The 55,357-nt window shown below is 60.7% G+C and carries 49 protein-coding genes and 1 pseudogene (1 of these 50 only partly in view); 17 read left to right on the plus strand and 33 right to left on the minus strand.

The window, feature by feature from the left end; all coding sequences use genetic code 11:
- The 4 genes from porZ to LGH70_RS17325 form a co-directional block, all read right to left on the minus strand.
- Positions 1-724, minus strand: partial view of a type IX secretion system anionic LPS delivery protein PorZ gene (porZ, locus tag LGH70_RS17310; protein WP_226188155.1) — the 5' portion only. 1,622 nt of this gene lie to the left of the window's left edge; the window shows 724 of its 2,346 coding nt (coding positions 1-724); the start codon lies at positions 722-724; the stop codon falls past the left edge of the window.
- A 60-nt stretch (positions 725-784) separates the two neighbouring features.
- Complete coding sequence (locus LGH70_RS17315) at positions 785-1,411, minus strand: thymidine kinase (RefSeq protein WP_226188158.1); 627 nt, start codon at positions 1,409-1,411, stop codon at positions 785-787.
- 122 nt (positions 1,412-1,533) lie between these two features.
- The gene (locus LGH70_RS17320) at positions 1,534-2,058 is read right to left on the minus strand and encodes a hypothetical protein (protein ID WP_226188161.1); all 525 of its coding nucleotides are present in this window, start codon (positions 2,056-2,058) and stop codon (positions 1,534-1,536) included.
- Positions 2,048-2,377: a 2Fe-2S iron-sulfur cluster-binding protein gene (locus tag LGH70_RS17325; RefSeq protein WP_226188163.1), complete on the minus strand. Its 330-nt coding sequence runs from the start codon at positions 2,375-2,377 to the stop codon at positions 2,048-2,050. Before LGH70_RS17325 ends, LGH70_RS17320 begins: the two co-directional genes overlap by 11 nt.
- 34 nt (positions 2,378-2,411) lie before the next feature.
- Here LGH70_RS17325 and LGH70_RS17330 point away from each other — a divergent pair, with 34 nt between their 5' ends.
- Positions 2,412-3,674 (plus strand): DUF8457 domain-containing protein, encoded by a 1,263-nt coding sequence (locus tag LGH70_RS17330; RefSeq protein WP_226188166.1) that lies wholly within the window; start codon positions 2,412-2,414, stop codon positions 3,672-3,674.
- A 45-nt stretch (positions 3,675-3,719) separates the two neighbouring features.
- A complete protein-coding gene (locus LGH70_RS17335) occupies positions 3,720-4,757 on the plus strand; it encodes a hypothetical protein (RefSeq protein WP_226188169.1) in 1,038 nt (345 codons plus the stop codon).
- On the opposite strand, the gene LGH70_RS17340 is transcribed toward LGH70_RS17335, so the two are convergent.
- The 3 genes from LGH70_RS17340 to mrdA are packed head-to-tail and all read right to left on the minus strand — an operon-like array spanning position 4,754 to position 9,463.
- The gene (locus LGH70_RS17340; protein WP_226188172.1) at positions 4,754-6,307 is read right to left on the minus strand and encodes a hypothetical protein; all 1,554 of its coding nucleotides are present in this window, start codon (positions 6,305-6,307) and stop codon (positions 4,754-4,756) included. The genes LGH70_RS17335 and LGH70_RS17340 overlap by 4 nt on opposite strands.
- A 25-nt stretch (positions 6,308-6,332) precedes the next feature.
- Positions 6,333-7,628, minus strand: a complete 1,296-nt coding sequence (rodA, locus tag LGH70_RS17345; RefSeq protein ID WP_226188175.1) for a rod shape-determining protein RodA — start codon at positions 7,626-7,628, stop codon at positions 6,333-6,335.
- Between the two features lie 2 nt (positions 7,629-7,630).
- Positions 7,631-9,463 carry a penicillin-binding protein 2 gene (gene mrdA, locus LGH70_RS17350; protein WP_226188178.1) on the minus strand — a complete coding sequence of 611 codons (1,833 nt, stop codon included), beginning with the start codon at positions 9,461-9,463 and terminating at the stop codon, positions 7,631-7,633.
- Between the two features lie 443 nt (positions 9,464-9,906).
- On the opposite strand from mrdA, the gene LGH70_RS17355 reads away from it, so the two are divergent.
- From LGH70_RS17355 to LGH70_RS17380, 6 genes are all read left to right on the plus strand, one after another.
- Positions 9,907-10,356, plus strand: coding sequence for a carboxypeptidase-like regulatory domain-containing protein (locus LGH70_RS17355; protein WP_226188181.1), 450 nt, complete (start codon positions 9,907-9,909; stop codon positions 10,354-10,356).
- Positions 10,357-10,764: 408 nt separating this feature from the next.
- Entirely contained in the window at positions 10,765-11,094 is a 330-nt protein-coding gene (locus LGH70_RS17360; RefSeq protein WP_226188183.1) for a c-type cytochrome, read from the plus strand.
- 153 nt (positions 11,095-11,247) lie between these two features.
- Complete coding sequence (locus tag LGH70_RS17365) at positions 11,248-11,769, plus strand: YceI family protein (RefSeq protein WP_226188185.1); 522 nt, start codon at positions 11,248-11,250, stop codon at positions 11,767-11,769.
- A 23-nt stretch (positions 11,770-11,792) separates the two neighbouring features.
- Complete coding sequence (locus LGH70_RS17370; RefSeq protein WP_226188187.1) at positions 11,793-12,701, plus strand: DUF5777 family beta-barrel protein; 909 nt, start codon at positions 11,793-11,795, stop codon at positions 12,699-12,701.
- Between the two features lie 66 nt (positions 12,702-12,767).
- Complete coding sequence (locus LGH70_RS17375; protein WP_226188188.1) at positions 12,768-13,139, plus strand: hypothetical protein; 372 nt, start codon at positions 12,768-12,770, stop codon at positions 13,137-13,139.
- A gap of 60 nt (positions 13,140-13,199) precedes the next feature.
- On the plus strand, positions 13,200-13,700 hold the full coding sequence (locus LGH70_RS17380; RefSeq protein WP_226188189.1) for a globin domain-containing protein: 501 nt from the start codon (positions 13,200-13,202) through the stop codon (positions 13,698-13,700).
- A 154-nt stretch (positions 13,701-13,854) separates the two neighbouring features.
- Here the strand turns inward: LGH70_RS17380 and LGH70_RS17385 are convergent, their stop codons facing one another.
- The 4 genes from LGH70_RS17385 to purH form a co-directional block, all read right to left on the minus strand.
- On the minus strand, positions 13,855-14,388 hold the full coding sequence (locus LGH70_RS17385; RefSeq protein ID WP_226188190.1) for a hypothetical protein: 534 nt from the start codon (positions 14,386-14,388) through the stop codon (positions 13,855-13,857).
- Complete coding sequence (gene mreC, locus LGH70_RS17390) at positions 14,385-15,311, minus strand: rod shape-determining protein MreC (protein ID WP_226188193.1); 927 nt, start codon at positions 15,309-15,311, stop codon at positions 14,385-14,387. Before mreC ends, LGH70_RS17385 begins: the two co-directional genes overlap by 4 nt.
- 96 nt (positions 15,312-15,407) lie before the next feature.
- On the minus strand, positions 15,408-16,433 hold the full coding sequence (locus LGH70_RS17395; RefSeq protein WP_100339144.1) for a rod shape-determining protein: 1,026 nt from the start codon (positions 16,431-16,433) through the stop codon (positions 15,408-15,410).
- A gap of 452 nt (positions 16,434-16,885) precedes the next feature.
- Positions 16,886-18,418: a bifunctional phosphoribosylaminoimidazolecarboxamide formyltransferase/IMP cyclohydrolase gene (gene purH, locus LGH70_RS17400; protein ID WP_226188195.1), complete on the minus strand. Its 1,533-nt coding sequence runs from the start codon at positions 18,416-18,418 to the stop codon at positions 16,886-16,888.
- A 206-nt stretch (positions 18,419-18,624) separates the two neighbouring features.
- Here purH and LGH70_RS17405 point away from each other — a divergent pair, with 206 nt between their 5' ends.
- The 3 genes from LGH70_RS17405 to LGH70_RS17415 are packed head-to-tail and all read left to right on the plus strand — an operon-like array spanning position 18,625 to position 21,163.
- A complete protein-coding gene (locus tag LGH70_RS17405; RefSeq protein ID WP_226188197.1) occupies positions 18,625-19,791 on the plus strand; it encodes an acyl-CoA dehydrogenase family protein in 1,167 nt (388 codons plus the stop codon).
- Positions 19,784-20,527 carry a PIG-L deacetylase family protein gene (locus LGH70_RS17410; protein ID WP_226188199.1) on the plus strand — a complete coding sequence of 248 codons (744 nt, stop codon included), beginning with the start codon at positions 19,784-19,786 and terminating at the stop codon, positions 20,525-20,527. The genes LGH70_RS17405 and LGH70_RS17410 overlap by 8 nt, the downstream gene beginning before the upstream one ends.
- Before the next feature lie 36 nt (positions 20,528-20,563).
- A complete protein-coding gene (locus LGH70_RS17415; protein WP_226188201.1) occupies positions 20,564-21,163 on the plus strand; it encodes a class I SAM-dependent DNA methyltransferase in 600 nt (199 codons plus the stop codon).
- On the opposite strand, the gene LGH70_RS17420 is transcribed toward LGH70_RS17415, so the two are convergent.
- From LGH70_RS17420 to LGH70_RS17485, 14 genes are all read right to left on the minus strand, one after another.
- Positions 21,133-22,389 (minus strand): glycosyltransferase family 2 protein, encoded by a 1,257-nt coding sequence (locus LGH70_RS17420; protein WP_226188203.1) that lies wholly within the window; start codon positions 22,387-22,389, stop codon positions 21,133-21,135. The two genes, LGH70_RS17415 and LGH70_RS17420, sit on opposite strands and share 31 nt — an antisense overlap.
- Before the next feature lie 188 nt (positions 22,390-22,577).
- Positions 22,578-23,054, minus strand: coding sequence for a DUF4890 domain-containing protein (locus tag LGH70_RS17425; RefSeq protein WP_226188206.1), 477 nt, complete (start codon positions 23,052-23,054; stop codon positions 22,578-22,580).
- A gap of 57 nt (positions 23,055-23,111) precedes the next feature.
- Positions 23,112-23,552: a hypothetical protein gene (locus LGH70_RS17430; protein ID WP_226188209.1), complete on the minus strand. Its 441-nt coding sequence runs from the start codon at positions 23,550-23,552 to the stop codon at positions 23,112-23,114.
- A gap of 361 nt (positions 23,553-23,913) precedes the next feature.
- Positions 23,914-24,654: a LytR/AlgR family response regulator transcription factor gene (locus LGH70_RS17435; RefSeq protein WP_226188265.1), complete on the minus strand. Its 741-nt coding sequence runs from the start codon at positions 24,652-24,654 to the stop codon at positions 23,914-23,916.
- A complete protein-coding gene (locus tag LGH70_RS17440; protein WP_226188212.1) occupies positions 24,654-25,751 on the minus strand; it encodes a sensor histidine kinase in 1,098 nt (365 codons plus the stop codon). Before LGH70_RS17440 ends, LGH70_RS17435 begins: the two co-directional genes overlap by 1 nt.
- A gap of 155 nt (positions 25,752-25,906) precedes the next feature.
- Positions 25,907-26,296 (minus strand): DoxX family protein, encoded by a 390-nt coding sequence (locus LGH70_RS17445; RefSeq protein WP_226188213.1) that lies wholly within the window; start codon positions 26,294-26,296, stop codon positions 25,907-25,909.
- Positions 26,297-26,374: 78 nt separating this feature from the next.
- On the minus strand, positions 26,375-27,529 hold the full coding sequence (locus tag LGH70_RS17450; RefSeq protein WP_226188214.1) for a BamA/TamA family outer membrane protein: 1,155 nt from the start codon (positions 27,527-27,529) through the stop codon (positions 26,375-26,377).
- A gap of 146 nt (positions 27,530-27,675) precedes the next feature.
- Positions 27,676-28,878 (minus strand): BamA/TamA family outer membrane protein, encoded by a 1,203-nt coding sequence (locus tag LGH70_RS17455; protein ID WP_226188216.1) that lies wholly within the window; start codon positions 28,876-28,878, stop codon positions 27,676-27,678.
- Positions 28,879-28,970: 92 nt separating this feature from the next.
- Positions 28,971-29,885: a geranylgeranylglycerol-phosphate geranylgeranyltransferase gene (locus tag LGH70_RS17460; protein WP_226188218.1), complete on the minus strand. Its 915-nt coding sequence runs from the start codon at positions 29,883-29,885 to the stop codon at positions 28,971-28,973.
- 136 nt (positions 29,886-30,021) lie between these two features.
- Positions 30,022-30,216 carry a cold-shock protein gene (locus tag LGH70_RS17465; RefSeq protein WP_226177778.1) on the minus strand — a complete coding sequence of 65 codons (195 nt, stop codon included), beginning with the start codon at positions 30,214-30,216 and terminating at the stop codon, positions 30,022-30,024.
- A 123-nt stretch (positions 30,217-30,339) separates the two neighbouring features.
- A complete protein-coding gene (locus LGH70_RS17470) occupies positions 30,340-30,846 on the minus strand; it encodes a KdsC family phosphatase (protein WP_226188220.1) in 507 nt (168 codons plus the stop codon).
- A gap of 40 nt (positions 30,847-30,886) precedes the next feature.
- Positions 30,887-31,126: a Fe-S cluster assembly protein IscX gene (gene iscX / locus LGH70_RS17475; protein ID WP_226188223.1), complete on the minus strand. Its 240-nt coding sequence runs from the start codon at positions 31,124-31,126 to the stop codon at positions 30,887-30,889.
- 104 nt (positions 31,127-31,230) lie between these two features.
- Positions 31,231-31,560, minus strand: coding sequence for a 2Fe-2S iron-sulfur cluster-binding protein (locus LGH70_RS17480; protein ID WP_226188225.1), 330 nt, complete (start codon positions 31,558-31,560; stop codon positions 31,231-31,233).
- Between the two features lie 58 nt (positions 31,561-31,618).
- Positions 31,619-32,452, minus strand: a complete 834-nt coding sequence (locus tag LGH70_RS17485) for a Rossmann-like and DUF2520 domain-containing protein (protein ID WP_226188227.1) — start codon at positions 32,450-32,452, stop codon at positions 31,619-31,621.
- 193 nt (positions 32,453-32,645) lie between these two features.
- Here LGH70_RS17485 and LGH70_RS17490 point away from each other — a divergent pair, with 193 nt between their 5' ends.
- Positions 32,646-35,384, plus strand: coding sequence for a T9SS type A sorting domain-containing protein (locus tag LGH70_RS17490; protein WP_226188228.1), 2,739 nt, complete (start codon positions 32,646-32,648; stop codon positions 35,382-35,384).
- Between the two features lie 475 nt (positions 35,385-35,859).
- Here the strand turns inward: LGH70_RS17490 and ccsA are convergent, their stop codons facing one another.
- The 8 genes and pseudogenes from ccsA to LGH70_RS17530 all read right to left on the minus strand — a co-directional run bounded on the left by ccsA (position 35,860) and on the right by LGH70_RS17530 (position 46,948).
- Positions 35,860-38,454, minus strand: a complete 2,595-nt coding sequence (gene ccsA, locus LGH70_RS17495; protein ID WP_226188230.1) for a cytochrome c biogenesis protein CcsA — start codon at positions 38,452-38,454, stop codon at positions 35,860-35,862.
- Between the two features lie 94 nt (positions 38,455-38,548).
- Positions 38,549-38,974, minus strand: coding sequence for a cytochrome c maturation protein CcmE domain-containing protein (locus LGH70_RS17500; protein ID WP_135399018.1), 426 nt, complete (start codon positions 38,972-38,974; stop codon positions 38,549-38,551).
- A 136-nt stretch (positions 38,975-39,110) separates the two neighbouring features.
- Positions 39,111-39,356, minus strand: a complete 246-nt coding sequence (locus tag LGH70_RS17505; RefSeq protein WP_226188232.1) for a CcmD family protein — start codon at positions 39,354-39,356, stop codon at positions 39,111-39,113.
- Positions 39,337-40,047, minus strand: a pseudogene (locus tag LGH70_RS17510) (cytochrome c biogenesis protein); the annotation flags it as partial. The pseudogene LGH70_RS17510 and the gene LGH70_RS17505, both read right to left, overlap by 20 nt.
- Positions 40,048-40,114: 67 nt before the next feature.
- Entirely contained in the window at positions 40,115-40,783 is a 669-nt protein-coding gene (locus LGH70_RS17515; RefSeq protein WP_262905400.1) for a heme exporter protein CcmB, read from the minus strand.
- Positions 40,784-40,949: 166 nt separating this feature from the next.
- Entirely contained in the window at positions 40,950-42,467 is a 1,518-nt protein-coding gene (locus LGH70_RS17520; protein ID WP_226188236.1) for a T9SS type A sorting domain-containing protein, read from the minus strand.
- 138 nt (positions 42,468-42,605) lie between these two features.
- Complete coding sequence (locus LGH70_RS17525) at positions 42,606-45,830, minus strand: hypothetical protein (protein ID WP_226188239.1); 3,225 nt, start codon at positions 45,828-45,830, stop codon at positions 42,606-42,608.
- A gap of 23 nt (positions 45,831-45,853) precedes the next feature.
- Complete coding sequence (locus LGH70_RS17530; protein WP_226188242.1) at positions 45,854-46,948, minus strand: NAD(P)/FAD-dependent oxidoreductase; 1,095 nt, start codon at positions 46,946-46,948, stop codon at positions 45,854-45,856.
- 158 nt (positions 46,949-47,106) lie between these two features.
- On the opposite strand from LGH70_RS17530, the gene LGH70_RS17535 reads away from it, so the two are divergent.
- The 5 genes from LGH70_RS17535 to LGH70_RS17555 all read left to right on the plus strand — a co-directional run bounded on the left by LGH70_RS17535 (position 47,107) and on the right by LGH70_RS17555 (position 55,109).
- A complete protein-coding gene (locus LGH70_RS17535; RefSeq protein ID WP_226188245.1) occupies positions 47,107-47,742 on the plus strand; it encodes an MBL fold metallo-hydrolase in 636 nt (211 codons plus the stop codon).
- 22 nt (positions 47,743-47,764) lie between these two features.
- Positions 47,765-48,451 carry a CDP-alcohol phosphatidyltransferase family protein gene (locus LGH70_RS17540; protein WP_226188248.1) on the plus strand — a complete coding sequence of 229 codons (687 nt, stop codon included), beginning with the start codon at positions 47,765-47,767 and terminating at the stop codon, positions 48,449-48,451.
- Between the two features lie 136 nt (positions 48,452-48,587).
- A complete protein-coding gene (porU, locus tag LGH70_RS17545; RefSeq protein ID WP_262905396.1) occupies positions 48,588-52,568 on the plus strand; it encodes a type IX secretion system sortase PorU in 3,981 nt (1,326 codons plus the stop codon).
- Between the two features lie 75 nt (positions 52,569-52,643).
- A complete protein-coding gene (gene porV, locus LGH70_RS17550; RefSeq protein WP_226188254.1) occupies positions 52,644-53,819 on the plus strand; it encodes a type IX secretion system outer membrane channel protein PorV in 1,176 nt (391 codons plus the stop codon).
- Positions 53,820-53,828: 9 nt separating this feature from the next.
- Entirely contained in the window at positions 53,829-55,109 is a 1,281-nt protein-coding gene (locus LGH70_RS17555; RefSeq protein ID WP_226188257.1) for a M16 family metallopeptidase, read from the plus strand.
- Positions 55,110-55,357: the final 248 nt, after the last annotated feature.

Raw genomic sequence — 55,357 nt, forward strand, 5'->3', positions numbered from 1 at the left:
CCCCGTTGCGGGCCGCATACACGTTTCGGCCCTGCGTGGCCAGAGTGCGGTAGGGGCTGGCACCCGACGTTACCGGCAAGTCTATCGTCCAGCGGCGGTAGTCCAGCAGGTTGTCGGTGAGCTGGCCGCGCATCAGGCCGGCGGAGGTAGCGGCAAACAGCGTATTGTCGAGCACCGTGGTGGCATACACCGTAACGGGCGTGCCGTTGGGCCCGATGTTGCCGTACGTATCCCGGATTTCGCGCTTGGCCATGTCCACCACCACCAAGCCGAAGCTGCAGCTCAGATAAGCCCGGCTCCGGCCGAAGCTGATATGACTGATGGTTTTGCCGCCCGTAATGCTTTTGCGGGCAATGTCGCTGATGTTGATAATCGAGCCATCGGCGGCCAGCACGTCGAGGTTGGCACTGCGGTAGGCAACCAGTACCTGCTTCGTGCCGGGGTCGTAGCCCAGGGTGCTCACGCCCACATCGTTCAGCCCGTCGCGCCGGGAAAGCAGCTGGGTGGTGTTTAGCTCCTTATCGTAGAAGAAAAAGGAGTTTTCGGTAGCTACGTAGATGCGGCTGCCGGCCTCAGCCAGAGCCTGGGCGCGGTTGTTGGGCAGGTGCAGCTGCCAGTCGCCGTAGCCGGCCGTGCCCTGGGCCACGGCGGTGCTGCCACTGAGCACATGAACCAGCAAAAAGAAAAGACCGGACCACCGGCAGGCGCGTAGCAAACGATTCATTGGCAGCGGAATAATAACCCCTAAGATAAGCTCAGCTGGCATAACGCCATTGGCCCGGGTTTAGTGCTTAGCGGCGGCCGCAGCGGTGGGCTCCGTGCTTTTTTCCTTCATGCCTTCCTGGAAGCAGGTGCGGCAGCGGGCTTCGTAGGAGTCGGTTTCGCCGAGCAGAATCTTGTCGCCGGAGGCGGCAATGCGGAAAGAATAGGTAGCCAGTTCGCCGCAGCACACGCACACGGCGTGCACTTTGGTTACGAACTCGGCAATGGCCATAAGCGTGGGCATGGGGCCAAAGGGCTTGCCCATAAAATCCATGTCGAGGCCGGCCACGATAACGCGGGTGCCGCGGTTGGCCAGCTGGGTGCACACGTCGACCAATGACTCATCGAAAAACTGGGCCTCATCCACGCCCACCACGTCGCAGGAGCCGGCCAGCAGCAGCATTTCCTGGGCAATGGGCACGGGCGTCGAGCGGATGCTGTTCGAGTTGTGCGACACCACATTGTGCTCGTGGTAGCGCGTGTCGAGGGCGGGCTTGAAGATTTCGACCCGCTGGCGGGCAATTTTGGCCCGGTTCAGGCGCCGGATCAGCTCTTCGGTTTTGCCCGAAAACATGGAGCCGCATACGACTTCTATCCAGCCCCGGCGGGGCGTGTCGCGGCTCGTGCCGACGCGAGGTTCTATAAACACGGTGGTAGCGGTTGTCGGTGGTCGGGAGCGGGCACGCCGGCTCCGATTGGAACCTCTAAAGTACGGCTTTCGGTGGGTAGCCCCAAAGCCTGCCTGTCGTCTTTGCCTGCAACGACACAAACTCAGACCGTTGTATTTGCAGGTAGTCCGCTGACTTTGCGGATGCTCAGCAGGTCGTACGAAGCTGAGTAGCGCACTTCCACCCTGTCGCCGGGGCTGAGGGACGCATACAGCCGGGCCGGGACGCTCACCCGGTGCGTTTCGTCGGGCGCCAGCTCCAGCCACATAGCGCCCAATACACTCGTTTTGCGGCGCACGTCAAACTCACCGACCAGCTGGTAGCCTGCTTGCCGGTTGCGGTGGGGCTTCAGCAGAAACTGATACACGCCGTAGCCAAAGAGTAGCACCAGCAGCCCCAGGCTCGCCAGCAGCTTAGGGGCGTATTCCTCCATTGTGTCGGGGATTTCGAAGCCGGAGTGCCGGGAAGGAATGAAGGGCAGCACCAGCGCCATCACCACTGCCCCCACTGCAATGAGCACCAGCCGCAGCAGCTGTTCCCCCAGGCTCAGTCCCGCTTCCAGCCACAGCACGCGCCGGTAGAGCTTGCGGTGGTGCGGCAGCAGCGCGGCGCCCAGTTTATTCGGCATCGTCGTAGCGCAGGTGCGGCAGCATGGTAGCCCGCGGCACCCGCCCCAGCACCTCACCCTCGGGCAGCCGCGTTTGGCAGGTGAGGCGCTCGTGGGGCAGCAGGCGGCCGGCCGCGCGGTAGCGCAACTCGGCGTCGGTGGGTGGCGTTAGGGAGTCGAGCCCACCGACCACCTCCAGCCGGCACGTAGTACAGCGGCCCTTGGCCCCGCAGGCGTGCATCCAGTCGTGGCCGGCAGCTTGCAGGGCGGCCAGCAAAGTAGCGCCGGCGGGCACCGAAACTACGGCGCCAGGCAGGTTTTGCACGGTTAGAGTGGGCATCTTTGCTTAAATTGCCCGTTGAACCAGGCTTTCGATGAAAGACAAATATAGCTCAGCAAACCGCGAACAATACGGCCAGCGGCTGGCCACTCAGCTCTGTGACCAGCACTTCGGCCCCGCTCCCACCGCCTCGCTCGACGGCCCCGCCGTGCTGCGCTTCACCCCGATCCGGCAGGTAAACCTGTTTGTGGTGCAGCAGCTGCTGGCCCAGTGGACAAGCGAAATGGCGCGCCTGCGCAGCCCGTATTTCGACTTTGAGGCGCCCGACGTGCGCCAGGCCCTCACCCAGTTCATGAACGTGCTGTCGCGCCGCATCAAGCTCAGCCGGGCCGCCTTCGAGCCCCTGCTGGCCCGCGCCATCAGCGACACGCTCGGCGTGGCCACCGACCCGGTGCTGACGTTTGAGCATAAGCTCATAGGCACGCAGCCCACCACGACGGCCGAGCAGCTACGCGACGCCCTGCGCTACCTCGACCTGGACAAAGCCTTGTTTCAGGGCTTTGTTGATACCCTGACGTCGGGCACTGCCCTGGAGCGGGACTTCGTGCTGAACCGCTTCCGTCTTTACCAGGAGGCGAATTACAAGAGCCACACGCCCCTGGAAAAAGTAGTGGCCGACTTCAACCCGCTACTGCCCCTCACGGTGGCTGACTTGCAAGAATCCGCCGGCGAAGCGCCCAAGCCTCCAGTAGAGACGCCGGCGGTAAAAGCTACCCCCACTCCCACGGCCGCGGAGGCTCCGGCAGCTAGTGCGCCACCGCCTGCCCCCGAAGCTCCGGCGCAGCCGGAACACCTGCCCGAAGCAGCACCAGTAGCTGAAAAATCGGCGCCGGCACCCCTGCCAAGCTTTGTGGCGACGTCGGCTCCGGCTCCCGTGGCACCACCAGTGGCCCCGGCCGAACCGGAAACGGTGCGGCGGCCACTGACCGAAACGGCCGCTCCGGCGGGTGTACCGCTGTACGAAAAGCTGAAGGCCGAACAGCCAGCTGCCGCTTCCCTGAGCGAAACCCTGCGCGGCGGACAGACGACCAGCGCCACCCTGGCCGAAAAGTCGGCACCCAAGGTGGAGTCGCTGCGGGAAGCTATATCCATTAATCAGCGCTTCAGCTTCATCAATGAGCTGTTCAATGGCGAAAACATGGAATACCACACCGCCATTCAGCACCTCGACACGCTGCCCAACGCCGAAGTGGCCAAGCGCTACGTGACGGAAGATCTGGCCCAGAAATACGGCTGGGTGCGCAAGGAAGAGCACATCAACAAGCTGCTCAAGCTCCTGGACCGTAAGTTCGCCTAAGCTGACCGGGGCGTGCATTCGGCGGCAACGAGACTGATTTCCGGGGTGGGCCATTGGCGGCAGCTGCTGCTGGTGTATATCCTGGCCGTGGGCGTGCTGGCGGGAAGCGCCTACACTATGTACGTGCATTACGACTTCTCTCACTCCCTGGACACGCGCAGCTACCTGAGCATGGCCCGGGGCGAGTTTCGGGGCGTCAGCATCACGCGCCGCTACCGGGTGGTAGTGCCGGCCGTAGCCGCAGCCGTGGCCTGGCCCGTCGAACAGGTGTACGCCCGCATCTGGCCCCAGCGCGCCGCCACCGACTGGCCCTTGCGCCTGGCATTTTACCTGGTGAATACCCTGGTGCTAGCCGGGGCCGGCGTATTGCTATTCCGTAGCTGCGTGCTCTACGGGGCCTCGCCGGGCGCGGCGGTGCTGGCCATGCTGGCCGTGCTTACCAGTCGCTGGGCCGTGTATACGGCCGGGCTGCCGCTGGTTGATAGTCTGTATCTGCTGGTGTTTGCGCTGGCGTTTTATGGAGCCCGCAGCGGCTCGGCAATGGCCTTGGCAGCCTGCATTCTGCTGGGGCCGCACGCCAAGGAGTCGTTTATCTTTCTGGTGCCCTGGCTGCTTTGGTTTGGTCACCGGGCCCTGCCCTGGCCCCGGCAAGTGGCCTTGCTGGTCGTGTCGGGCGTGCTGGCCTACGCCGTGCGGCACTGGATAGACGCGCAGGTGGGCGCCCCGCCCCAGGAAAGCCTGAACAACGCCCTGGACCACCTACACAACCTTACCTACTCGCTGCGACGGCTGCTGTCGGTGAAGGGCGCGGGCGAAATCTTCAGCATCTTCGGTTTTTTCTGGCTGCCGCTGCTGGCCGGGTGGCGGGGCGGCGGAGCCCATTGGTGGCAACCAGTGGGGCGTGGGGGGGCGGCCTTGCTGGCGGTAGTGGTGGTACACATGCTGCTTTCCGGCGACCTGGGCCGCATGGGCTACTTGGCGGCGCCAGTATTTGCCGTCGTGCTTTCCCTGCTACTTACCCGGCACCCGCTGTTTCGGTGGCTGTGGGTCACGCCCGCGTCTCAGCTGCCAGCTGAGTCTTAGCGAATTTCAGTCAGGTAATACGGCCCGAAAGCGGTGGGGAAAGAGTCTGCCTTTTCCGTCCGGAAACCCTGGAGCAGCTCCGCGTTTTGGTTGCCGTATACCAGCTGAGCCCGGTCAAGCAGCTGCGGACCGTCGAGCCCGGTGGTGAATACGCGGTGCCCGCTGCGCAGCTGGGTCCGTAGCCACCGGCGAAACTGCGCGGGCGACTGGCCGGGACGCTGCACCAGCAGCGTGGGCGCCGGCAGCACGTTGGGCGGCCCCACGGCCCGGCCGGTGTGGTAGTGCAGCTGGTTCAGCGTCAGGTTGTGGTTGTCGAGCAGAAACCAGCTGGTGGGCTCTTGCTGAATTTGCCGGAGCAACGCACTGCCCGGCTCGATACCCGTATTCGTGAAGCGCAGATAGTGGCTCGGTACCAGGCCAAACGCCAGGTTCCAGCCCAGCAAACCCGCGCCCAGCGTAGCTACGGCCCGACTTGGCAGCCACGGCAGGCCAGCTCCGGCTATAATAGCCAGCAGGGCAGGCATCATGACCATAAACTCGGCATTGCCCTCCGAATACACCGCAAACAGCAGGTGTAACACCAGAATCAGTAGGTGAATGCGTACTAAGACCAGCCCCGCCGCAGTAGCTACAGCCGGCTGGTAGGCACGCTGCCGGAAGCTGCACCCTGTCAGCCAGGCCCCATAGGCTAATAGGCTTAGAAAAGCTACCGCCGCCAGCCACAGCGCCGGATACAGCCGCAGCAACGCCAGTGTGGAGCCGTGGACCTGCCCGAACGTACGCCCCAGGTTCACCACTGACAGGAGCAGACCGTGCCCCGATATGCTACCGGTGGCTGTGCCCGCGTAATAATCGTGGAAGACAAAGCGCCACAGGGCCGGCACCGTGAGCGGCAGGTGCCAGTAGGGCAAGGCGGCCACGTAGGCCGCTGGCACCAGTAGCGCGGGCAAGGTGTACAGCAGCAGGGCACGCAGCTTTGCGCGGCCGGCGTACCACCCGGTACCGAGCAGCAAACCCAGCCACCAGCAAAAGTGAATTTGGTGAAACAGGCAGGCAAGCGCGGCCCAGAAGCCGGCTACCACTAGGTGCCACGGTTTCTGCCCATTCACCTGGTAACGCACCCAGACCAGGCTACCCAGCAAGGAGAGCAGAATGGGCTGAATGTAGGCCTCATTTTCGGTGGCAAAGCGCAGCACCCCGAAACTGGCTCCGGCTAGCAGCAGCCAGAGCCACCGTTTTTTATCAGGCGGCAGCAACAGGCGCAGCAGTTGCCGAAGCACCAGTAGGCTAGCGCCGCCGGCCAGAGCATTCAGGGCCTTTACCGCCGCCAGTATATCCGGGGCAAGCCCGGCGGCCTGGCCGGCCTGCACCCACAGCCAGCCCGCCACGTTGTAGAGCAGGTGGTGGGCCAGCAATAATTCGTGGCCGTGGCGCACGCAGGCCGCGTAGTACCAGGCGTCCAGGGTTGAGTTCTGCGTGGGCAGCAGCAGGTAAATCAGCGTTAGCGCGGCAATGGTGGCGTAGTCCGCCCAACGGTCATTCCGGGCCATGCAGTCGGGGTCGAGTCAGGAGGAGTTACCGCACCAGATCCTGCTTGCGGTAGGCATCAATGGCCAGCAAGATAAACAGCAGCACGGTGAACGACCAGAGCGAAGAGCCGCCGTAGCTGAACAACGGCAGTGGAATGCCTACTACCGGTGCCAGCCCGATGGTCATGCCAATGTTGACGGCGAAGTGGAAAAACAGGATGCTAGCCACGCAGTAGCCGTAGGTACGACCAAACACTGATTTTTGGCGCTCGGCCACGTACAGCACCCGGCCCAGCAGTACCATAAACAACACAATGACCACCGTAGTACCCAGCCAGCCCCATTCTTCGCCGATAGTGCAGAAAATGAAGTCGGTGCTTTGAGCTGGCACAAAGTCGAACTTGGTTTGGGTACCTTGCAAAAAGCCCTTGCCGGTTAGGCCGCCCGAACCAATGGCAATCTTGCTCTGCGTCACGTTCCAGCCCACGCCCAGCGGGTCAGCCGAGGGATTTATGAGTACTTCGATACGCTTACGCTGGTGAGGCTGTAGCACATTGTTAAAGAAAAAATCGACGCCGAAAACCATGCCCACCACCACCGCCCATACCCCCACCGAAACCGGCAAGTGGTGGCGCAGTACTTTATTGTTGAAGGCCAGTATCGCCCCCAGAATGACCGTAAATACCCCCACCAGCCACAGTTTGGGCACCAACAGCGCCAGAATCAGGATGATGGCGGCAGCGGCTAGAATCACCAGAATTAGCGGCGACATTCCCTCGCGGAAGTAGGCCAGCAGGAAGGCGGCAAACACCAGGGCCTGCCCGGTTTCGTTGGCAGCCAGAATGAGCACCGGGGGCAGCAGCGTGAGGCCGGCCAGCACAGCTTGGTCGCGGAAGTTCTGCTGGCGCAGATTGATGCTGGCCATGTAGCGCGACACGGCCAGGGCCGTGACAAACTTGGCAAACTCGGCTGGCTGTAGCCGCATTGGCCCCAGCTCCAGCCAGGAGCGCGACCCGCCGATGGGCCGGGCAATGAAGGGCGTGATGATCAGCAGCAGAATCATGCCGCCGTAGAGCACGAAGGCAAACGTGTCGTAGGCCTTATAGTCGATGACGACGAGCACCACGATGAGCACCACGGCGGTACCGATCCACAGGATTTGCTTGAACCAGTCGAAAGCCATCAGCTCCTGAAAGCTCAGGCCGCTGAACAAGCCCCCGGCCGGGGCCTCGGGCGAGTAGCTGGCGGCATACACATTGAGCCAGCCTAGGCCCACCATCAGGGCGAAGATGGCCACGGTCACCCAATCGAGGCTGCGGCTGTAGCGTGCGGGTAAGGCCATAGTTAGCGGCGTTTTACGAATTTATCGGCGCTGCCCTGCAGCCAGTACTCCCAGTTTTTGCGCACCACTTTGCCCCGGAGGTACTTTTCAATCATGAGTGAGGCCAGCGGAGCCGCCGAGGTACCGCCAAAGCCCGCGTTTTCGATAAAGACGGCAATGGCAATCTTGGGGTCTTCGGCCGGGGCGAAGGCGGCAAATGTGGCGTGGTCGTCGCCGTGGGGGTTTTGCACGGTGCCGGTTTTGCCCGCCACCGAAATACCGAACTGGGCCAGGCTGGCGAAGTTGCCGGTGCCGCCGCGCCCGTCCACTACGGCCTGCATGCCCGGTATCACGGTTTCGAAGTACTTCGGGTCCACGGTGGTTACGTGGCGCTGCAGGTACTCGGCCCGCGGGCCGCCCTGCCCGATGCCGCGCACGAAATGCGGGGTGTAGTAGTAGCCACGGTTGGCAATGGTGGCCATGATATTGGCCATCTGGAGCCCGGTAATACCGATTTCACCCTGCCCGATGCTAAGCGAGTACACCGTTTTATAGCCCCAGCGGTGGTAGCCGTAGGCTTTGTCGTAGAACTCGGGCGAGGGAATCATGCCTTTCTTCTCGCTGGCCATGTCTACGCCCAGCTTGCTGCCCAGGCCAAACGACATAACCTGCCGCCGCCACTCGCCCAGGCCCAGGCGGGCATCTTCGAAGCGGTTGGTGGAGCGGCCGCGCAGCACGCTGGCCCGCATTACCTGGTAGAAATACGGGTTGCAGCTGTTCTTGATGGCCAGGGTTACGTTGCGGGGCGCTTCGTGGCGGTGGGTACAGCGCACCAGCTTCCAGTTGCAGTCGAAAGGCGTGTCGGGCGTGACAACGCCCATCTGCAGGGCCACCAGCTCGTTCACCATCTTAAACACCGAGCCCGGCGGGTACGTCGCCATCAGCGGCCGGTTGAACAGGGGCCGCTCGGGGTTGTTGAGCAGCTCCATGTAGCGGTTGCCCATGCCCTTGCCGGTCAGAATGGAGGGCTCGTACATGGGCGCCGACACCAAAGCCAGGATTTCGCCGGTCTTAGGGTCGAGGGCCACAATGGAGCCCCGCTTGCCCTGCATCAGCAGCTCGCCGTACTTCTGCAGCTCAATGTCGATGCTGGTGTGCAGGTCCTGGCCCGCCACCGAGAGCGTATCAAACTCACCGTTACGAAAGGAGCCTTTTTCGATGCCGCGCACGTTGACCATGCGGTACTGCACGCCGCGCCGGCCCATCAGCACCGACTCGTAGAACGACTCCAGCCCGGTGATGCCCAGGTTGTCGCCGGGCAGGTACTTGGCGTACTTGGGCTTCTCCAGAAAAGCCGGCGTGATGGCGCCCACGTAGCCCAGGGCGTGGGCCATATTTTCGGTTTTGTAGGAGCGCGCCATCCGGGCCTTAATACTGAAGCCGGGAAAGTCAATCAGGTTGTCCTGAATAGTAGCCAGCTCGGGCGTACTCAGGTTCTGCACCAGCGGCGAGGCCTTCACGCGCGAGTAGGCGCGGGCGGTTTGCAGCCCCTCACGTACTTCTTCCAGCGGCAGCTGCAGCAACTGGCAAAAGCGGACGGTATCGAGCTGCTTAACCTCGCGCGGCACCACCATCAAATCGTACACGGGCGTGTTCTGCACCAGCAGCTGCCCGTTGCGGTCGTAAATCAGGCCGCGGTAGGGCACCTGCACAATGCGCTGCAGCGTGTTGCGGTCGGCGGCCAGCTTGTAGCTGCCGTCGAGGACCTGGATGTAGAAGAGTCGGGCCCCAAATACCAGCGCCACGACCAGGAATAAGGCCTGAACGACGTATTTGCGGCCTTCGAGGTATTGCAAAGCAAAAGAAACTGAGGGTACACACCTGCCAGCCCACCGGCCGGATTCACAAAGATACGACGGTGAAATGGGGATTCTGTGAAATGCAAAAACCAAGGGTATGGTTCAGTTGCCCGAAATCAGCCGGCTCCGGTCCTGCTCGCTGCCGGGTATCAGCTGGCTACATTTTTTTCAGTTTTTCAGCCAGCGTTTCGGGCCATTCACATAGCGAATGAATCCATTGGGCGAGAAATCGTGCTACTGCATATAGCTATAGTCAAACCTTGGAACGCATTGTTCAGTTAGTAGCACTCTGCCGGATACCACTGTGCAACACTGTCCGATACTCTACTAATCCTTGGCTTCTGCTTCCGGGCTGTCTTTTTTCCAGTACTATTCTCCGTGGTAATCAGCCACGGAAGCCCTTTCCGACCTACTTTTTCCCACCGTTCTGTTTAGTTGCTATGAAACACTTCTTCTCGCTGCTCACCCTCACTTTTCTTATCAGCTCCCAAGCCTTTGCGCAATCCTCGGATTCGCAGCGCCTGGCCATGGTCGAGGATGAATCCAGCCGGTCGGATACGCCGGTAAGCCCCGTGCGCCTAGCCTGCGCGCCGCTACTGGGGCAGGTAGTCGATGGGGAAGGTCAGCCGCTGACCGGCGCCACGCTGCTCATCAAAGGCACCCAGCACGTGTATATTACCGACAACGATGGGCGCTTTCAGCTGACGGCCCCCGTGTACTACAAGCAGGTAATGGCCGTGGAAGCGGCCGGCTACACTACCCGCCTGATTCCGCTGAACGACTGCAAGCTGCCGGTAGTAGTGCTGGAGCGCGACCCCAGTTCCAAGATCAAGCGCACCGGCAAGCGTGCTGGTCAGGTCACGCGCCGGGGCGACGCATTCATGCAATAGCCGATACACGCCCTGAGCCTCCTTCAAGGGGCTGCCTGCGGCAAGGCAGTGTTGCTCTCTGCTCTATTGTTGAGCTTGCCGTATACCAAGTATAATTATTCTGCTGCCGCTGAATTGACTCTGGCATGAGTACAATTTTGTCCGGGTTTTCCTTAAAAACATGATATGCCATAGTCCTGGGTTTTTCCTAAAGAGGGTGGACCGACCTTGACCGAGCGTTTCCGGTCTTTTAACGAATAGTAATATAGTTAGCCGCTATTTCACTCTAACTTTTTGAGCTCAAAGAGATTATTCGTCCGGTTATAATAACCAAACGACGTTGTTCTTTTTAGCACTCTTCTCTGCCTAATGCACAATTTTCTACGCTTACTCCCGACTCGGGCTTTCGCCGGAGTCATAGTTTCCTTGTTGGCTTTTGCCTCCGCCTGCACGTACTCGCAGGGTGCCGAGCCCAGCCCGTGCAATGACCCCACACCGGTTACGTACGCCAAAGTCATTTCACCCATTTTCGACGCCAACTGCCGGGCCTGCCACGGAGCGGGTGTGTATCAGACCCTGGGTGGCGGCAACGACTATAGCACCTACGAAGGCATCAAGCGGCAGTCGTCGCGCCTGATTCTGGGCTGCATTCAGCACGAGGCCGGCTACAACCCCATGCCCAAGGGCGGGGCCAAGATTGCGGAGTGCGACATCCAGAAAATCAAGACCTGGATTGAAGCCGGCCAGCCCAACGACTAGGCGCGGCCAGCTTCTCTACTTCCCCGGCCCATGCCTGGCCGGGCTCCGTCCTCCCACCACCTTACGCACCCCTTCATGAAGAGGCTGTTGTCCTTTTTGCTTATTCCCATGCTTCTGACGGCTTCCCAGACCGGTTGGGCACAGGGAAAATTCATGACCAAAGCGGGTCGCGTTACCTTTTTTTCCACCAGTATCCTTGAGGACATCGAGGCCCGCAACACGGCGGCGGCGGCCGTGCTCGATCTGGCCGGCGGCCAGCTGGCGTTCAGCGTGCCGATTAAGGAGTTCATGTTTAAGCGCACCCTGATGCAGGAGCACTTCAACGAGAACTACATGGAATCAAACAAATTCCCGAAAGCGACTTTCTCCGGGCGCTTTATCGACCTGAACGTGGCGGCCCTGAATGAGCCCGGCTCGCACGCGGTGAAGGTGGAAGGCGACCTGACGCTGCACGGCGTGACCCACCACATGGTGGTGCCGGCCACGCTAGAGCTGAAGAACAACCAGCTCTCGGCCTTTGCCCTGTTCAGCGTGGCCCCGGCCGACTACAACATCGAAATCCCGCTGTTGGTGCGGGAAAATATCGCCAAAATCGTGAGCATCCGAGTGGGTCTGACCTGTGACCCGGTGGGGGGCGCTGCCGCGCCGGTTACCCGCTCCGCCTCTCCTAACTAAGTTTTTACGCTGCGTTTACCCATATGAAATCACCTCGACACACTTTTTCCTTTCTATTCAGCCTCGCTATTGCCCTGCTGGCCTTCGCCCCTGCTGCCCAGGCCCAGGACGACCTGCTCGGGCAGCTTGAAAAGGAGACTACCGACCCCGGCAAGCGGGAAGTAGTGGCCGCCACCTTCAAGGGCACTCACATCATCAACTCGCAGTCGGTGGAAACGCCGGGCAAGGGCACGATGGCCTTTCTGATTCAGCACCGCTTTGGTACGCTCAACAGCGGAGCCTACAACTTCTTTGGCCTCGACCAGGCCGTGCTGCGCCTGAGCTTCGAATATGGCCTGACCAGCCGCCTGACTGCCGGCATCGGCCGCAGCTCTCAGGAGAAGACGTTCGACGGCTTTTTGAAATACCGGGCCATTCGTCAGACCACTGGGGCCCGGCCCATGCCGGTGTCGGTGACGCTGTTTGCCTCCTCGGCCATTACCACGCTGAAGTTCAACACGCCTTCCGAGCGCACCACGGCCTCTCGCGTGACCTACGCCTACCAGGCCCTGATTGCCCGCAAGTTCAGCCCCGACCTGTCGATTCAGCTGATGCCCACCCTGATTCACCGCAACTTCGTGGCCACGCCCACCGAGCAGAACGACGTGTACGCCCTGGGCGGGGCGCTGCGCCAGAAAATCACTAAGCGCACGGTGCTCACGGCTGATTACTACTACCTGCTGCCGGGCAACACGGCCGACAATTTCCGCAACGCCCTGGGCCTGGGGGTGGACATCGAAACCGGCGGCCACATCTTTCAGCTGCACGTGACCAACTCCTTGGGCATGACCGAGAAGTTCTTTGTGCCCGAAACCACTGGTAAGTTTTTCGAAGGCGACTTGTATTTCGGCTTCACAGTGGCCCGCAACTTCACCATCAAGTCGCAGATTTAATCCGTTTGCCCCGTGTGTAGTTTGTTTCGTTTCCGTGGGTGGCCGCTAGCCCTAGCCATCTTGGTCGTGTCCGTACTTGTCTGGAGCAGCTGGGAGGAACCCAACCTGCACGAGTACGCCCCGCCGGTAGAATTCATTACCCTGAACGCCCCGAACCTGCAACCCGGCCCGGCGGCCCGGCAGCTGCAGATGCAGGCGCAGGCCTTGCCCGGCGTCACGGCCTGCGCCCTGCGGGCCGACAAGCAGCTGCTAATGCTGGCCTTTAACCCCGAGCAGCTTACCGCCGAGCAGATCTGCCGCAAGCTGGCCCTGACCGCCCTGCCGGCCCAGGCCCCCGACCCGACCGTGCGCCAGTGCCCGGTGCCGCCCGGCTACGTCATGGCGCTGGAGCGCCTGCGCTTTGCCCTGAACCTGCGGCGGCTTTTCGTGGTCGTCTAGCCCGGTTGTTCGCCATCTTCCGCCTCTTGCCTTTTCACCTATTCCTTTTTTACGCTTCTTATGAAACACCCTTTACTTATCGCCGCGCTGCTGGCTGGCAGCTTGTTGGTTAGCTCCTGCGGCAGCAACGCCGAAGAACCCGCCCCTACCCTGTACGACCGGCTGGGCAAAACTGAAGGCATTGCCAAAATCGTGGATGGGCTCATTGCCAACGTCGGGGCCGAAACCCAGAAGCCCGGCACGCTGATGCTCCGCTCGCACAAGCCCATGCTCGACGCCGTGAATGGCGTGAACGGCGGCGCCCCCACCGACCCGACCCGTCTGACGCGCCTGCGCAACAACTTCATCGACCAGCTGGGCGAGGCTACCGGCGGCCCATTGAAATACAAGGGTATGAACATGATTACGGCGCATACCGGCATGAAGATCACCCACAACGAATTTGCCGTGTGGCGTGAGCAGCTGGAGGCCTCGCTGGTTTCCAACCAAGTAGCGGATGCCGATAAGGTGGCACTGTATGCCATTATCGACAAAATGCACGGCGACGTCGTAAACCGCTAATCGGTTTTACGCCCGGCTACCAAGTCCGCTTGCCGCCGGCCTCAGTTTCCTCCGTTCTAACAGCTAGAACGAAGGAAACTGAGGCCGGCGTTTTGCTTGCCCGATTTGGAGGGGCAAGAACCAGGGTTATAGATAGCGCTAACCGGCGGGCACGCTACCGGCTGCGGCGGCGTGTGGGGAAGAATACCAACTGGCTGATTAGCAGCGTGAGGCTGGTGTAGAGCGTGCTGATGATGATTTTGGCCAGCGTGAGGCCAAAAAAGTGGAAGCTCCCCAGCTCCAGCAGGAAGAAAGCCGTGTGGTGAATCAGCACCAGCAAGCTCAGGTAGACCACAAACCATTGCCAGCCCATCTGGTGGATACTGGCCGAATCGGCCGAGTCGTACCCGTCGCGCGGGGTGAGCAGGCGCAGCACCCAGGGGCGGCAGTACGTCAGGACCAGGGCCGCCGCGGCATGCAGGCCGCCGGTGTCGAAAAACAGGTCGACGATGAAGCCGACGCCGAAGCCCAGCAGCAGCTGCACCACGATGGGCGTGCTGATGGGCAGAAACAGCAGAAAGCCGATGTAGAGAATGCACCAGCCCAGGTCGAACAGCACGAAGTCGGTGCCGCTGATCAGGAACACGTACAGGCCCACATAGAGCACGAAGCGCAGCAGCTGAATAATGATGTCTCCTACTCCCCTCACGGCTTGTCCTCCTCTTCCGGTTTAATGCCCGACCGCACCTCTACCGTGTCGCGCTCGGCCTTGGGCCGGCTGCTGACTACGTAGACGTAAGTAAGCTTGGTGAAGTCGACGGCCAGGCGTACCCGCACGGTCCAGAAGTTCTTGTCGGGCTCTTTCACAAACGACTCAACTTTGCCAATCATAACGCCCTCGGGGAAAATGGCATTGTAGCCCGAAGTCACGACCGTGTCGCCGCGCACGAGCTTGTTCTGGCGCGGAATGTAGTCGAGCAGCACCTGGGTAGGGTCGTCGCCGAGCCACTTGATGGTGCCGAACGTGCCGTCGCGCTGCAGCTTGGCCGAAATCGAGGTTTTGGAGTGCAGCACGGAGGTCACGGTGGCGTAATGCTCACTGGTCACTTTCACGCGGCCCACCACGCCGTCGGCGGCCAGCACGCCCATGCCGGGCTTCACCCCGTCGATGCTGCCGACGTTCAGCGTAAGATAGTTATCCACTTTTCGGAGCGAATTGTTGATAACTCGGGCCGGAATCAGTGGATAATCCGGGTCGAGGGCCGGTAACTGGCGCAAACCCAGCAGCAGGGAGTCGGGCCGGCCCAGCTTCTGCAGGCGCGCCTGGGTCAGGCTGTCCTTGGCCACGGGCAGGGTATCGGCCGCGCGCCCCATCAGGTCGGGGCGGTAGAGCTGCTGGCGCAGGCGGGCATTTTCGGCCACGAGGCTGCGGTTTACTTCAAACAGCCGGAAGTAGTCGTATACCCGGGTGCGGGCGGCCAGCACTTCGCCGGTGTAGGCATTGGCTGAGTTAAAAAAGGCCGCCTTCTGGTAAGAGCTGTTGCGCACGTACAGATATAAGCTCAACACCTCCAATAGTCCGAACACCAGGATGCCCCGGTAGCGGAAAAGGAAGTTGAGCAGATTGTTCATGCGGTAGTCAGTCGGGAAACAGAGAATGCAGAAGGAGGAATGAAGATGCCGGAGCTGGTTCCGCCTTCATTCCTCCTTCTATATTCCGCCTTATAATTAGGTCAGCAGCACGCCTTTAAAGGCCTGAATATCCTTGATGGCCTTACCGGTGCCGCGCACCACGGCGCGCAGCGGGTCTTCGGCAATATGAATCGGCAGCTTGGTTTTCACAGCCAGGCGCTTGTCGAGGCCGCGCAGCAGGGCACCGCCGCCGGTCAGGTGAATGCCGTTCTCGTAGATATCAGCCGACAATTCGGGCGGCGAAATCTCCAGGGCTTTGAGTACGGCTTCCTCGATTTTGGCCACCGACTTATCCAGGGCAATGGCAATTTCGGAAGAAGTCACCTTGATAACCTTCGGAATACCGGTCATCAAATCCCGGCCGCGCACCTCGAAGTCGGGCGGCGTCACATCGAGCTCGGTCAGGGCCGCGCCCACCTCGATTTTGATGCGCTCAGCGCTCCGTTCGCCAATCAGCAGGTTGTGCTGCCGGCGCATGTAGTCGAGAATATCCTGGTTGAACACGTCGCCGGCCGTCTTGATGGACTGGTCGCAGACGATACCCGACAGGGCAATAACCGCAATTTCGGTAGTGCCCCCCCCGATGTCGATGATCATTGAACCGATAGGCTGCTCCACGTCGATGCCGATGCCGATGGCGGCTGCCATGGGCTCCTGAATCATCCACACTTCCTTGGCTCCGGCGTGCTCGGCGGAGTCACGCACGGCGCGCTTCTCTACTTCCGTGATGCCCGATGGAATACAGATAACCATGCGGTGGGAAGGCTGAAACAGACGCCGACGCGTGTCGATCATCTTGATCATGCCCTTAATCATTTCCTCGGCGGCGTGGAAGTCGGCAATTACGCCGTCCTTCAGGGGCCGGATGGTTTTGATGTTGTCGTGGGTCTTTTCGTGCATCTGCTGCGCTTGCCGGCCCACGGCAATTACTTTATTGGTCGTACGGTCTTTGGCGATGATGCTCGGCTCGTCCACCACGATGATATCGTTGTGGATAATGAGCGTATTGGCCGTCCCCAGGTCAATGGCGATGTCGCTGGTAAGGAAGTTGAAGAAACCCATTGAGTAGCGGCAATTAAAGGAGAATGCACAGGTTAGCTCCGTGCAAAGTGGGCGCAAAAGTACACAAGTTTCGCCGAAGCGCCACCGGTATAATCATGGCATAGCCCGAAGCTGGTGCGCAGAGCCGGAGGCGTTTGCCGGTTCCGGCGGCCAGTAATCCGGGCCTTGAAAGGCACCAAACGCACCTATAACAAAAACATTGCGGCCGAGCTTATTTTTTGTTTGGGCACGGCCAGCAAACCGTGTCATTGCGAGCAGAGCGCGACAATCCATCCTCTGCGCAGTACGACACTTTTTACCAGAAAGCCCTTTCCCGTTAGCAACGAGAAAGGGCTTTCTACTTTTGAATACTCAGCACATTTCAGAGGACGGATTGCTTCGTGCCTCGCAATGACACGGATTTGGCATTAGCACATTCAACCACATTCCCCACATCAGCACATTAAAAAACCCTAGTGCTTGAAGTGGCGCACGCCGGTCATGACCATGGCCATGCCGAGCTGGTCGCAGGCGGCAATGCTGTCGGCATCCTTTATGGAGCCGCCGGGCTGCACCACGGCGCGGATACCGGCGGCCCCGGCAATTTCGACGCAGTCGGGGAAGGGGAAGAAGGCGTCGGAGGCCATAACGGCACCCTGCAGGTCGAAGCCGAAAGCCTTGGCTTTCTCAATGGCCTGCTTGAGCGCATCTACCCGCGAGGTCTGGCCCACGCCGGAGGCCAACAGCTGCCCGGCCCGGGCCAGCACGATGGTATTGCTCTTGGTATGCTTGCAGACTTTGGCGGCAAACACTAACGCTTCCGTTTCTTCGGCCGTCGGGGCCGACTGGGTCACGACTTTGAAATCGGCGGCCGTTTCGGTCTGACGGTCAAAGTCCTGCTCGATTACGCCGTTGAGCAAGGTTTTCACCTGCTTTTTGGGGAATTCCACCGGCTTCTGGCGCAGCAGGATGCGGTTTTTCTTGCTCTGCAGAATGGGCAGGGCCTCGGCCGAAAACTCAGGGGCAATCAGCACTTCGAAAAACAGCTTGTTGAGCTCCTGGGCCGTAGCTTCGTCCACGGGCTGGTTGACGATGATAACGCCGCCGAACGCCGACACCGGGTCACAGGCCAGGGCGTTGGTATAGGCTTCGTGCAGCGTGGCGGCCTGGGCTATACCGCAGGCGTTGGTGTGCTTGAGAATAGCGCAGGCGGGCTGGCCCTCCTGGAATTCCTGCATCAGCAGCACGGCCGCGTCCACATCCACGAGGTTGTTGTAGCTGAGCTGCTTGCCGTGGAGCTGGTCGAAGAGGGCCGACAGGTCGCCGTAGAAGGTGCCGGCCTGGTGGGGGTTTTCGCCGTAGCGCAGCGCCGTGGCGGGCTTCTGGCTTACTTTCAGCGCCGTGCCATCGACAGCGGTGCCCTGGCTGAGGTAGTTGAAAATGTGGGTATCGTAGTGGGAAGTAGCCTCGAAAGCCGCGGCGGCGTAGTGGCGGCGGTCCTCCAAATCAGTGGCGCCGTTCTTCGCACGCAGCAGCTCCGTAACGGCCTCGTACTGGCTGCGGCTGCTCACCACGAGCACGTCGCGGTAGTTTTTGGCCGCAGCCCGCAACAGGGAAATGCCGCCGATGTCGATTTTTTCGATGACGTCGGCTTCCGGAGCGCCTGAGGCGACGGTTTCCTCGAAGGGATACAAGTCTACAATCACCAGGTCGATGGGCGGAATGTCGTGCTGCTCGGCCTGCTCCAGGTCACTGGCTTCGTGTCGGCGGTGCAGAATCCCACCGAATACCTTGGGGTGCAGCGTTTTGACCCGGCCGCCGAATACCTCCGGGAAGCCGGTCAGGCTTTCTACGGCCGTTACTTCCGCGCCCAGCTCCTGGATGAATTTCAGGGTGCCGCCCGTGGAGTACAGCTTCACCCCGTGCTCTTTCAAAAGCGCCACCAGCGGCTCCAGACGGTCTTTGTAATAGACGGAAACAAGGGCGGAGCGAATGGGCTGCGACATAGTAAGAAGGGTTTGGTCTGAACGATTGACGGCGCGAAGGTAACCTGCCCGCCCACGCCGAGCCAACCAGCCGTGTTACCGAATTGTTATGCCGACACATCCGGGGCAGCTCAGCCGTACGTACTAATGTTGAGCTGCCACCGCCCGCCTTGAATAGGTGGCAGAAGTGAAAGCTCAGCCGATTTCCTACTATATCCCGGTGCCTGATGTCCTCTCCTAACGCTACTGTTGCGGCTCCGGCCGGCATTGCTCAGATTCTTACCGAAGCCCCCGAGGCCGCCGCGGCCCGCTTATCCGGCCGCCTCGCGGCGCAGGCCGCTGCCACCGATCAGGAAGGCAACTTTCCTACCGAGGAGTTTCAGTGGCTCCGCGCCGCGGGCCTGCTGGCCGCCCCGTTGGCCCGCAGCCTGGGCGGTGCTGATCTGATGCAGCCGGCCCACACACTCGATTTGCTGCGCACCCTCAAGCACATTGGGCGCGGAAATCTGGCCGTGGGGCGGGTGTACGAGGGGCACGCCAACGCGCTGATGCTTCTGCAGCTCTACGGCCAGCCCGACCAGATCGGGCGCTGGGCCGCCGATGCGCGGGAGGGGCACCTGTTTGGCGTCTGGAACACCGAGGCCCAGGATGGCGTGCAGCTGGAACCGTTGGAAAATGGCCGCTACCGCCTGCTAGGCAGCAAAACGTTCGGTTCGGGGGCCGGCCACCTCACGCGGCCGCTTATCACGGGTAAGCTGCCCGACGGCGGCTGGCAGATGTTTATCCTGCCCACCGACGAGCAGCCCACCGGCCTGGATACCAGCTTCTGGCGGCCCCTGGGCATGCGGGCCACGGCCAGCTTCCGGGTAGACCTGACCAATGCCGAAATCGGGCCGGAAGACTTGCTGGGCCAACCCGGCGACTACTACCACCAACCCGGCTTCAGCGGCGGCGCCATCCGGTTTGCGGCCGTGCAGTTGGGGGCCGCCGAAGCCGTATTCGACGAAACCCGCCGCTTTCTGCGGGCGCTGGGGCGCACCGACGACCCGTACCAGCGCATGCGCCTCGGAGAATTGGCCGTGCTCATCGAAAGCGGCAACCTCTGGCTGCGCGGGGCCGCCGAGCACGCCGCCCGCCCCGCTACCGATGCCGAAGCTACCGTGGCCTACGCCAACCTGATGCGTACGGCCATTGAGGATATCTGCCTGAAGGTGCTGCCGCTGGCTGAGCGCTGCGTGGGGGCCCGCGGCCTGCTGCGGCCCGAGCCCTTCGAGCGGCTGCACCGTGACCTGACTCACTACCTGCGCCAGCCCGCCCCGGACGCGGCAGTGGCCGACGCGGGTCGCTTCGTGCTTCAGCATTCCGAACCCGCTCACTCGCTCTGGAATGCCTGATTTCACCCCCCTGGACTTTACCACACTCCCGCTGAAAGACGCCGATTTTGCCGCCTCGCTCGGCCCGACTGTGGTCATCATCCCCCACCCCGACGACGAAAGTCTGGGCTGCGGCGGGCTGCTGGCGCTACTGGCACAGGCGGGACTGCCCGTGTGGTGCCTGCTCATCAGCGACGGGCGTATGTCGCACCCCCACTCCGTAAAATTCCCTCCTGCGGCCCGACAGGCGCTGCGCGAGCAGGAACTGCGGGACGCGTTGCGGAAACTGGGTCTTGACTCCCACCTGCTGCACACCCTAGCGCTGCCCGACGGCAGCGTACCCGGCCCCGAGCAGGCAACGGGGGCTGCCGCCGTCGGCGAAATTCGCCGTTTCCTCCGGCAGGCGGGAGCCCAAACCATCCTGTGCCCGTGGCGGCGCGACCCCCACCCCGACCACCGGGCCACCAGCCAGCTGGTGCAAGCAGCCCTGCAGGAACTGCCCCAGCCGCCACGGCTGCTGGAATACCTGGTGTGGGCCTGGGAGCGGGCCGCCCCCGCCGACCTGCCCCGCCCGGACGAAGTGGTGGGCTGGCGCCTGGATATCAGGCCGGTGCTGGCGCAAAAGCAGCGGGCCATTGCGGCGCACCACTCCCAGCTGACCAACCTGATTGATGACGACCCAGGCGGCTTTCAGCTTTCGGAGCAGATGCTGGCCCATTTTGCCCAGCCTTTCGAAGTTTACCTGGATTCCCGCTAAACACGCTTACGGCTCCTTTTTTCCTGCTCCCGACCAATGAATCCTAACCAGCCCCACACGCTGCCCGCCGGCTATTTCGACCAGGTATACCAGGCCAACGAAGACCCCTGGCAGTTTGAAACCAGCTCTTACGAGCACGAAAAGTATGCCGCCTCAGTAGCCGCGCTGCCCCGGCCACGCTATGCCCGCGGCTTTGAGGTAGGCTGTTCGTTGGGCGTACTTACCGAGCAGCTGGCCCCGTTCTGCGGGCATTTGCTGGCCATTGATATAGCCCTGGCGCCTTTGGAGAAAGCGCGCCGCCGCTGTGCCCAGCTGCCACAGGTAGAATTCCGGCAGCTGCAGCTGCCCGAGCAGTTTCCGGCCGGGACCAGCTTCGACCTCGTGGTGTTATCGGAAGTGGGTTACTACTGGGCCGCCCCGGACCTGGCACGGGTAGCCAACCAGCTGCTGGCGGCCCTGGAGCCGGGCGGACAGCTGCTGCTGGTGCACTGGACGCCCGCCGTACACGATTATCCGCTGACCGGCGACGAGGTGCACGAGTTTTTTCTGCGGCAGACTAGTCCGCAAGGTCCGCTGCGGCACCTGCACGGCTTTCGGCGCGCAACTTACCGGCTCGACGTGCTGGAGAAAGTGTAGTTCAGTTCGGCTACGGGCTTGCTCAGCAGCTGCCGCAGCTCGTGCAGGGCCTGCGTGAGCGGCACCGGCTGCCAGCGCCGCGACCAGGCCGCCTTGCGCATCGGTCCTTGCTCGACCCACTCCCACAGCGCCCCAAACGAAGCCGCGTGCCGCAGGTGCAGCGCCAGAGTAACCGTGGAAATACTCAGGGAAAACGCCAGGCTCTCGACCAGCGCCTGGCGAGTCGCCAGACTCTCGGCCACAACATCTGCGACGTGAGCCGACTGCCAGAGCTGCCGCAGCTGTCGGCGCAGCGTGTGGGCCGCCACTAGGCTGGGCACCCCGGCTACCAGCGGCTCGTGCTGCCGGGTGCCGAGCGTGGCCCATTCGCGCAGCTGCCACGAAAGGCCGACCGCCACCCGTCCCTCCTGCCGGTCGGAGGTAGAAACGCGGACGGCGGGGCTGTGCCGCACCGATAAATCGTGGCGCAGCAGGGCCTGGAACAGGGCTTCATCTTCCAGATACGGCACCACGGGCAAGCCCCCTACCAGCCGGTAAGCAGCTACAGTAATAGCAAAGCTGGCCCCGAAGTGCTGATGGTGCCGGGGCCAGGGGTCGGCCGCGTTGGGGTCCAGAGCGGCTTCGAGGCGGGCCGACAGGAGGCGGTAAGCCGCGTCGCGCAGCTGGCAGCGCCGCACGCGGCTGGGTTGGCAGGCCTCAGGCGTCAGGATTCGACCACACACGGCGGCAGTCTGGTAGGTTGTCAGCTCGGCCCGGGTGGCGGCCAGCCAGGTGGGTGCCACCTGGGTGTCGCCGTCGGTGCTGGCAATGTAGCCCGTGGTAGCGCCGGCCAGCTCCAGGCGGCGGCAGGCTTCATCCATCAGCAGGCGGCGGGCCCACCCGATGTGGGCCAGGGGCGCGGGCAGCAGGATTTCTGCTACGTGTATCGTCAGGGCCGGATGTGCCTGGGCAAAGCGCCGGGCCACGGCCGCACTCTGATCCAGACAATTGTTGGCCAGCACGATAACCTCAAACGAGCCGGCCGGCAGCGGCTGCCCGGCCAGATCTACCTGCGCAGCCAGCGCAGCCAACGTGAGCGGCAGATTTTCGGCCTCATCTTTCACCGGAATGATAACCACCGCTCCTAGCCCGGAAGCCGGGGAGGCGGCAATGTGCAGGCTGGGTACGGGCGCAGCGTCCGTAGCATCATGAACCGATTGGAAGCGGGCAGGCGTGGCATGTATCATTACAAAAGACGTACGGAATAAGCTCAACCGGTGGATTAATCCCAGTAGCACCTATCCACAAGTATATCAGCCACAACCATTTACTGTGCAGCCACTAAACTACGCCGGCAATACTTCAGCTTATCCCGCACAAAAAAGCCCTGACCAACTCGGTCAGGGCTTGCATTTAAAGCCAGGGCGTGGCGAGCTTAGCTCTCGGTGGTTTTCACTTTCACCTTGCCGTTTTTGGCCTTCATCTTACCACCATCTTTCAGACCGTGGCCTTTGCCACCGTGCTGCTTGCGGCTTTGGGCCAGCTCGGTGTATTTGGTGTACTGCTCAGCCGTGAGGATCTGCTTGAACTGGGCATCGTACTTTTCGCGGTTGGCTTTCATCTGGCTGCCCATCTGCCCCCGAGTAGCGGCGGTAGGCTTGCCCTGGCCCCGCAGGGCCTGCATTTCCTGGTCGCGGGTGAGCAGAATCTGCTTGATACGGCTGCTCTGATCGGCGCTCAGGCCCAGCTCTTTGGTCATTTTTTCAGTGCGGCGGGTGGCACGCTCCTCGGGCGAGACCTGGCGGTACTCACGGCCCGGGCCGGATGGGGCCGCAGCGGGTTGCGTTTGGGCGGCGGCAGTGCCAATGGTGAGGGCGAAAGCGGCCAGCAGGGAAAACAGGGGAGATTTCATAGAAGAGGGAGGAATTAAAACAAGTACTGGGGTTGGACTAAAAGTTGGAGCTAAGGTTTAGCGACGACCGTCGTAGCGGTCATTTTTGTGAGCGGCTTCCCACCGGGCCTTTTCGGCGGCCGTTACGCGGTGGCTGCGGTCGTAGCCGTAGTTAGAATCCCGGTCGTTGCGGTTGTTGCGCTGCCGGGCTTCTTCCTGACGGCGCAGGGTTTCGAGGCGCTCCTGCCGGGCCCGCTCGGCGGAGGTGTAGCTTTCGGAGCGGCCGTTGTTGCGGTCGTTACGGTGGGCAGCTTCCCAGCGGGCTTTCTCGGCCGGGGTCACGCGGTGGTTGCGGTCGTAGCCGTAGTTGAAGTCTTTGTCGTTGCGGTCGTCGCGGCGGCGCTCAGCCTCGCGGCGGGCATTTTCTTTCCAATCGGCGCCGGGAAGAGGAGCGGCAACTGAGGCGGTAGAAGCCAGGAGAGTGAAAGCAGCGGCCAGGGAAAGCAGGGAGGTTTTCATAGAGGAGGATGTAAAAAGAAGGAAAGGAGGAAAGCAGCTGCCGCGTCGCAGGTGGCGGTGGGCAAACCAGTGAAAATCGTGTTTCAAGCGCTTGATTCCCTACTTGCAAGCCCAGTGCCACGTCCGGCTCTGGCTTGGCCCGGTCCCGCTTTCATCGACAGAAACCTGGGTTCCATCGGCGGCCTCCCCCGTTCTCCCGACTGAACTACCGCGGTGGTTGTGGTCACCAACACCCGTTAGCGCGCAACCCGGATGAATTTCCGCCCTATTCGCCGCAGACCGGCCGGCATCAGACCTAAAAAAAAGCGTCATGCCCGGCGGCTGCCCGGCATGACGCACTGCTATTCGTTGGCACCAATACTTAGGTCCAGCGGCTCATAAACTGCATGAACGCCTCCTTGTACTGGTCGCTCACGGCCAGCGTGGCGGTGCCAACCTGCACGGTGTTGCGGCGCACGGCTTCTATCTTATCCAGGGCCACGATAAAGGAGCGGTGAATGCGCAGAAACCGCCGGGCCGGCAGCTTTTCTTCCATGGCCTTCAGGCTCATCAACGACAGAAGCGGCCGGGTGGCGCTGCGCAAATGCACCTTCACGTAGTCTTTGAGGCCTTCCACGTAGAGAATATCATCCAGGGCCACCCGCACCAGCTCGTATTCCACCTTGAGAAACAGAAACTCCTCTTCCGGGGCGGCGGCCGGCGCGGCAGAAGTCGGGGCGTTGTTTAGTTCGGCGTAGGCTTTGGCTTTGGTAGCAGCCCTGAGGAACTCCTCGTAGCTGAAGGGCTTCACCAGGTAGTCGAGGGCATCGACGCGGTAGCCTTCGAGGGCATACTGGTTGAAGGCCGTAGTGAAAATAATGCGCGGCCCCGCGCCGGGCTGGCCCCGGTCGAGCACCCGGGCCAGCTCCAGCCCCGTGAGTTCGGGCATCTGAATATCAAGGAAGAGCAAGTCCAGATCGGGGTGTTCATGCAGGCTGCGCAGGGCTTCCACCCCGCTCGAATACTTGCCCACCAATTCCAGAAAGGGCGTTTTTTCGATAAACGCCGCCACCATGCCCAGGGCCAGGGGCTCGTCGTCGACGGCAATGCATTTGAGCGTAATCATAGTATCTGCAGGGTTAGGTGCACCCGAAACTCTCCTTCGGGTGTGGCCTCGTCTACGGTGAGCGTGTAGCGGCCGGGGTAAAGCAAATCGAGGCGGCGGCGGGTGTTGACCAGCCCAATGCCGCTGCCTTCGTCGAGGCTGGCGGCTGAGGCAGGGAAGAGCGTGTTGCGCACTTCCAGCTCCAGCACCTGGGCCGAAGGCTGGCGTACGGCCACCAGAATACGGCTGGGCTGGGTGGCACTCACGCCGTGCTTGAAGGCATTTTCGACGTAGGGCAAGAGCAGCATGGGCGCCACGGGCACCTCGCGCACGGGCGCGGGCCACTCCAGCTCCACGCGCACCCGCTCGGTGAGGCGCAGCTTCATCAGCGTCACGTAGTCCTGCACGAAGGCCAACTCCTTGCTTAGCTGCGTGGTTTCGACCGTGGTTTCGTAAAGCACGTAGCGCATCATGCGCGAGAGGGTATGGATGGCCTGCTGGGCGGCGCCGGTGTCAAGCACCGTCAGGGCGTAGATGTTGTTGAGCGTGTTGAAGAAGAAGTGCGGATTGATCTGGGCCTTGAGAAACGACAGCTCGGAATTGACTTTCTGCTGCTCCAGCTCCTGGCGGCGCTGGGCATCGGCTTGCCACTTCTGCACGGCCGCAATGCTGGTGCTGATGCCCAGCACGAGCAAGGTGGTGAGCAGGCTCATCATATCGAAGCGGCGCGGGCGGGGCCGGAAGCCTCCCAGCTCGTTACGGAGTCCACCGCCGCTGCCCCGCGGCCGGAAGTTCTGCTCCATCAGCTGCTGCAGGTTCAGCCACGACTCGACCAACTCGGCCAGCAGCAGTACGGCCGCGGCGGTGCCCAGAATAGCCAGCACAAACCAGCCCACGTGCCCGCGCAGCAGCAGGCGCGGCACGCTGATATGGGCCGTCAGGTAAAAGGCGGCAATCCAGAGCCCGAATACCACGGCCTGTTTCACCCAGAACTGGGGCGGCAGGGAAAACCGGCCCAGCACGGGGTTGAGCAACAGCAGGCTCAGGCCAAAGAGCCCCCACATCAGCACATGAATCAGCGGCGTCAGGTAGCGCCGAATCGGAAAAGCAGCCATTGGCAGAATAAGAAAGCTAAACCTAGCACAATGCCGGGCCTTTTTTTCCCGCAATGAACCGGCGGTGGCATTGTCTCGACCGGCCTGCCGCTTTCATCGACCGGCAGCCCGCCGCGCCGGTTGCCAGCATTAGGCGTCGTCGTAGGGCGGCCTTTCTAGCGGACGGAGCGGCTGGTACGCAGCCCGTCCAGGCTCCAGATACCCGGCCCGTGGGCGGCAATAAACAGGAAGATAAAGCAGAACAGCACCGCCGGCTCGCCCTGGTTTTCTATCGGCAGCGGGCCTTTCGGGAAGTGCGCCATGAAGAAGGCCACCGCCATCTGGCCGCTGGCCAGAAAGGCCGCCACGCGGGTAAAAAGGCCCACGGCAATGAGCAGGCCGCCGACCAGTTCGATAATACCCGCCACACCCATCAGGGACGCAACAGGTACGGTAGAACCGTCGCCGGGAAAGCCCAGCAGCTTTTGGCTGCCGTGCATGGCAAACAGCACGCCGGCCACAATGCGTAGCAGGGCAAAAGCATAGGAGGCGTAGGAGGCATTCATGGCACGAGAAAGTGTGGTGAAGTCTTTCTACGGGGCCGTTACGCCTTCAGGCTGATATCGGAGCTGCCAACCAACTGCTTAAAACGCCTCCCCGATGCTGAAATAGAAGCCCGACGAACCGTCGCGGCCGAAGCCGTAGTCGAAGCGGATGTTGAGCCGGTCGCGGCGGTTGTACTTAAAGCGGATGCCGGCCCCGCCGGTGGCCTTCAGCTCGTTGCGGGCCAGGTCGCCCAGTGTGTTGCCCACCTGCCCCAGGCTGCCGAACACCACGCCGTTGAAGCGCCAGAATAGCGGGCGGCGCAGCTCGGTCTGCAGGGCCAGCAGCTGCCGGTCGCGGTAGCGCCCGTCGTAGTAGCCGCGCAGAATTTTTTCCCCGCCCAGGTTGGCCAGCTCCCGGAAGGGCACCCGGCCGCTGTGAAACTGGCCCAGCAGCTGGGCAGCCAGAATGGTTTTGCCGGTCGTGCTCAGGGGCTGAAAGTGGCGGGCGTCGAGCAGAAAGCGGCTGAAGCGGTAGTCGCTGCCCAGGGCCGAGACGTGGAACAGCGACGAGAGCTCCAGGTAGTTGCCCCGAAACGTGCTTAGGATATTGTCGCGGCCGTCGTAGAGCAGCGAAGGACCCAGGCCCGAGGTGAGGGTGTTCTGCCGATACTCCCGCTCGGGGCGCTGCAACAGCAGGCTGGGCCGCTCCTGGGGCGTGCCGTCGGCAATGTCTTGGTTTACCCGCACGTCGCGCAGATTGACCAGCCGGTACTGCAGGCCCGCGAAGAGGTTACGCCGCACCTGCCGCAGCACCCGCTGATTGTAAATCAGAACTTTATACTCGATAACCGACTTATCGTCGCGGCTGGTATTGGGCCCGAAGCCGTAGTAGTTGATGGGAAACTTGTAGTAGTAGCTCAGCTCGCCCGACACCAGGAACTGCTCCCCGGCCGTGAAGATGTTGTGGTTCAGCTGCACCAGGCTCTGGTTGTTCTGGGTGCGCCAGGCCAGCAGCCGTGCATTCGACTTGCGCACCGACGTATCGGAGCCGAAGCGCCACACCGGCAGCATCGTCAGGCCGTAGCCCACCCCGGTTTCGGGCTGCGAAAACACAATCGGGAAGGGCAGAAAGCTGGGCTTATCCTTTTTTAGGGGCTTGGCGGCGGTAGAATCGGGAGCAGATGAGGCGGTGGTTTGCGCGTAAGCGCGCGGCGCCAGGATGCAGCCCAGCAACAGAAGGTAAAGTAGGCGCATAAGGAAAATCAGGGCGGTGGGCTTGTCGCCAAATAAGCAACAAAATACCCCATACTTCCTACGTCCCAAAAACTTCGCCGGCTCCGCCTCCCGGGCTTTGCAGCGCAGGAAGACGGAGCCGACGAAAGGTTAAAACCTGCGGGATGCTAGAACGCCTCGCCTACCGCGAAGTAGATGCTGGGTGGGGTATTGGTGCCGCCGGCGTAATCGAGCCGGATGTTGAGCCGGTCGCGGCGGTTGAAGCGGAAGCGCAGGCCCGCGCCCCCGGCCAGCTTGGTGTCGCGCAGGCTGTATTCGCCCACTTTATCACCCACCTGCCCGGCCCCCAGGAAGGCGGCCCCGTCGATGCGCCAGAACAGGCGCTGACGGATTTCGGCCTGCGTGGTCATCATCTGGCGGCCCCGGAAACGGGATTCGTAGAGGCCGCGCATCAGGCCGGAGTTGTTGTAGAGCGAGCCACCGATGTTGGCGCCCAGGCTACCCAGTTCCCGGAACGGTACGCTGCCGGCGTGAAACTGCCCAAGGTATTGCAGGGCCAGAATAGTATTGGTGGAACCCAGCAGCGGCCGGAAGTAGCGCAAATCCAGCTGGTAGCGCTGAAACTTGTAGTCGCTGCCCAGGCCCTTGCCCATAAACAGCGCGTGCGCATCCAGATACACGCCGCGATAGGTAGCCAGCACATTGTCGCGGCCTTCGTAGAGCAGCGAGGGGCCCACGCCCGACACGATGCCGCCCTTCTGATCCTGCTGGGGCAGCTCGCGCAGCAGGCTCGGGCGCGTTTCACTGATATCCTCGACCACCCGCACATTGGTCGTGTTGGTGAGGCGGTAGCGCACCCCGCCGTAGAGGTTGTGGGCCGTAATACGCGGCATTATCTTCTCATCGAACACGAACAGCTTGTAGCCGATGGTCGACTCGTCGCTCTTCTTGGTGTCGTTGCCCAGCCCGTAGTAGAAAAAGGTGAGGTCGTACTGGCTCAGCTCACCGGCCAGGTAGAACTTTTCATCGGGCGTAAAAATCGTGTGGGTCAGCTGCAGGGTACTCTGCTTTTTCTGGGTGTACCAGGCAATCAGGCGGGCATTGGACTTGCGCACCGTGGTATCCTGGCCGAAGCGCCACACCGGCAGAATGGCGGCCCCGTAGCCGAACCCGGTTTCCTGCTGGTAAAACAGCACCGGCACCGGAATAAAGTTGGGCTTATCTTCTTTGCTGGTCACGGCGGGGGCCAGCGTGGCCCCCACGGCGGCCGGGGTTTCGGGCAGGGCTATATCAGGAATAACAGGCGCGGTTTGGGCGCGGGCGGTGCTGGCCAGCAGCAGGAAGGCCAGCACAGAGTACAGGAAACGCATAGGATAGAGTTGGGCAGAAACAGAAAAAACGCAGCTGAACCTTATAGTTCAGCTGCTCTTTCTTTCCTAACGCAAGGCTCTGCCCTACGGTTTTAGCCCCAGGCCGCCAGAATCATGGATAGTACGCCAGCCAGCATAATCCACTTGCACCAGGCACTGAGGCGGGCAAAGTCGCGGCGCCGATCGGCACGGGCCAGGTAGCGGGCCAGCACCAGGCTGGGCAGCAGCACCGTGAGCACCAGCCAGCCTCCCAGGGCCCGGTGCCCGTCCTGCCAGCTTTGCAAGGCGCCGCCAGCCACTAGCACCACTAGGTTCAGCAGGAAAAATCCGATGGCCCACTTAGTGCGGACTACGCCCCACACAATGGGCAGGGTGCGGCAGTCGTGCTCGGCGTCGCCGCGCATGTCTTCCACGTCCTTCACGATTTCGCGCACCACCGTCAGCAGGAAAGCCGCCAGCGCGTACACCCACACCGTGGTTTGGCCGGTGCGCAGCTGCAGTTCGGGCAACAAGACCAGCGCGGCCGTGAGCAGGGCAATGCTCAGGTTGCCCACCAGAGCCAGGCGCTTGAAGCGGGCCGAGTAGCCCCACAGCAGCAGCGCCGAGCCCAGGTTGACGGCCCCCAGCACCGGCGACAATGCCCCGGCCAGCACCACGCCCACCCCCGACAATACCAGGTGTGCCAGCATGGCGTGCCGCCGGTTTATCACGCGGCCCACCACCAAGCGGTCGGGCCGGTTGATGACGTCAATCTTGACGTCGTAGTAGTCGTTGATGATATAGCCCGCGGCGGCAATGCACAGGGCGGCCACGGCCAGCAGCACAAACCGGCCGGAAAGCAGGGCTACCCAGGGGGCCTCGGGCCGCAGCAGGCCGCTTTGTACCAGGGCTAGGGTCAGGGCCATGATGAGCAGGTTGGGAAAGCGGATCAGGCGCAGCACCGACGCCCAGCCCCCCGACCCGGCCGAGGCCGCCGTACTCTGCCTGGAAGATGAAGAATGTGCCATATACGTACCTAAAGCTAGCCTCCCCGAACCACTCATTCCCCGCGCCCGGGCCGGCCTGCGGGCCCAAGCGCAAAAAGAAAGCCTCTCCTACTGGAGAGGCTTTCTGAAAAGCAAAAAACCTATTCAGGCTAACAGCCTACAGTTTCTTTACATTCACCGCGTTAACACCCTTGCGGCCTTCCTGCGTTTCAAACTCCACGCGGTCATTCTGTTGGATCTGGCCCCCGTTAAGGCCGGTTACATGAACGAAGAAGTCTTCCTTCGTGCCATCTTCTGTAATGAAGCCGTAGCCCTTCGACTCATTATAGAATTTTACGGTTCCTGTTTTCATGTAAAAAATGAAATTAATGAATGGATGATTGGGTAAATATAAAGGGAATTTGGAAAACCACAACCAGGGTTTGGAGCCCCAAATACCAGATATTTACGGCCAATAACCTGGAACAGAAGTTGGTTAGTACCAGGTCTTCTGCGCCTTCATAACGGCCTCTACCAGCTCGCGCACGGCGCCGTGCCCCCCGGGCAAAGCCGCCTTGTAGTTGCAGATTTGCTGCACGTCGGCGGCGGCATCGGTGGGGCAGGCGGCCACGGCGCAGCGGCGCATCACCTCAATGTCGGGCATGTCGTCGCCCATGTAGGCAATGGTCGCCGGGTCGAGGCGGTAGGTGTTGATGTAGTTGTTAAAGATCTTCATCTTGTCGGCCACCCCGAGGTAGATGTCGTGCACGTCCAGCGACTCTAGGCGGCGGCGCACCCCTTCTTCCTCGCGCCCCGAAATGACAATAACCCGGTAGCCGCGGGCCAGCGCGTGCCGAATGGCATAGCCGTCGCGGATGTGGAAGGCCCGCGCCTGCTCCCCGGAATTGAGAGCCAGCAGGGTGCCGTCGGTCAGCACGCCGTCGACGTCGAAGATAAAGGCCTTGATGGCGGCCAAATCGGGGCTGGTGCCGTTGCTACTCATAAATAAACCGCGAAATAAAGCTGAAAATAGAGGGCGGCGCCTAGTTTTGGTTGTCGCGCCATTCGTACACCCATTTGGCCTGAATCTGCTCCAGGTGCCCCTCGTTGGCCTGCTCGCGGGTACCGACGAAGTTGGGCAGGGTCAGGACCCATTCCAGCAGGTCGGTGAAGCGGATGCGGTAGATTTTCGCTTCGTCAAACTCATTCCCGAACTTTTCATAGAGGGCCATAGCAATGTCCTCGTGGTCGTTCCAGTGAATGGGGAGTTCAAAATGAGCCATTATGTCGAATGTGCTAAATGTGAGGAAATGTGCCAAATGTGCCAAATACAGCCTGCGGTGCTTTTCGCACATCAGGCACATTTTCACATTCGTACATTAAAAAGCTAGTGTCCCAGGAATTCCTGGCGGGGAATCAGAATCACGATGTCTTCGTTGCCCTGCATCACGCACTGGCAGCCCAGGCGCGAGTTGATGCGCGGATTCACGGCGCGGTCAATGAAATCCTCTTCTTTGTCGCTGATTTCGGGCAGGTCATTCTCCCCTTTGAGCACATACACGTGGCAGGTGCTGCAGCCGCAGACACCGCCGCAGTTGTGCTGCAACTGAATTCCATTGTTCAGGGCCACGTCCAGCACCGATTCACCTTCCGCTGCTACGTGCGTCTGGTCGGGCTGGCCGTCTTGAAACTGGAAGGTAATATTAACGGCTTTCACGGAGTAGAAACTTGAGCAGGGCAGAATTTGGGGCAAAGGTACGCACCCCGGTCCGTAATCAAAGCCGCAGAGGCTCCTGCTTGTTTGGCGCGGCCGTCATCTGCTGGGCCTGAATGCTGGCTGTTAGCTGGTTATAAATCTGCTGCCACCCCGCGTGGGCCTCCAACATACGCTGGTGCCGCTCCAGCGTGGCCGCGTCGTGGCGCACGGCCGGCCCGGTCTGCGCCGTGAAGGGAGGCTGCGCCAGGGCCTTGTCGACCGTCTCCCGGATCAGGGGGGCGAGCAGCGCAAACGGCAGGTGCGCCTCCTGCAGCAGCGCGTGCCCGATACCGAACAGATGATTGGTGAAGTTGCAGGCAAACACGGCCGCCACGTGCAGCGTCTGGCGCTGGGGCGTCGCCACCACTTCCACCACCTGGCTCAGGCTGCGGGCCACCTGCAACAGCACGTCCTGGTCGGCAGCCGTGGTGGCTTCCACGCACATAGGCACCGCCGGCCAGTCGATGCGGCGGCTGGCGCTGAAGGTCTGCAGCGGATAAAGCACTCCTCCCCGCAGGCTGGCGTAGGGCTCGAACACAGCCAGTGGCAGGGCTCCGGCCGTGTGTGCCACCAGAGCCGCCGCCGGAAACCGGGCCGAGGCCAGCACCGCCGCCACGGCCCCGTCGGGCACGCAGATGATATAGAGGTCGGCCACGGGCAGTGCCGTCAGGTCAAGGCTGGTAATGGGTTTGGCCCCGGGCACCTCCGCGGCTACGGCGGCGGCGCCAGCGTGGGTCCGGCTCCAGACGTGCGTCACGGCGTGGCCCGCCTGCCTCAGGGCCGGGCCGAGGTGCCGGGCTACCTGACCGGCGCCCAGCAGGATAATCTGCCGACAAACAGCGGTTTGGCTCATATTAGAACACGGTGCATCAGAATTCAGGCGAAAAGTACGCAGGCTGCCCGGCTTTCTTTTTTCCGCTTCTGTTTTTCAAGGGAAATTTTAGCACCTTGTACTCGCGAAACTGCCGAGCCCGGGGCTAGGCAGCTTTGCTTCAACTTCATCTGTCCCTTTTCAACATCTTTTTTCCTTACCAACCCTTTTCCTTATGACAAACTGGTACAAAACGGGTCGTACAGCTTCACACTGGCGTCAGCTGGCCTTGGCCGCGCTGCTCTCCATCGGTGGTGCTTCGGCAGCCCAGGCCCAATCCCTGAACTACAACGTGTTCGGGGCCCAGAACGTGGCGGGCACCTATACCGACCTGGCCGCCACCGGCACGGTAATCACCACGGCCAACACGGACGACGCCAACTCGGCCGCTCAGCCCATCGGGTTCACCTTCAACTACAATGGGGTTGCCTTCACGGATTTCGTGCTGAACACCAACGGCTTTATCAAGCTGGGTACGGCCGCTCCTTCGGCCGCCAACCTGTTCTATACGGGCCCTCAGGTAAACACCGGTGGTGCCATCAACAGCACCAACGCCGCCGACGTTAACCTGCTACTGCCCTTCAACCACGACTTGGCCGACGGCACTTCGCCCGCCGAGTACCGCGTGGCCACGACCGGCACGGCCGGCAGCCGCGTGTGCACCATTCAGTGGAAAAACGTGAGCGACAAGCTCGTGTCGGCCGCTACGGGCAAGCAGCACGCCAACATGCAGTTTCAGGTGAAGCTCTACGAAGGCACCAACAATATCGAGTTTGTGTACGGCCCCACCACGGCTGGCCCAGGCCCGGATGTATTCAAATCGGCGGCCGTTGCTATCAAAGGCACTGCTGCCACCGCTACCCAGCTCGTATCCGTTACGAAGGGTTCGGTAACGGCTTGGGGAGCGGCTACGTTCCTGGCTGGCAACTACACCGGCAACGCCCTCAACTTCCGCGTATCGGCCCTGCCTGATGCCGGCCGCACGTTCCGCTTCCGTCCAGCCGTAGCCCAAGACGCGGCCGTACTAGCCGTTTATTCGCTGGGCAAGCTGCCCATTCCAGCCGGCGCCCCCCATACCATTCAGGCCGTGGTGCGCAACGTCGGCACGTCGGCCCTGACCAACGTGAGCGTAACGGCCGCGGTGGCCGGTGCCAACACCTTCACGAGCACCAAAACGGTAGCCTCGCTGGCCGTGGGCGCCTCGTCGCTGGTATCGTTCGACCCCTTCACTCCCACGGCTGTCGGCAACGAGACCATTACGGTAACCTCGGGTGCTGATGATGCCTCGACCAACAATACGCAGACCTACCAGCAGGTAGTAAATGCCACGACCTATGCCGTTGCCGAAGCCGGCCCCAGCACGGGTAGTGTAGGTTTCAACGTGACTGCCACCGGTGAAGCCGGTTCGGGCATTTTCGCCGTGAAATACAACGCTAGCGTGGCTCGTACGGTAAGCGCCGTTACGGTTCGCATCGAAGACACCCGCACGGTAGGCCGCACGGTTTACGCTGTAGTGTGTGACGCTGCCGGCGCCATTCTGGCCCGCACGCCCGACTACGTAGTGCTGGCTTCTGACATTGCCACGACCAAGACCTTCACTCTGACGACGCCCGTAGCTATTCCAGCGGGCAACTTCTATGCTGGTTTCGCCGAGGCGGTATCGCCGGCCGGTACGCCTGGCTACTTCCCCCTGGGCCTGCAGAACGAGACGCCTACCCGCTCGGGCACTTTCTACACGATGACTCTGGCCGGCGGTGCTCCTGCCGATGCTGTAGCCAGCGGCCTGGGCCGTTTCATGATTGAGGCCGTAACCGGTGCTGCTGCTACCTGCGTGGCCCCAACGGGTGTTGCCGTAACCAGCTCCAGCCCCGTATCGGCTACGGTTACCTTCACGGGTCCTGCCAACGGCACGGGCTACACCATCATTTACGGTCCTACGGGCTTCAACCCTAGCACCGGTGGCACAACCGTAACGACGGCTACTTCGCCTTACACCATCACGGGCCTCGCCGCTTCGACGACCTACCAGGTGTATATCCGCTCTAACTGCGGCACTACCGAGCAGAGCGCTCTGGCTGGTCCGTTCTCGGTAACGACTCAGTGCAGCGTAACGTCGGTAACGACTTTCCCCTACTCGGAGAACTTCGACGGCGTGGCTACCGGCCTGCTGCCCTGCGGTTACACCATCCTCGACTCGAACCTGGATGCTATTACCTGGGAAAGCCTTTCGACCATCGGCACGACTCCGATCAGCTCTTCGGCTCCGAACGCCATGGTTTATCAGTACAACGAAGACGGCACGACGGCTGCTAACGACTGGTTCTTCACCACTCCGCTGTTGCTGCGCACCGGCAACCGCTACCAGCTTTCGTTTAAATACCGCGTTGGTCTTGCCACGTTCCCCGAGCGTCTGGAAGTGAAGTATGGCACTACGGCTACTCCCGCCAGCCAGACCACTACCCTGTGGAACAATGCCACCGTAGCCAACACGGTTTACGCCACGGCTAACGCTACCAGCACGATTCCAGTACTGCCCATCGAGCCTACCACGACCGGCAACTACTACATCGGCTTCCACGTGTACAGCGCCGCCGACCAGTTCCTGCTGGCCGTAGACGACCTGCAAATCACGGCTACGACCATCACCGGCACGTCGGCTGCTCTGGACTACGCCATCAACGTATTCCCGAACCCATCAGCTGGTATCTTCAGCGTTGACATCAAAGGCGCTAACGCCAAAGGTGCCATGCAGGTAGAAGTGATGAACTCGCTCGGCCAAATCGTACACTCGGCTTCGGTACGCGACAATCAGCTGAACAAGCTGGACCTGTCGAACCTGTCGGCCGGCATGTACGTGCTGAAAGTGAAGTCGGGCAACGACTTCTCGGTACGCAACCTGTCGATCCAGAAGTAATATCTGCGGTCTGCGGTTATTGAAAAGGGCAGCCATATGGCTGCCCTTTTTTTGTGGCCTATACGTGGCCGCTAGTTGCCTGTCGGGGCCCTGTAGCAACTGCCCGGCAGCCTAAGAGCAAACCTGCCGCGGTTGGAATAAATCAGGTAGAGAAAGGACGAAATACTTTCGATTCTCTACCGTGTTGGAGGGAATGTGAAATAACATTTCACATTCCCTCCAACTATTCTAACACCCTGGAAGCTACTGGCCCGGAATAGGAAGTTGAAGCGCTGACACAAGTCTGTATCACACGGCTACCAGCTGAGTAATTTCATTGGTAGCCGGAAGGAAAGCCCGCCAATGACGGCCTGCCGGCCCGCCCCGAAGCTGGCCCTGGAGCAGAGATATTACGAGCGGCTTAGCACACAAAAAGGCCCTGGCTACGTGTAGCCAGGGCCTTTTTGTGTGCTTGCTATGGGGCAATCTACTATCGTTAAGCAGCCTGGGGCTTAGGTTGCCGAGCTTTCACCTTAGCCGGGGCCGGAGTTTTGGCCTCGGCTACGCGGGCCTCGCGCCGGCGCTTGACCAAGGCCATTCCAAAGCCAAGCGACATGAGCAGTGTACCGCTCCAAAGCAAGTTGATGAAGGGCTTTTCCATGGCCTTCAGAATGATGTAGTCCTTCTGGGTGGTGCTCACGCCAAAGGTGAACTTCTGCTTGGTGGGGTCCACGTTGATAAAGGTCAGGCGCAGGCCCAGGTCTTCTACCTCGTCGGAAACGCGGCCCACCTGGTTGTTGCGTACCACGAACATGGGGTGCACGTGATACTGCTTCTTCTCGCCAAACACCAGGAAGTCGCCCTGAATGGCCAGGTCCCCTTTAGTCAGGCCGAGGCCGGCGGTTTCGTGGGCCGGCTCTACGCCGCGGAACACGGCAAAGTAGTCGTTCAGGTAAATCGTGTCGCCGATGGCCAGCGTGTAGTCTTTCACCTCACTCCAGTCCTTCTCCTTGCTGGGGTCGGGCACGGAGCTGATGTGGGAATAGATGTCATGGTCGAGGAACCGCTTGATGTCGGGCGAGGCCAGCAGGCCGCCCATCTCCTCATTCACCTGGGCCCGGGGGTACAGCGTGAAGCTGTTGCCCGACTCCTTTTCCTTGTATTCGACGCGGTAGTAGGTGTTTTCGGGTAGAATCTCGACCGTGTCGCCGGCTTTGTAGAACACTTTGCCTTCCGACTTGATGTCGGCACGGGCCAGGGCCTTATACTCGTCGTCGGTGCGGAACAGCAGCTCTTTGTTGACGTAGCCGGGCACGCCGGGCACGTCGTAGTACTGGCCGGTGTAGCTGATATCGTAGCCGCCCATCGGGGCCGACTCGTTGCGCCACAGCAGCACGTTGTCACGGTTCAGGTCTTCGGGGAATTCCTTGGAATACACCAGACCCGACACGTTCTTGGAAATGATGTTGGAATAGCCGGCCGAGGCCAGAATACCGAGCAGCATCAGGGAAATACCGATGTGAGCAATGCCCCCGCCCGACAAGGCCACGCGGCGCTTCAGCAGCGTGAGAACCACGCCCAGGTTGGCCAGCACCCCGAATAGGGCGGTAGTCAGCAGCACGATATAGACTGGGGTCATCTGCAGCTTGTTGTAGCGCACCAGCAGAATCACAAGGGCCGCGCTGAGCAACGTAATGATGCCGGGCACCGCCAGGGAGTTGGTGAGCGTCTCCTTGTTGTTTTTCTGCCACCACATGATTTGGGCCAGGCCGGTCAGGAAGGCCACCAGCACGCCCATCCACAGCTGAATTTTGGTGTAGTGCGCAATCTGGTCGGCGGGCAACGCCAGGTTTGACTTGATGCCCAGGAAGCCCAGGAAGGCGTTATACACCGGAATGCTGGTGGTGAACAGTACCTGGAATGCACCCAGGCAGAGCACCGTGGCGCCCACGAACACCCACAGCTCGGGATTGTAGGTGGTCAGCTCTTTCTCCGACACCGGAATCGACTTCCAGCGGGCTACCAGCAGCCAGATGGACAGCACCACAAAGGCCAGCAGGTAAATCAGCAGCTGGCCCGAGAGGCCCAGGTCGGTGAAGGAGTGCACGGAGGCATTGCCCAGCACGCCGCTGCGGGTCAGGAAGGTCGCGTAGAGAATCAGCAGGAAGGAGGCAATAACCAGCACGAAGGACGTGCGCAGGGCCGTGCGACTCCGCTGCCACAATACCATGCCGTGAATAGCGGCCACCAGCACCAACCAGGGAATGTAGACGGCGTTTTCCACCGGGTCCCAGTTCCAGTAGCCGCCGAAGTTCAGCGTTTCGTAAGCCCAGTAGGCGCCCATCATCACCCCGATACCCAGCACCAATGCCCCAAACAGCGCCCAAGGCAATGAGGGCTTAATCCACTTCACCACTTCGCCTTTCCAGAGGCCAGCAATGGCGAAGGCAAAGGGCACCAGGGTAAGCGCAAAGCCCAGGAACAGCGTAGGCGGGTGAATTACCATCCAGTAGTTCTGCAGCAGCGGGTTGAGGCCGGTACCATCCTTGGGCACGAAGTCCGGGTTCATTTTGAACACCGGCAAGTCCACCAGGAAGTCGCGCAGCAGGATAAAAGGCGACGAGCCCAGCTTCATGTCCAGCACCACCACGCCCAGAATCATGGACGTGAGAAACAGCTGCACGAAGGCGAAGACGGCCATTACCGGCGCCTCCCACTTGCGGTGGAAACGCATAATGGCCAGGCCCAGGCACACGTGCCAGAAAATCCAGAGCAGGAAGGAGCCCTCCTGCCCTTCCCAGAAGCAGGAAATCATGTAGTACACCGGCAGGTGGTTGCTGGAGTGGCTCCAGGCGTAATAATACTCGTACCGGTGGGTGTAGATGATGGTAAACAGGCAGGCAATGATGGACACCACCGCCACACTATGCAGCAAAAAGGAGGTGCGGGCAATGCGCAGCCACCCCGCATCGGTTTCCCCGAGCGGCTGGTTGCGGGCCGCCATGAAATAGGAGTACGCCGCTACCGTGGCGGCCACAAATGCCACGATGACGCTCAGGTGCCCCAGGTCGCCGATGAAGGTATTAAGCATGAGCTTGGTATTAGGTAATTGTACTGCGGAAGGAAAACCGGTGAAGCGGGGAAACGTTCCGTTTTAGAACCCGCCCCGTACTGCTCCGTTCCGCTTAGCGCGACGCCGTGGCGCCTTTAATGTCCTTCTCCACGTACTTAGAAGGACACTTCAGCAAAATTTTGTCGGCCACGAACACGTCGTTGCGCATGGCCCCGGTGATGACCACCTGCTCCGACTTGTCGAAGTCCTGGGGCTTGGGGTTGAAGTAAATCACGCGCTGGGCAATGCGGTTGGTGTCCACGAGCGTGAAGGCGAAGTAGTTCGGGTCCAGGGTCGGGTTGTACTCCAGGCCCAGAATGTTCTTCTGCCCGTCGCGCGGGAGGCGGCCCACTACGTGCACTTTGGTCAGGTTACCATCGGCGGCCCGTTCCCGGGCCTCGCGGAACGAGACGTAGACGCTGGCGTCGCCCACAGTGCTCATGATGATGCCGATAGCAACGGCAATGACGGCAATGGCAAGGATATGAGATTTTTTCATGATGCTTCAACAGCGCCGGACTGGTGAGCCGGCTTTACTGAACAACCAAAGGTCCCCGAAAAATCCGTCGGGCCGGAATTCATTTATCAGGCTGCCACCTGATGTTTGTCAGGTAGCGGAATTGTCTTTTTCGCCGCTAGTCTTTCAACTCCCGCTCCAGGCGGCCGACTTTACGGTCCAGGGAAATCAGGAAGGCCAGCAGCCCGGCCAGCACGACGGTGATGACGGCCACGACCACGTAGATCTTACCGTCCTGGCGCATGGTATCGGCCATTTCGGGCGAGTCGGTGGCCACGGACTGGGCGGCGGCGTGCAATACGGGCAGCAGCAGGGCGGCCAGCAGCAAAAAGGCCGAACGAAGCTTACGCAAGCTGTTTTTCATATACTTTTTGTTTGAGCAGAGCAATACGGCTGGCTACCTGCGCCAGCCAGAAAGCTAAAAGGGTCCAGCCAATGACGGCCGGGTAAAAGACCAGCCGCATGTTGTCGTCGAGGTCGTACTTGGCAAAGGCCGGGTTGCCACCTGCACCGGGATGGAGCGAGTCCGTCAGGCGCGGCAGAATGTAGAACAGCGGCATGGCCGTGGCAAAGGCGAAGATGTTGTAGATGGCCGAAATCCGGGCCCGCTGCTGCTCGTCGGTAAAGGAGGAGCGCAGCACCAGATAAGCACCGTAAATCAGCATGGCAATGGCCGCGCCGTTGAGCTTGGGGTCGTTGGTCCACCACGTGCCCCAGGTGTACTTGGCCCAGATGCTGCCCGTGGCCAGCCCCACGACGCCCATCAGAATGCCGGTGCGGGCCGCCTCGTGGGAGCGGATATCCAGCTCGGGCGTCGGGTTGCGCAGGTAGCGGATGGAATAAACGACCGAGGCAATCAGGATGAAGGTCATGCCGAACCACATCGGCACGTGGAAGTACAGGTTACGGATGGTTTCGTTCAGAATAGCCAGCCGGGGCACGGGTACCAGCAGGCCGGCCACTGCGGTATAGAGCAGCAGCACCGCGGCCAGGGCTTTCCACCAGTTATTTTTCATGAGCAGCAAAAAGTAAGCAGCGCCGAGCCACCAGCGCCGAACGGAAGAATAACAGCCAAACCAACTGGTTTGTCACAGCGGTCGGCCGCAAGTTTTGCCCAGGTCGTTAGCTCCGCCATAGGAAAGGAAACAGCAGGTAGGACACGGCACTTACAATCAGGTTGAGGGCCACCAGGGTCAGCAGGGAGCTGCGGCTGGCGTCGAATTCCAGCCCATCCAGGGCGTTTTTCGAGACTTTGATGAGCAGCAGCAGCATGGGTACCATCAGCGGAAAGCCCAGCACGGCCATCAGCGTACTGCTGTTGGTGGCCTTGGCCGCAATACCCGACACGAGCGTCAGCGTGGAGGCAAAGCCCACGGCCCCAAGCACCACGTTGGCCAGAAACAGCGGCATGTTCTGCACGGGGTTGCCCAGCACCACGGCGTAGAGCCCGAAGCCGGCCAGGGCCAGCCCCAGCAGTAGCAGGGCGTTGTAGACGATTTTGGCCATAATCACGGCCTGGGGCTGTACCAGCGTGTAGTAGTAGAGCAGCCGGCCCTGGCTTTCCTGCAGGAAGCCTTTGGCTACGGCATTCACGGCCGTAAACAGCAGGATAATCCAGAACAGGGCATTCCAGGCCGGCACAGGCAACTCACCGCCGCGCAGGGCAAAGCTCAGGTAGCACACGAACACCGTACTGCCCACGTAGAGCAGCATGCCGCTTAGGGCCGCGCGCTGCCGCCACTCCAGGCGGAAGTCCTTCTGAATCAAATACCAAATCTCGCGGAGGAGCAACACGGTACAGCGGCTGGTGAACAGGGCCGCAAAGATACAACCCAACCTCCGGATAGGCCTCACCTAAGTTCATTATTCGCCCCTCCCCTACTCTGGGGCTCTCAAAATCGGCCACAAAAAAGCCTTCCACGGCGAGTAGAAGGCTTTTCAGAAGGCAGCAAGGGTTCTAACGGACGATGCTAAACTTGCCGGTAGCCGTAGCACTTTCCTGGGTCAGGCGGTAGGTATAGAGCCCGGCGGCCAGGGTGCGGGTAGCCAAGCGCAGCCGTCCACTTACGGGCTTGGCGGTGTAGGTAGTCACCACCCGGCCCGTCAGATCGAGCACCTGCAGCGTGGCGGCCGCCTGGGCGTTGGCTAGCTCAAAGGTCAGCCATTCGGTGGCCGGATTGGGGTACACGGCCGTTTGCAGGGTCTGCGGGGCCCGGGCCGCCAGAATCGTGGCGCGGAAAGGCAGGAAATCGACTACGCCGAGGGCCGCGTTGTCGGGCTGATGATACACGTGGGCTTCAATCTGGGCGGCCACGCTGGTGCCCCAGTCGTTGTTTTCAGCCTTGAAGCTCTCGGCCGTGTTGTTGTAGATATCATAGATCTGGCCACCGTTGCCGTTGTCGGCCAGCAGGTTCAGGCCCGCATCCGTAGAGTCGGTGCTGCTCAGGTTGCCGAAGCTGATGCGCGGGGCGGGCGTGCTGGCGTTGGAGCGCTGCAGCGTCACGCCGTAGAGGTTGCGCCGGATGATGTTGCGCGACACGACGCCGGTCTGGGTCTGGGTACCGTTGAAGTTCAATCCGCTGCCGCCGGTCTGGGCATTGGGGTTGATGTTGTTGTCGGTAATGACGTTCTGGGTGATGTAGCTGCTGATGTTGCCCCCCACCACGGCAATGCCGTAGCGGTTGTCGCGCACGATGTTGCGCCGGATCTGCACCTGAGTCAGGTTGCTGGAGCCCAGCAGGTTGGAAACACTGATACCGCCGGCCATCGGAAAGCGCCCCACCACGAGGTTGCCCTGGATGATGGTGGTTGTAGCGCCACCCACGCCCAGGTTTATCTGGGGCCAGTTGCCGTTTTCGGTGCTGTTGGCCACCAGTATATTATTTCTGATGATGGGCGAGGTCGGGCGGTTCGAGGGGCTCAGAATGGCCGAGCGGGCATTGCCGTAGATGCGGCAGTTGGTAATGCGCGGAATACCACCGGAGATATTGATGGCCCCGCTGTTCGTCGCCTTGGTACCAATAGAGGCCACCTGGTAGCGCACCACGCAGCTGTCCATCACCAGGCTTACGTCCACGGCCTTGATGCCACCGCCATACTCCACCACGGTCTTGTGCAGCTCCGAGCCGCCACTGGTACCGGAGAAGGAAATGCTGTGAAAAGGCGCCGTGGGGGTCACCGCCGTGATTTTAACGGAGTCGCGGGGGTGAATGAGCAGTACTCCATCCACGTAGAGCAGCGCCAGCGACGCCATACGAATGGTAGCGTTGCTGCGGATTTCCAGGGTATCCCGGGCCGAGAGCCGGATGGTGTCGTTGATCTGGAAGGCGCCGTTGGCCGTCGTCACGTAGCCTCCCGAGGCGGCCAGCAGCTGCGTCAGGTTCCAGTGGACGCCCGTGCCCGGGGTGCGGTACTGCGCGTGGGCCGCCTGCCAGCCCAACAGGCTCAGGACGAATATAAGTAGGTGTTTTTTCATAGTGAAGCAGCGTAAACGAGCCTGATTGAAGAAGGAAACCGGCAAGGAAGGTAGGAGTAAAAACCCAAAAAAAGCCACCCGGTCGTTCCAGGTGGCTTTTTAGGAGGATGCAGCAATTCTTGAGGCCGGATTCTCTTCTTAGAAGTCGTAGCCGAGCGTGAAGTAGAATTTGGGTCCCTTCTGCACGTAGTCCTCCTGGCCCCAGGCTATGTCAGCTTTGCCGTAGAAGCCCAGCAGCGTGGTGCGCATGCCAAAGCCGTAGCCGATCAGCATGGGGTTGCGGAAGTTGATGACGGTGGCCGTAAAGGCTCCCCCGGCTCCGCCTTTTACCTGCGTGTTGAAGGAGTTGTTTTCATTGAAAGGATTCGAGCCCGAATAGGCCGAGCCGGCATCCGAGAAGGCCGTCAGCTGCAGGTTGCGGAAGAAGCCCGAGTAAATCGGCTTGCGCGAGAGGTACTGGATGATGGGCACCCGCAGCTCGGTATTGAAGAGTACGTAGCGGGGACCGTTGCGCTTGCTGTAGTCGAAGCCGCGCAGATTGGTCACGAACTGCTGGTAGAACACCTGCGTCGGGTCGCTGAACTCGGCGGAGCTAGGCGTGAGGCGGCCGTCATCGTAGCGGGCATTCAGCCAGTTATCCATGCCGCCCAGGCGGAACGTCTGAGCCGCGTTACCGAAGAACGAGCCGAAGCTGGCCCGGTTGGCCCAGATAATCTGCCGGTGCACTTTCTGGTAGTGCCGCAGGTCCACGTAAATCTTGCCGAACCCCTGCTTGCCATCATCAATACCGTTGAGCTTCAGCACTCCTATTTTCATGCGGGTGCCTTCCATCATGTTTACCCCGGTGGAAATGGCATTGTCGAACACCAGTTCCCCGCTCACCCCAAGGTAGCTGCGGTTGATGTCGTTGTCGGTAGTGAACTCGCTGATAATCGTGCGGTTCACGTTCACGAAGCGCGGACCGCCCCGTACGCTCAGGCTGTGCGTAAGCGGGTAGGCAATGGTCGGCGACACTTCGTGGCGGCCAAAGCGCAGGCGTCGGTTTTCGGTGTCGAAGAAGTAAGCCTGCTTCTGGTAGCCGATGCTCCAGTCGTAGCGCTTGCGCAGGTTGGTATACTCGGCGTAAATGTTGCTGGTACGCAGGTCGGTGAGGGCAAAAATACCGGCCCGGATACGGTGGTCCTCAAACAGGTCGGCCATGTTGGCCTGCCCAATCAGGCCCAGTCCCAGCAGTGGGTCGGCATACAGCGACGACACCACATTGTCGATGCTGAAGCGCTTGTCGTATTTCACGGGCCCCAACACAGTCAGGGCATCGGCCGGCGAGGCGGTCGGCAGGGCGGCTACGTCGCTGCGCTTGCGGCGCGGCGCAGGCTGAGCCGGCGCGTCTTCCTCGAACTGGTAGTCGCTGGTGTTAATCTGGCCGTCGTTTTTGCCGGGAGCCGTAGCCGGTGGCGGGGTATCCTGGGTTTCGGTGGCCACCGGTTTGGCGGGTTGGGGCGTGGCAGCCCGCTGCGGCGCGCGCGACCGGTCTTCCAGCGTTTCCTGGCGGGCGGTTTTATAGAGCGTCAGGCTTTCGGGCAGCGCGTAGGTCGGGTACAGGTACACAAAATTGCGGGCCTTGTCGATGGCCACGAAGCCCAATGCCCCGGTCGTGGGGTTGAAGTCGAAACTCTCCAGGTTGGGCTGAAAGCTGCTGACGGGCACGTGCTGCTTGGTTTTGAATGAGTAACGGTAGATGCTGCGCACCCCGCTCTCTTCGCCCAGAAACAGAATCTCGTCGTCGGACATGGCCCGCGGACGGCCTTCGTTGGAAATCGTGCTGACCAGCGTTTCCACCGGCTGAGCCCGCCCGTCGAGGTGGTAGAAGAATAGGTCGTAGTTATTGACCACGCTGCCAAACGAGCCCTTGGCCGTGCCCGCCGAGTCGAGCCAGCGGTTGGAGCTGAACACGATACCCGTGCCGCCCGGCAAGAAGACCGGCTGCACGTCATCAAACACGTCGTTGGTCAGCTTTTCGGGCGTGCGGCTACCAGCGCGCAGTAGGTACAAGTCGTTCTGACCGTTACGTACCCCACTAAACACCAGCGACTTGCCGTCGGGTGAGTAGCTCAGATCCAGCACCTGCGAGAAGGGCCGGAAGACGGTAGAGCCAGCGCTGCCAATAAATGGCAGGCCTTCCTTCAAGCGGGCAAATAGCCCACCGGCGCCGCCATCGGCAGGGCGCAGGCGCAGGCTCATGTTGCCTTTGGCCATTTCGGCCACGGCCACCTGCCCGTTGCCGCGCCAGGCCAGGGCCGGCAGACGGTTTTCAACCTGCTGGTCGGGCGTTTTGTAGCCACCCCGGTGAATTACGCGGCGGCCCGAGCCGCCACGGTTAGTGACCAGCACCCGGTAGCGGCCCCGCTCATTCGACACGTAGGCCAGCTGCTGGCCGTTGGGGCTGAGCACGGGCTGGGTATAGAGGATGCCTTTGCGGTTGTTTTTAGACAGCTGCCGAGCTTCCTCAGGCAGCACGAAAGCCGTTTGGGGCTGGGCATTCAGCTGGCGGTAATAGGCCAGCCAGTCTTTCAGGAAAACCTTGTAGGGCACGTTCAGCGAACTGCTGATGCCCACTTCCACGTCGCGCGTAATGCGCGTCAGGTTCAGAATGTTCTGGATGGTGGTATAGCCGTAGCGCTCGGCAATGTAGTTCCAAATGCTCTGGCCGGCCAGCTCGGGGTTGCGCACGAAGAACTGGGACGACTTGTTCGACTCCACCTTCTGGGTCATGTCGCGCATGTAGTTATCCATGTCCACGCTCCAGCCCTCGGCGGCGTAGGCCGAGGCCCCGGTCACAAACCAGTCGGGCAGCTGCAGCAGGTAGCTGCTCTGAATGACTTCCTTAAGCGAGCCGCCATACATCATGTCGTTGAGCAGCACGCGGGTAATCTGGTAGCTCAGGTCACGCTTAAAAATGGTTTGCTGGCCCTGGAAAGCGAGCTGCACCTTGCTCATGCGCAGCAGCTCGGTTTCGCCGCCGGTCTGGTATTTGTCCGTGTCGAGGCCCACGTTGCTCTGCCGCAGGTCGCCCACGGAGTTGTAGAGCATGATGGTCGTTTTGGAGTACGGGTAGTAGCCAATCAGCGAAGTGATGCGCTGCAGCTCCTTTTCCGCGTACTCGGCCGCCCGACGGGCCGCCACTTCGCCGCCGGCATAGAAATAGATGTTAAAGTTCTGGGTGCTGAGCTGCTGCCAGTCGAAGTCCTTATACTGAATGCGGACCCGCCCAAAAGGCTCCTGCGCCGTCTGGGCCTGGGCTGCGTCTCCTGCCGACAGCACCAGAGCTGCCGATAACGCCACGAGTAAGGATAAGTGCTTCATAGAGAAGGCAAAAAGCGGAGAAATCAGGAAGAAAAGCCGGCCTCGGAAAGGCTAGCTATATATAACGCGGAATACCGCCGAATATTGACCTCGGGCCATAATTCCGCCGTGCCTTCCAGCACGTCGGCAAAATGGGCGGCCAGCCGCGGAGCAATCATTACTCCTTTGGAGCCGAAGCCGTTACATATACTCACAACCGGCCAGGCCGGATGCACTCCTACTAACGGTTTTCGGTCCTGCACGGCCGGCCGGATTCCGATCCGCTGGCCGACCACCGAAAACGGCTGGTCCGTCATGCCCGCCAGCTTTTGGCTGAGCTCCTGCCGGGCCTGCTCCGTAATAGCATCGGCAAACGGGGGCCGCCGGTACGTAGCGCCCACCCGAAACCGCTCCTGCCCCAGCGGCACCACGTAAGCGCCCTTGTTGAGCACCTGCGCCTCCGACAGGCCGGGGCACTCCACGTCGAGCACCTCGCCCTGATTGGGCCGCAGAGGCAGCCAGTTAAAGTACGGATTTTGCGTGGCCGCGCTGCCTTCGCAGAAGATAATATGCTTGGCGCGCACCTCTCCCGCGTACACAACGCCGCTGGCATCGACAACAAGTTGATCCGGGGCAAAAGTTTCGCGCCGGAGCCACCCATTTTGCAGGCCTTCTTCGGCCAGTGCCGTCAGCACTTCGCGCAGGGCCACATACCCCCCGCGCCGGATGGTTACGCCGCCAAATTCCTGGCGCAGACCAGGTTTCGGCGCGGGATTCAGGTTGATTTCCTCCACGAAGTCCTGCCAGGGGCTGTCGGCGCTGCGGGCCAGAATGGCGTTTTGCTCGGCCACCGACGAGAGCAGCTTCAGAATGGGTACTTCAAAGAAGAACTGCTGACCGAAATGCGCTTCTAAACCCTGGTAAAAAGCGGCGGCGGCCGTCATCAGCTCATCGGCCCGCCAGGTGAGGGCGAAGCGCTGCCCGGCCACGGGGTTCATCAGCCCGGCGGCCACGTTGGAAGCCGAGTCGGGGCGGTAGGCATCGAGCACCAGCACGGCCTTGCCGCGGCGCCGTAGCTCGTGGGCCATAGCTGCACCGGCAATGCCGTGGCCGATAATCAGGTAATCATAAGCATTCATAGCGGGCAAGGTAAGATGAAAACGACAGTAGCGCCCCCGGCAGACCCGGACGGCACCCGGTACCGGCGTGGGGGCCGGGCTGTGCATGTTCGCGGCAAGACTCGTAACTTACCTCCCCAATCCGTCTGGCCCGGCGCCAGGTTTATTTCATAAGCTACATGACCGTCTCTGGTTTTACTTTCAACGCTTTTTCCGAAAACACCTACCTGCTGCACGACGCCACGGGCCAGTGCGTGGTCGTCGACCCTGGCTGCTACGACAAGGCCGAGCAGCAGGCCCTACGCGCCTTTATTGAAGCCCAGGGCCTGCAGGTAGTGCTGCTGCTGAACACACATTGCCACATCGACCACGTCTTCGGCAACGCGTTTATCCTCGACACTTATAAGGTACCGTTCCTGATTCACGAGGCCGACCTGGCCACGCTGCGCGCCGTGCCTACTTATGCGCCCAGCTACGGCTTTCCGCACTACAGCCCGGCCGAGCCCACCGGCTTCCTGACGCCCGGCACGCCCGTAACCTTTGGCGACACGGAGCTGGAAGTGCGCTTCGCGCCCGGCCACGCACCCGGCCACGTCGTGTTCTATCATGCCCCGACCCAGGTGGTCATTGGCGGCGACGTGCTGTTTCAGGGCAGCATCGGCCGCACCGACCTGCCCGGTGGCGACTACAACACCCTCCTCGACAGCATCCGCACGCAGCTGCTTACGCTGCCCGATGCCGTAACCGTGTATTCGGGCCACGGCCCGGCTACCACCATTGGCGCTGAGCGACAGTCCAATCCGTTTTTGCGCTAAGTTCGTTTGTCTTTTCCCTTGCATGAAGAATCACCTTCCCAACGCGGTTACCTGTCTTAATCTGTTTGCCGGCTGCCTGGCCCTGTGCAACATCTTCGCCGGCCACCTCGAAATAGCTGCCTACCTGGTGGGCCTGGCCGCTGCTTTCGACTTTGCCGACGGCCTGCTGGCCCGGGCCCTGCACGCCTCCTCCCCCATCGGCAAAGACCTCGACTCGCTGGCCGATATGGTGTCGTTTGGCGTGGTGCCGGGCGCCATTCTGTTTCACTTGCTGCAACAGAGCAGCGGCCTCCCCGAGTGGTTGCCCTACGCGGGCTTCATCGTGACGGTGTTTTCGGCCCTGCGCCTAGCGAAGTTCAACAACGATACGCGCCAGACCAACTCCTTCATTGGTCTGCCCACGCCCGCCTGCACGCTGGTTGTGGCGTCGCTGCCGCTCATTCTGGCCCACGACACTTTCAGCCTGAGCTCGGTTATTTTGAATCCGTGGGTATTGCTGGGCCTCACCCTGCTGCTCTCGGGCCTGCTGGTGGCCGAAATTCCGCTGTTTGCCCTCAAGTTCAAGAACCTGACCTGGCAGGATAACTCCCTGCGCTTCATCTTTCTGCTGCTGGCCGTGGCACTGCTGGTCGTATTGCAGGCGGCCGCCATTCCGCTCATTGTGCTGTTGTATGTAGGACTGTCCGTAATCCGGCCGGCTTACGGCTAAGATTTTGGATGAAAATCTCACAATATTTAGATCTTTTGGTAGTTAAGTAGCCACGGATTGGGTGAACCGCTTTGATAGGGAGCGTGTTGCAAGCTCATCCTTCCGTTTATCTGCCTACTGCCCTGCACAAACCTCTATGCGCTACTCTACTTTCCTGGTTGTTTTATGGTGTCTAACACTAGGTGCTGTCGTGCCGGGAAGGGCGCAGGGGGCCGAACAGGTAGTACGCGGCCAGCTAACGTGGAAGGGTACTGTTCAGGCTCTTAGTAAGACCGGGCAGGTGCGGCGCGTCCCTAATTTCGGGGGTGCCACCTTCCGGCCCGGCGAGCAGGTTCCCAATTACCAGTTGCGCATTCCGGGAGAAGTAAGCCAGGGCCAGGTGCGCAATGCCGTCTACGAGGCCTTTTCCGCCGCCGACGCCAAGCTGTTGGACCTGCCCAGCCTGCCCACCAGCCCCGACGTGCGCCTGACCATCGGCACCGAGCAGCGCCGGCCCGTGACTACGGCGCTGGTGCAGGCCGTGCGCCGCAGCCCCCAGACCGGACAAGCCGAGAAGCTGATTTCCTTTGAGTATGCCTACTCGCTGAGTACCAACCAGAACCGTCGCAAGGCCCGCAAGTACGCCACCTCCTCGGTGCTGAGCCAGGGCAAGTGGGCGAAAGTGGGCGTGGCTACCAGTGGTATGTATAAGCTGGACAAAAAGGCGTTGGAAACCCTGGGCATCGACATGCAGGGCCGTGACCCGCGCCGCCTGAAGATCTATGGCAATGCCATGGGCACCCTGCCCCAGGCCAACAGCGCCTACCGCCCCGACGACCTGGCGGAAAATGCCATTTTTGTATCGGGTGAAAACGACAATTCTTTCGACGACGGCGACTACGTGCTTTTCTACGCCCGGGGGCCGCATACCTGGGAGCTGACCGATCCGAAGAGCGCTACTCCGCGCTTCCGGCACAAGCTGAACGTCTACACCGACACGGCCTATTACTTCGTTACAGTCGGCACTACGCCGGGCCTGCGCGTGGGTGCCCCACGCACAGTGGCCGGCACTCCTACTGCTACCATCAATCAGTTCACGGAGCACGAGTTCCACGAGCAGGAGCTGATTAACCTCGCCAAATCCGGCCGGCAGTGGCTAGGCGAAGGCTTCACCAACAACACGACCTCCCGCGAGGTTACCCTTACCGTGCCGGATATGGTACCGGGCGGCACGCTGCAGCTTACTTCCCAGGTCGCCGGGGCTTCCATCTACGGCACCAGCACCCGGTTTCAGGTAAGCCTAAATGGCACGGCGCTGGGCTCGGGCCAGAACCTGAGCGGCTACAGCCGTACTCCCGACTGGTATCCGGAAGTAGCCAACCTGGATCAGCAGACGTTTACGTATCCTATTCCGAGCACCCCGGCCGCTGATTTGCGCGTCCGGCTCTCGTTTGCTAGCCCCGCTGACCCCTCGGGGCAGGGTTACCTCGACTATCTGGAGGTGAATGCCCCCCGCCGGCTGCGGCTCACCGGTAATCAGCTCAAGTTTAACTCCGTGCCTGGGGAGCCTCTCAGCGAATTCCTGCTGGGCGCTCCGGCTGGCACCGTCGTCTGGGATGTGACCAACCCGCGCCAGCCGCAGTCACTGGCCCTGGCCAGCACCGGCAATTTCGTGGCGCGCACCGACACCGTACGGGAATTTGTGGCCTTCACCGGCTCCAGCTTCGAGGCACCGCCGCGGTTGTTCCGCAACGTCGGCAACCAAAATCTGCATGCCCGCCTCAACCTCGACGGCAACCTGGACCTGGTTATCGTTACCTACCCGCCTTTCAAAGCAGAGGCCGACCGCCTGGCAGCCTACCGCCGCACCCACGACAATCTGCGGGTGGAGGTAGTGACCACCACGGAGGTGTACAACGAGTTCAGCTCCGGGGGGCAGGATGTCACGGCCATCCGGGACATGATGAAGATGGTGTATGACCGCAACACCAGCGGCAAGCGCAATTTCCTGCTGCTGTTTGGCGACGCCTCCTACGATTATAAATCCGACCCGACCAACGACGTCAAAGCACTGCCTGGGTGGTGGGAAAACCGCTCCCCCCTCAACGGCGACAAGATTGCGCAGAACTTTGTGCCTACGTATGAGTCGCGCGAGTCTCTTGCCCTGACTTATACCCGTTACCTGTCTTCTCCCGCTGGCAAGGGTGTTACCTTTTGCTCTGATGACTATTTCGGCCTGCTCGATGATAATGAGGGGGAGTGGGATGAAGACGAGAGCAATGAGCTAATCGACATCGGCATTGGCCGCCTTCCCATCCGGACTCCGCGTGACCAGCCCCGCTCCGCGGCGCAGGCGGCCCTGGTGGTGAATAAAATCATCCGCTACGACGAGCCCGGTAGCTTCGGCAACTGGCGCAACCGCGTCACCTTCGTGGCCGACGATGGCAACGGCTCCATCCACATCAATGACTCGGCCAACCCGCAGTCGGATAGCATTTCGTCCCAGCACCCGGAATATAATGTTCATAAAATCTACCTGGACTTAAACCCCCAGACCATTGCCGCCGCGGGCCAGCGTTCCCCGGAAACGAATAAGGCCATCGACGAATCTATTGAGCAAGGCTCCCTGATTGTGCATTACAGCGGCCACGGCGGCCCCAAAGGCTGGGCCGATGAGCAGATTCTCACCAAGCAGTCGGTATTGGGTTTGCAGAACCGCAACCGGCTTACCTTTATGGTAACCGGCACCTGCGACTTTGGCACCTACGACAACCCGGAGGAAGATTCCGGGGGCGAGTTGGTCTTGACCGATATCGAGGGCGGCGCCGTCGGCCTGCTCACCACTACCCGCCTGGCTTTTGCCGACCGGAGCGCTACGTTGTCCCGCAATTTCTACAACACGGCCTTTGTCCCGGTGAACGGCACAATGCCACGCCTGGGCGAGGTAATCAACTTCGCCAAAAACAACAGCGTTAGCGCCAGCTACAACCGTAACTACGTGCTCCTCGGCGACCCTACCGCCCGCCTGGCCTATCCGGCCCAGGACGTGGCCATCGACTCCATCAACGGCAAACCACTGACGGCGGCCTCGACTGATACTCTGCAGGCGCTGGCCACCGTGAAATTATCAGGGTTGGTGAAAACGGGCCCTGCTCTCAACAAGGACTTCTCGGGTCAGGCCCACGTGACGGTGTATGAGAAGCCCACGGTGGTGTACACGCTAAAAAACGAGTTTGACGACATTGTTCTGCCCGTTACCATTCAGGAAAATATCATCTACGATGGGCAGGCCACCGTGCGCAACGGCCGTTTTCAGCTCAGCTTCGTGGTTCCCAAGGACATTAACTACAGTGTTGGCCTGGGCAAGATTCAACTCTATGCCCAAGACCCCACGCGTATCGTAGATGCCAATGGCTACCACAAGCTCCTGGTAGGTGGTGCCGCCAAAGCCGTAGCCCTAGATACGATTCCACCCTTGGTGAAGCTGTTCATGGACCGGGAGACTTTCGTGTTTGGCGGGCTCACGGGCACCACCACCACGCTGCTGGCGCATCTGTCGGATGATAACGGCATCAACACGGCGGGTTCCGGTATCGGCCACGAAATCACCGCTACGCTCGATAATGACCCCACCAAGCTGTCGGTACTCAACGACTTCTACACCGCCGACGTCGACAGCTACCGGTCGGGCAAAGTAAAGTATTTGTTTAAAGATCTGGCGACCGGCCCCCACGTGCTTCGCCTCAAAGCCTGGGACACGTTTAATAACTCAACCCAGCAGGACATTGAGTTTATTGCGGCCAATACGGAGAAATTAGCGCTGGAGCACGTCTTAAACTATCCCAACCCCTTCGCCAAGACCACAACTTTCCAGTTCGACCACAACCGCACCTCCGACGACCTGGACGTGCAGGTGCAGATCTTTACCATCTCCGGGCGGTTGGTTCGCACGCTTCGGACAACCATTATTGGTAGTGGCCCGCACGTGGGACCCAACCAGAGTGGCTTGGTCTGGAACGGCCGCGACGAGTACGAAGACCAACTTGCGCGCGGCGTTTACGTCTACCGCATCAGCGTCCGGTCTCAGCGCGACAATGCCACGGCCTCGAAGTTCGAGAAACTGGTTATCCTGAATTAATCTGCCTGCTTTTACCGCATTTTCGTTTCCTTTTTCGCTCTTCTTGCTCTTTTTATGACATTGTTGAAGCTGCCTTTGCGATTAGCGCTCCTGCCCGGCCTGCTGGGCATCTCTGTCGCAGCACAGGCTCAGACTGCACCCAACACCATCACCACCGCCGTACCTATCCTGACGCTCAGCCCCGATGCCCGCTCGGCAGCTCTGGGCGAGGCCGGGGTAGCTATTTCGCCCGATGCCAACGCCTCGTATCACAACGCAGGCAAGCTGGGCTTCCTGACCAGCAAGTACGGTGCGTCGCCTTCGTATTCGCCCTGGTTGCGGAACGTGACGGACGATATGGGGTTGGCCTACCTCTCAGGGTTTACCAAAATCGGACAACGTTCGGCTCTGGCAGCGTCACTGATGTATTTCGACTTGGGCAAGATTGAATATCGTGACATCAACAACCGTCCGGGCCCCACGGTGAATCCCAAGGAATATGCCGTGAGCGTTTCCTACGGTCAGAAGCTGACCGACAACTTCGGGGTCGGCATTACGGCGCGTTATATCCGCTCCAACCTCACTGGTGAAACCACCAGTGGCCAGCCCGGCAACTCGGCTGCTGTAGATCTGGGAGCCTACTACACCAAGGACCTTTCCATTGGTCCCGGCGACTATAATCTCGCGCTTGGTGCTACTGTCTCCAACATCGGTAACAAGATGACCTACACCAACGCGCTGCAGGCCGACTTTTTGCCGACGACCTTCAAGCTGGGTACGGCCATCACCCGTGAGCTGGACGCCTACAATAAAATCACGTTCACCATCGACGGCAGCAAGCTCCTGGTCCCGACTCCTTATTACATGGAAGGCGATACAACGGGCTTTGGCAAGAGCATCCGGGCCAAGAACGCTGACATCCGGGCCAAGGGTGTTGTTAGTGGTATCGTTGGCTCCTTCACCGACGCACCCGGAGGCTTCAGCGAAGAGCTGAAAGAAATCAATATTTCTGCCGGCCTCGAATATTGGTACAACGACCTGCTAGCTGCGCGCGTAGGCTATTTCTACGAAAATCCAGTTAAGGGCGACCGGCAATACCTAAGCTTTGGTATCGGAGTCCGTTACCAGGTTTTCGGAGTCGACGGCACATACTTGGTGCCCAACCAGCGGGCCAACCCACTGGCCCAAACTATTCGCGTATCCTTGCACTTTAACTTTAATAAGTCCGAGGAGGCTTTTGGACCCGGCGACGATTCCACTCCTATCAACTAACCCGATTTCATGCTCGACCGTCAAGTCGCTCCTTCTGTTCAGCCGCTGGCTAGCGTTACGCTACCAGCGGCTGACGTGTTTTCGCTCCGTAATGGCGCGCGCCTACACGTAATTCACAACAGCACCCAACCCGTTATTCGCCTGCAGCTCGTTTTCCCTGCGGGTAAATGGTATGAGCCTACCTCAGGCCTGTCGTTGCTGACAGCTCGTATGCTGCTGGAGGGCACCACAACCCGTAATGCCCGGCAAATTGCCGACGAAGTAGCTTTCTATGGCGCTTCCCTGGAGTGCGAGCAAGGTTTCGACCAAGCTACTCTGACGCTCTATTGCCTGGCGCGTCATCTCAGTAATCTGCTACCCTTAGTGGCTGATGTAGTCGTCAACCCCACGTTCCCGGCCACCGAGTTGGCTCAGCTCAAAGCCCGCACGGTTCAGAACATCCGGGTAGAGCGGCAAAAGACCAGCTACCTTGCCTCAGAACGGTTTTCGGCGGCTCTCTACGGTCCGCAGTACCCCTATGGCCGGATGTTCAACGAACTCGAGTTCGAGCCAATAACGGCTGAAGCTATCCATGATTTTCACCATGTTGCTTACCGACTATCTGCGGCCGAAATTTTTCTTTGCGGCGACGTAAGTGAGGAGCATATTCAGCTCATCCAAAACGGTATAGGTGAGTACAAAACCCAGCCAGTTGCCGGTGCCTCTTTCGAACCAACAGTATCCGACCACCTGCCGCATGCGAACAAGGAATATGCAAAGGTTCCGGATGCAATGCAGTCATCCTTAAGGATCGGTCGTACTTGGCCCAACCTGAATCATCCGGATGCCCACAAGCTACAAGTACTGACCAAAGTTCTGGGAGGCTATTTCGGCTCCCGATTGATGAAGAACATCCGGGAAGATAAAGGGCTAACGTATGGCATCTATGCCAGCTCAGGCACGCGGGAGCATATCAACAACTTTGTTATCGGCACCGATGTAAATGCAGGCTCAACTCAACTAGCTATTCAAGAAGTATATCATGAGTTGGAAGTACTGCAAAAGGAGCCCATCCCGCATGACGAGCTGCAAACTGTCAAAAACTACATGACAGGCAAATTTGCCAATGAACTCAGTACCGTATTTGAGCAGTGTGACAAATATAAAAACATCGTATTTCTTCACTTGCCAGCCACCTATTATTCTGACTTCATCACTCAAATCAACCAGGTATCATCGATAGAATTGCAGGAATTAGCTCAGGTCTATCTATCCCCCACAAGTATGATGGAAATAGTAGTTGGCCCCTAATCAGAAAAGCCACTTGCTGATGTCAGCAAGTGGCTTTTTTCTGTCTATAATTATGATAAAAGCTGATCATATAACTCATTCCTTTGACGCCATCAGTCCATTACGCTTACAACAATAACGACCCTCTACATGAAGGTCACGTCATACCTCAGAATCATTGCAGGGGTGATTGGCGGGGCGGGGCGAATCGCGGGCCGAGGCGGCGGGGCCGGGGGGGCCAGAAACGCACACTGCCCCCCGCAGCACGA

The sequence above is a fragment of the Hymenobacter nitidus genome (assembly GCF_020447315.1).
In the GTDB taxonomy this organism is placed as follows: Bacteria; Bacteroidota; Bacteroidia; order Cytophagales; family Hymenobacteraceae; genus Hymenobacter; species Hymenobacter nitidus.

Coding starts and splice junctions, on each gene's coding strand:
- LGH70_RS17355 (WP_226188181.1), top strand. CDS start 9,907: ATGAAACACTTCTTCTCGCTGCTCACCCTCACTTTTCTTATCAGCTCC.
- LGH70_RS17555 (WP_226188257.1), top strand. CDS start 53,829: ATGCTCGACCGTCAAGTCGCTCCTTCTGTTCAGCCGCTGGCTAGCGTT.
- LGH70_RS17425 (WP_226188206.1), bottom strand. CDS start 23,054: ATGAAATCTCCCCTGTTTTCCCTGCTGGCCGCTTTCGCCCTCACCATT.
- LGH70_RS17485 (WP_226188227.1), bottom strand. CDS start 32,452: ATGAGCCAAACCGCTGTTTGTCGGCAGATTATCCTGCTGGGCGCCGGT.
- LGH70_RS17395 (WP_100339144.1), bottom strand. CDS start 16,433: ATGGGTTTCTTCAACTTCCTTACCAGCGACATCGCCATTGACCTGGGG.
- LGH70_RS17380 (WP_226188189.1), top strand. CDS start 13,200: ATGAAACACCCTTTACTTATCGCCGCGCTGCTGGCTGGCAGCTTGTTG.
- LGH70_RS17445 (WP_226188213.1), bottom strand. CDS start 26,296: ATGAATGCCTCCTACGCCTCCTATGCTTTTGCCCTGCTACGCATTGTG.
- LGH70_RS17505 (WP_226188232.1), bottom strand. CDS start 39,356: ATGAAAAACAGCTTGCGTAAGCTTCGTTCGGCCTTTTTGCTGCTGGCC.
- LGH70_RS17325 (WP_226188163.1), bottom strand. CDS start 2,377: ATGCCCACTCTAACCGTGCAAAACCTGCCTGGCGCCGTAGTTTCGGTG.
- LGH70_RS17430 (WP_226188209.1), bottom strand. CDS start 23,552: ATGAAAACCTCCCTGCTTTCCCTGGCCGCTGCTTTCACTCTCCTGGCT.
- LGH70_RS17535 (WP_226188245.1), top strand. CDS start 47,107: ATGACCGTCTCTGGTTTTACTTTCAACGCTTTTTCCGAAAACACCTAC.
- ccsA (WP_226188230.1), bottom strand. CDS start 38,454: ATGCTTAATACCTTCATCGGCGACCTGGGGCACCTGAGCGTCATCGTG.
- LGH70_RS17370 (WP_226188187.1), top strand. CDS start 11,793: ATGAAATCACCTCGACACACTTTTTCCTTTCTATTCAGCCTCGCTATT.
- LGH70_RS17320 (WP_226188161.1), bottom strand. CDS start 2,058: ATGCCGAATAAACTGGGCGCCGCGCTGCTGCCGCACCACCGCAAGCTC.
- mreC (WP_226188193.1), bottom strand. CDS start 15,311: ATGAACAATCTGCTCAACTTCCTTTTCCGCTACCGGGGCATCCTGGTG.
- porU (WP_262905396.1), top strand. CDS start 48,588: ATGCGCTACTCTACTTTCCTGGTTGTTTTATGGTGTCTAACACTAGGT.
- LGH70_RS17530 (WP_226188242.1), bottom strand. CDS start 46,948: ATGAATGCTTATGATTACCTGATTATCGGCCACGGCATTGCCGGTGCA.
- LGH70_RS17540 (WP_226188248.1), top strand. CDS start 47,765: ATGAAGAATCACCTTCCCAACGCGGTTACCTGTCTTAATCTGTTTGCC.
- LGH70_RS17415 (WP_226188201.1), top strand. CDS start 20,564: ATGAATCCTAACCAGCCCCACACGCTGCCCGCCGGCTATTTCGACCAG.
- LGH70_RS17420 (WP_226188203.1), bottom strand. CDS start 22,389: ATGATACATGCCACGCCTGCCCGCTTCCAATCGGTTCATGATGCTACG.
- LGH70_RS17405 (WP_226188197.1), top strand. CDS start 18,625: ATGTCCTCTCCTAACGCTACTGTTGCGGCTCCGGCCGGCATTGCTCAG.
- LGH70_RS17450 (WP_226188214.1), bottom strand. CDS start 27,529: ATGCGCCTACTTTACCTTCTGTTGCTGGGCTGCATCCTGGCGCCGCGC.
- LGH70_RS17525 (WP_226188239.1), bottom strand. CDS start 45,830: ATGAAGCACTTATCCTTACTCGTGGCGTTATCGGCAGCTCTGGTGCTG.
- LGH70_RS17470 (WP_226188220.1), bottom strand. CDS start 30,846: ATGAGTAGCAACGGCACCAGCCCCGATTTGGCCGCCATCAAGGCCTTT.
- LGH70_RS17520 (WP_226188236.1), bottom strand. CDS start 42,467: ATGAAAAAACACCTACTTATATTCGTCCTGAGCCTGTTGGGCTGGCAG.
- LGH70_RS17330 (WP_226188166.1), top strand. CDS start 2,412: ATGAAAGACAAATATAGCTCAGCAAACCGCGAACAATACGGCCAGCGG.
- rodA (WP_226188175.1), bottom strand. CDS start 7,628: ATGGCCTTACCCGCACGCTACAGCCGCAGCCTCGATTGGGTGACCGTG.
- LGH70_RS17440 (WP_226188212.1), bottom strand. CDS start 25,751: ATGGCTGCTTTTCCGATTCGGCGCTACCTGACGCCGCTGATTCATGTG.
- LGH70_RS17365 (WP_226188185.1), top strand. CDS start 11,248: ATGACCAAAGCGGGTCGCGTTACCTTTTTTTCCACCAGTATCCTTGAG.
- LGH70_RS17340 (WP_226188172.1), bottom strand. CDS start 6,307: ATGGCCCGGAATGACCGTTGGGCGGACTACGCCACCATTGCCGCGCTA.
- LGH70_RS17460 (WP_226188218.1), bottom strand. CDS start 29,885: ATGGCACATTCTTCATCTTCCAGGCAGAGTACGGCGGCCTCGGCCGGG.
- LGH70_RS17465 (WP_226177778.1), bottom strand. CDS start 30,216: ATGAAAACAGGAACCGTAAAATTCTATAATGAGTCGAAGGGCTACGGC.
- LGH70_RS17500 (WP_135399018.1), bottom strand. CDS start 38,974: ATGAAAAAATCTCATATCCTTGCCATTGCCGTCATTGCCGTTGCTATC.
- LGH70_RS17455 (WP_226188216.1), bottom strand. CDS start 28,878: ATGCGTTTCCTGTACTCTGTGCTGGCCTTCCTGCTGCTGGCCAGCACC.
- LGH70_RS17410 (WP_226188199.1), top strand. CDS start 19,784: ATGCCTGATTTCACCCCCCTGGACTTTACCACACTCCCGCTGAAAGAC.
- LGH70_RS17490 (WP_226188228.1), top strand. CDS start 32,646: ATGACAAACTGGTACAAAACGGGTCGTACAGCTTCACACTGGCGTCAG.
- purH (WP_226188195.1), bottom strand. CDS start 18,418: ATGTCGCAGCCCATTCGCTCCGCCCTTGTTTCCGTCTATTACAAAGAC.
- iscX (WP_226188223.1), bottom strand. CDS start 31,126: ATGGCTCATTTTGAACTCCCCATTCACTGGAACGACCACGAGGACATT.